This window comes from Pedobacter lithocola, from assembly GCF_042650845.1.
Lineage (GTDB): Bacteria > Bacteroidota > Bacteroidia > Sphingobacteriales > Sphingobacteriaceae > Pedobacter > Pedobacter lithocola.
In genome coordinates, this window is the sequence record NZ_JBHSBW010000004.1 from 1 (window position 1) to 57,671 (window position 57,671).

General features: G+C 33.9%; 53 protein-coding genes (1 of these 53 running past the window's edge). 1 reads left to right on the forward strand and 52 read right to left on the reverse strand.

Features of this window, described 5'->3' with window-relative positions; all coding sequences use genetic code 11:
• Positions 1-307 precede the first annotated feature (307 nt).
• The 48 genes from ACFOWA_RS01915 to ACFOWA_RS02150 form a co-directional block, all read right to left on the reverse strand.
• Positions 308-1,213 carry an NAD-dependent epimerase/dehydratase family protein gene (locus tag ACFOWA_RS01915; RefSeq protein WP_378981222.1) on the reverse strand — a complete coding sequence of 302 codons (906 nt, stop codon included), beginning with the start codon at positions 1,211-1,213 and terminating at the stop codon, positions 308-310.
• Complete coding sequence (locus ACFOWA_RS01920; protein WP_378981224.1) at positions 1,206-2,414, reverse strand: glycosyltransferase family 4 protein; 1,209 nt, start codon at positions 2,412-2,414, stop codon at positions 1,206-1,208. The genes ACFOWA_RS01915 and ACFOWA_RS01920 overlap by 8 nt, the downstream gene beginning before the upstream one ends.
• Positions 2,415-2,417: 3 nt before the next feature.
• Positions 2,418-3,272, reverse strand: coding sequence for a dTDP-4-dehydrorhamnose reductase family protein (locus ACFOWA_RS01925; RefSeq protein ID WP_378981226.1), 855 nt, complete (start codon positions 3,270-3,272; stop codon positions 2,418-2,420).
• A complete protein-coding gene (wecB, locus tag ACFOWA_RS01930; protein ID WP_378981228.1) occupies positions 3,269-4,387 on the reverse strand; it encodes a non-hydrolyzing UDP-N-acetylglucosamine 2-epimerase in 1,119 nt (372 codons plus the stop codon). The genes ACFOWA_RS01925 and wecB overlap by 4 nt, the downstream gene beginning before the upstream one ends.
• A 28-nt stretch (positions 4,388-4,415) precedes the next feature.
• On the reverse strand, positions 4,416-4,838 hold the full coding sequence (locus ACFOWA_RS01935; protein WP_378981230.1) for a hypothetical protein: 423 nt from the start codon (positions 4,836-4,838) through the stop codon (positions 4,416-4,418).
• A gap of 16 nt (positions 4,839-4,854) precedes the next feature.
• Complete coding sequence (locus ACFOWA_RS01940) at positions 4,855-5,898, reverse strand: polysaccharide biosynthesis protein (RefSeq protein WP_378981232.1); 1,044 nt, start codon at positions 5,896-5,898, stop codon at positions 4,855-4,857.
• Positions 5,885-6,664, reverse strand: coding sequence for an AglZ/HisF2 family acetamidino modification protein (locus tag ACFOWA_RS01945; protein ID WP_378981234.1), 780 nt, complete (start codon positions 6,662-6,664; stop codon positions 5,885-5,887). The genes ACFOWA_RS01940 and ACFOWA_RS01945 overlap by 14 nt, the downstream gene beginning before the upstream one ends.
• A 2-nt stretch (positions 6,665-6,666) precedes the next feature.
• The gene (gene hisH / locus ACFOWA_RS01950; RefSeq protein ID WP_378981236.1) at positions 6,667-7,281 is read right to left on the reverse strand and encodes an imidazole glycerol phosphate synthase subunit HisH; all 615 of its coding nucleotides are present in this window, start codon (positions 7,279-7,281) and stop codon (positions 6,667-6,669) included.
• Entirely contained in the window at positions 7,281-8,423 is a 1,143-nt protein-coding gene (locus ACFOWA_RS01955; protein WP_378981238.1) for an N-acetyl sugar amidotransferase, read from the reverse strand. Before ACFOWA_RS01955 ends, hisH begins: the two co-directional genes overlap by 1 nt.
• Positions 8,416-9,567, reverse strand: coding sequence for a glycosyltransferase family 4 protein (locus tag ACFOWA_RS01960; RefSeq protein ID WP_378981240.1), 1,152 nt, complete (start codon positions 9,565-9,567; stop codon positions 8,416-8,418). Before ACFOWA_RS01960 ends, ACFOWA_RS01955 begins: the two co-directional genes overlap by 8 nt.
• A 7-nt stretch (positions 9,568-9,574) precedes the next feature.
• Complete coding sequence (locus ACFOWA_RS01965) at positions 9,575-10,627, reverse strand: acyltransferase family protein (RefSeq protein ID WP_378981241.1); 1,053 nt, start codon at positions 10,625-10,627, stop codon at positions 9,575-9,577.
• 63 nt (positions 10,628-10,690) lie between these two features.
• Positions 10,691-12,130, reverse strand: coding sequence for a hypothetical protein (locus ACFOWA_RS01970; protein WP_378981243.1), 1,440 nt, complete (start codon positions 12,128-12,130; stop codon positions 10,691-10,693).
• A complete protein-coding gene (locus tag ACFOWA_RS01975) occupies positions 12,117-13,004 on the reverse strand; it encodes a glycosyltransferase family 2 protein (protein WP_378981245.1) in 888 nt (295 codons plus the stop codon). Before ACFOWA_RS01975 ends, ACFOWA_RS01970 begins: the two co-directional genes overlap by 14 nt.
• Entirely contained in the window at positions 13,001-13,960 is a 960-nt protein-coding gene (locus tag ACFOWA_RS01980) for a glycosyltransferase (RefSeq protein WP_378981247.1), read from the reverse strand. The genes ACFOWA_RS01975 and ACFOWA_RS01980 overlap by 4 nt, the downstream gene beginning before the upstream one ends.
• Complete coding sequence (locus ACFOWA_RS01985) at positions 13,953-15,089, reverse strand: SDR family NAD(P)-dependent oxidoreductase (protein ID WP_378981249.1); 1,137 nt, start codon at positions 15,087-15,089, stop codon at positions 13,953-13,955. Before ACFOWA_RS01985 ends, ACFOWA_RS01980 begins: the two co-directional genes overlap by 8 nt.
• A 7-nt stretch (positions 15,090-15,096) precedes the next feature.
• The gene (locus ACFOWA_RS01990; RefSeq protein WP_378981251.1) at positions 15,097-15,678 is read right to left on the reverse strand and encodes an acyltransferase; all 582 of its coding nucleotides are present in this window, start codon (positions 15,676-15,678) and stop codon (positions 15,097-15,099) included.
• Positions 15,679-15,683: 5 nt separating this feature from the next.
• Positions 15,684-16,355: a CatB-related O-acetyltransferase gene (locus ACFOWA_RS01995; protein WP_378981253.1), complete on the reverse strand. Its 672-nt coding sequence runs from the start codon at positions 16,353-16,355 to the stop codon at positions 15,684-15,686.
• A gap of 13 nt (positions 16,356-16,368) precedes the next feature.
• Positions 16,369-17,904 carry a lipopolysaccharide biosynthesis protein gene (locus tag ACFOWA_RS02000; protein WP_378981255.1) on the reverse strand — a complete coding sequence of 512 codons (1,536 nt, stop codon included), beginning with the start codon at positions 17,902-17,904 and terminating at the stop codon, positions 16,369-16,371.
• A 4-nt stretch (positions 17,905-17,908) separates the two neighbouring features.
• The gene (locus ACFOWA_RS02005) at positions 17,909-19,096 is read right to left on the reverse strand and encodes a hypothetical protein (protein ID WP_378981257.1); all 1,188 of its coding nucleotides are present in this window, start codon (positions 19,094-19,096) and stop codon (positions 17,909-17,911) included.
• Between the two features lies 1 nt (position 19,097).
• The gene (locus ACFOWA_RS02010; protein ID WP_378981258.1) at positions 19,098-19,649 is read right to left on the reverse strand and encodes an acyltransferase; all 552 of its coding nucleotides are present in this window, start codon (positions 19,647-19,649) and stop codon (positions 19,098-19,100) included.
• Positions 19,650-19,663: 14 nt separating this feature from the next.
• A complete protein-coding gene (locus tag ACFOWA_RS02015) occupies positions 19,664-20,401 on the reverse strand; it encodes an SDR family oxidoreductase (protein ID WP_378981260.1) in 738 nt (245 codons plus the stop codon).
• The gene (locus tag ACFOWA_RS02020) at positions 20,394-21,317 is read right to left on the reverse strand and encodes a Gfo/Idh/MocA family protein (protein WP_378981261.1); all 924 of its coding nucleotides are present in this window, start codon (positions 21,315-21,317) and stop codon (positions 20,394-20,396) included. Before ACFOWA_RS02020 ends, ACFOWA_RS02015 begins: the two co-directional genes overlap by 8 nt.
• Complete coding sequence (locus ACFOWA_RS02025) at positions 21,314-22,036, reverse strand: acylneuraminate cytidylyltransferase family protein (RefSeq protein WP_378981263.1); 723 nt, start codon at positions 22,034-22,036, stop codon at positions 21,314-21,316. The genes ACFOWA_RS02020 and ACFOWA_RS02025 overlap by 4 nt, the downstream gene beginning before the upstream one ends.
• A gap of 1 nt (position 22,037) precedes the next feature.
• The gene (locus ACFOWA_RS02030) at positions 22,038-23,084 is read right to left on the reverse strand and encodes a nucleotidyltransferase family protein (RefSeq protein ID WP_378981265.1); all 1,047 of its coding nucleotides are present in this window, start codon (positions 23,082-23,084) and stop codon (positions 22,038-22,040) included.
• The gene (gene neuC, locus ACFOWA_RS02035; RefSeq protein ID WP_378981267.1) at positions 23,071-24,183 is read right to left on the reverse strand and encodes a UDP-N-acetylglucosamine 2-epimerase; all 1,113 of its coding nucleotides are present in this window, start codon (positions 24,181-24,183) and stop codon (positions 23,071-23,073) included. The genes ACFOWA_RS02030 and neuC overlap by 14 nt, the downstream gene beginning before the upstream one ends.
• A complete protein-coding gene (gene neuB, locus ACFOWA_RS02040) occupies positions 24,180-25,205 on the reverse strand; it encodes an N-acetylneuraminate synthase (RefSeq protein ID WP_378981269.1) in 1,026 nt (341 codons plus the stop codon). The genes neuC and neuB overlap by 4 nt, the downstream gene beginning before the upstream one ends.
• Positions 25,198-26,100 carry a methionyl-tRNA formyltransferase gene (locus ACFOWA_RS02045; RefSeq protein WP_378981271.1) on the reverse strand — a complete coding sequence of 301 codons (903 nt, stop codon included), beginning with the start codon at positions 26,098-26,100 and terminating at the stop codon, positions 25,198-25,200. The genes neuB and ACFOWA_RS02045 overlap by 8 nt, the downstream gene beginning before the upstream one ends.
• A 2-nt stretch (positions 26,101-26,102) precedes the next feature.
• On the reverse strand, positions 26,103-27,245 hold the full coding sequence (locus ACFOWA_RS02050; RefSeq protein WP_378981273.1) for a LegC family aminotransferase: 1,143 nt from the start codon (positions 27,243-27,245) through the stop codon (positions 26,103-26,105).
• Positions 27,246-27,247: 2 nt separating this feature from the next.
• Positions 27,248-28,435, reverse strand: coding sequence for a UDP-N-acetylglucosamine 4,6-dehydratase (locus tag ACFOWA_RS02055; protein ID WP_378981275.1), 1,188 nt, complete (start codon positions 28,433-28,435; stop codon positions 27,248-27,250).
• The gene (locus ACFOWA_RS02060) at positions 28,435-29,517 is read right to left on the reverse strand and encodes a lipopolysaccharide biosynthesis protein (RefSeq protein WP_378981277.1); all 1,083 of its coding nucleotides are present in this window, start codon (positions 29,515-29,517) and stop codon (positions 28,435-28,437) included. Before ACFOWA_RS02060 ends, ACFOWA_RS02055 begins: the two co-directional genes overlap by 1 nt.
• Before the next feature lie 52 nt (positions 29,518-29,569).
• The gene (locus ACFOWA_RS02065; protein ID WP_378981279.1) at positions 29,570-32,155 is read right to left on the reverse strand and encodes an SLBB domain-containing protein; all 2,586 of its coding nucleotides are present in this window, start codon (positions 32,153-32,155) and stop codon (positions 29,570-29,572) included.
• Positions 32,156-32,189: 34 nt separating this feature from the next.
• On the reverse strand, positions 32,190-33,326 hold the full coding sequence (gene gmd / locus ACFOWA_RS02070) for a GDP-mannose 4,6-dehydratase (protein ID WP_378981281.1): 1,137 nt from the start codon (positions 33,324-33,326) through the stop codon (positions 32,190-32,192).
• A 745-nt stretch (positions 33,327-34,071) separates the two neighbouring features.
• A complete protein-coding gene (locus tag ACFOWA_RS02075) occupies positions 34,072-35,349 on the reverse strand; it encodes a nucleotide sugar dehydrogenase (RefSeq protein ID WP_378981283.1) in 1,278 nt (425 codons plus the stop codon).
• 450 nt (positions 35,350-35,799) lie between these two features.
• Positions 35,800-36,660, reverse strand: a complete 861-nt coding sequence (gene rfbA / locus ACFOWA_RS02080) for a glucose-1-phosphate thymidylyltransferase RfbA (protein ID WP_378981285.1) — start codon at positions 36,658-36,660, stop codon at positions 35,800-35,802.
• A 72-nt stretch (positions 36,661-36,732) separates the two neighbouring features.
• On the reverse strand, positions 36,733-37,593 hold the full coding sequence (gene rfbD / locus ACFOWA_RS02085; RefSeq protein WP_378981287.1) for a dTDP-4-dehydrorhamnose reductase: 861 nt from the start codon (positions 37,591-37,593) through the stop codon (positions 36,733-36,735).
• A gap of 1 nt (position 37,594) precedes the next feature.
• On the reverse strand, positions 37,595-38,137 hold the full coding sequence (gene rfbC, locus ACFOWA_RS02090) for a dTDP-4-dehydrorhamnose 3,5-epimerase (RefSeq protein WP_378981289.1): 543 nt from the start codon (positions 38,135-38,137) through the stop codon (positions 37,595-37,597).
• Complete coding sequence (gene rfbB, locus ACFOWA_RS02095) at positions 38,137-39,189, reverse strand: dTDP-glucose 4,6-dehydratase (RefSeq protein ID WP_378981291.1); 1,053 nt, start codon at positions 39,187-39,189, stop codon at positions 38,137-38,139. The genes rfbC and rfbB overlap by 1 nt, the downstream gene beginning before the upstream one ends.
• Positions 39,190-39,403: 214 nt before the next feature.
• On the reverse strand, positions 39,404-39,967 hold the full coding sequence (locus tag ACFOWA_RS02100) for a DUF3109 family protein (RefSeq protein ID WP_378981407.1): 564 nt from the start codon (positions 39,965-39,967) through the stop codon (positions 39,404-39,406).
• Positions 39,968-39,969: 2 nt separating this feature from the next.
• On the reverse strand, positions 39,970-40,743 hold the full coding sequence (locus ACFOWA_RS02105; RefSeq protein WP_378981293.1) for a DUF3108 domain-containing protein: 774 nt from the start codon (positions 40,741-40,743) through the stop codon (positions 39,970-39,972).
• A gap of 90 nt (positions 40,744-40,833) precedes the next feature.
• Positions 40,834-41,349, reverse strand: a complete 516-nt coding sequence (locus ACFOWA_RS02110) for a DUF2480 family protein (RefSeq protein ID WP_378981295.1) — start codon at positions 41,347-41,349, stop codon at positions 40,834-40,836.
• Positions 41,350-41,415: 66 nt separating this feature from the next.
• Positions 41,416-43,500 carry a SurA N-terminal domain-containing protein gene (locus ACFOWA_RS02115; protein ID WP_378981297.1) on the reverse strand — a complete coding sequence of 695 codons (2,085 nt, stop codon included), beginning with the start codon at positions 43,498-43,500 and terminating at the stop codon, positions 41,416-41,418.
• 130 nt (positions 43,501-43,630) lie between these two features.
• Positions 43,631-44,173 (reverse strand): hypothetical protein, encoded by a 543-nt coding sequence (locus ACFOWA_RS02120; protein WP_378981299.1) that lies wholly within the window; start codon positions 44,171-44,173, stop codon positions 43,631-43,633.
• 32 nt (positions 44,174-44,205) lie between these two features.
• Positions 44,206-45,516 carry an OmpP1/FadL family transporter gene (locus tag ACFOWA_RS02125; RefSeq protein ID WP_378981301.1) on the reverse strand — a complete coding sequence of 437 codons (1,311 nt, stop codon included), beginning with the start codon at positions 45,514-45,516 and terminating at the stop codon, positions 44,206-44,208.
• A complete protein-coding gene (locus tag ACFOWA_RS02130; RefSeq protein WP_378981303.1) occupies positions 45,497-46,234 on the reverse strand; it encodes a type III pantothenate kinase in 738 nt (245 codons plus the stop codon). The genes ACFOWA_RS02125 and ACFOWA_RS02130 overlap by 20 nt, the downstream gene beginning before the upstream one ends.
• 125 nt (positions 46,235-46,359) lie before the next feature.
• Positions 46,360-47,340, reverse strand: coding sequence for a DUF6427 family protein (locus ACFOWA_RS02135; protein WP_378981305.1), 981 nt, complete (start codon positions 47,338-47,340; stop codon positions 46,360-46,362).
• A gap of 270 nt (positions 47,341-47,610) precedes the next feature.
• Positions 47,611-48,600, reverse strand: coding sequence for a glycosyltransferase family protein (locus tag ACFOWA_RS02140; RefSeq protein WP_378981307.1), 990 nt, complete (start codon positions 48,598-48,600; stop codon positions 47,611-47,613).
• A 23-nt stretch (positions 48,601-48,623) separates the two neighbouring features.
• On the reverse strand, positions 48,624-49,478 hold the full coding sequence (locus ACFOWA_RS02145; RefSeq protein ID WP_378981309.1) for a UDP-2,3-diacylglucosamine diphosphatase: 855 nt from the start codon (positions 49,476-49,478) through the stop codon (positions 48,624-48,626).
• A 363-nt stretch (positions 49,479-49,841) separates the two neighbouring features.
• Positions 49,842-52,337, reverse strand: coding sequence for a YfhO family protein (locus ACFOWA_RS02150; RefSeq protein WP_378981311.1), 2,496 nt, complete (start codon positions 52,335-52,337; stop codon positions 49,842-49,844).
• A 197-nt stretch (positions 52,338-52,534) separates the two neighbouring features.
• Between ACFOWA_RS02150 and ACFOWA_RS02155 the strand changes: the two genes are divergently transcribed.
• Positions 52,535-53,044, forward strand: a complete 510-nt coding sequence (locus ACFOWA_RS02155) for a GbsR/MarR family transcriptional regulator (protein ID WP_378981313.1) — start codon at positions 52,535-52,537, stop codon at positions 53,042-53,044.
• A gap of 78 nt (positions 53,045-53,122) precedes the next feature.
• On the opposite strand, the gene ACFOWA_RS02160 is transcribed toward ACFOWA_RS02155, so the two are convergent.
• The 4 genes from ACFOWA_RS02160 to ACFOWA_RS02175 form a co-directional block, all read right to left on the reverse strand.
• Positions 53,123-53,383, reverse strand: a complete 261-nt coding sequence (locus ACFOWA_RS02160) for a DUF4834 family protein (RefSeq protein ID WP_378981315.1) — start codon at positions 53,381-53,383, stop codon at positions 53,123-53,125.
• An 87-nt stretch (positions 53,384-53,470) separates the two neighbouring features.
• Positions 53,471-53,668, reverse strand: coding sequence for a YwbE family protein (locus ACFOWA_RS02165; RefSeq protein WP_378981317.1), 198 nt, complete (start codon positions 53,666-53,668; stop codon positions 53,471-53,473).
• A 19-nt stretch (positions 53,669-53,687) separates the two neighbouring features.
• Positions 53,688-55,730, reverse strand: coding sequence for an excinuclease ABC subunit UvrB (gene uvrB / locus ACFOWA_RS02170; RefSeq protein WP_378981319.1), 2,043 nt, complete (start codon positions 55,728-55,730; stop codon positions 53,688-53,690).
• 258 nt (positions 55,731-55,988) lie between these two features.
• On the reverse strand, positions 55,989-57,671 hold the 3' portion of the coding sequence (locus ACFOWA_RS02175) for a M1 family metallopeptidase (protein ID WP_378981321.1). It continues 690 nt past the right edge of the window; only the last 1,683 of its 2,373 coding nucleotides appear in the window; the start codon falls outside the window, past its right edge — the gene reads right to left on this strand; the stop codon is at positions 55,989-55,991.

The window sequence follows — 57,671 nt, forward strand, 5'->3', positions numbered from 1 at the left end:
CAAGTTCCGGTAACTAAACCTACATATCCGGTACCAACTACGGCTATTTTCATATATTTAATGAAATTATTATTTTATTATATTTTGTTGTCAACCCTCAGTTTATAGAAGAAAGCATCTTATTTAGGTATTAAATAAATACTAAATGCTTTAGACCGCTATACTGTCTTTTATAATCTTTGTCTTAAAATGTGTTGGTTATAAAAAATAATATAAACATTACCCATTTATTAAATACAGCTTTTCTTCATTGCTTATATAAGATTATCATCTAATAACACCTGACTTGTGTATTCCACTAAAAAAATTATTTATGGTTTCGAAAGGAATCAGCAGTTTTTAATAATCCCATTTTTATATCAGTTGGAAAAGGTAATTTAATTGCCTCTTTTATCTTCTGATTGCTAACAATATAATTTTCAGTTAACTTATTCAGTCGTTCTGTGCTTAAAGGCAAATTTAATATATCACCAATTTTAACAATTTGCCTAATTAAGTTTGATGGAACTTTCCAAAGCTTAGGCTTTTTCCCTAAAGAATCAGATAATATACTAACCACTTCATTTGTAGATAAACTTTCATCATCAGCAACATTATAAATACCTGAAGGAATATTTTGATCAAGAAGAGATTTGATTACAAAACATAAATTTTCTATACTTAAAAAGGAACGTCTATTTTCAAAAGCGGCTAATGGGTATGGTATTCCCTTTTGAACAAACTTGTATAAAAGATTTAGGTTCCCCTTATTACCCGGTCCGTGAATCATACACGGACGTAAAATATAATAAGATTTCCCTTCTGGTAATTTTTGCGATTGAATATATTGCTCTGCCATCAATTTTGATTTACCATAATGAGTTAGTGGATTTGCTATAACGTCTTCCTTTAACACTCCTTCAACGCCATCAGCAGCTGCCTTAACGGAACTTATGAAAATGAATTTCTCAACTTTGGATTTTAGAAAAGCATCATAAAGACCTTTTGTCAACTCAAAATTAACCTGATAATATTCATCAGGATTTGAAAACTTTTTAAGGTCGTGAGCTTTGCCAGCGAGGTGAATGATTGCATTAGTATTGCTTAGATCCCAATTTTGATTAACCAAATCATCTCTGTTAATTCCTTGAGCATTAATCCCTAAATTATTTAGATATGGCATTAAATTCTGTCCTACAAACCCTGTGGCACCCGTTAATGTGATCTTATTCATAATTTAAAATATATTCTAACTTATCTATAAGTAATTCTCGTTCAAAATTTGCATCAAAGTATATCCTCGAATTTTTTCCCATTTCTCTTAATTCTTGCGGATTTAACTTTGCCATTGCTAAAGCTTTACCAGCTAAAAGTTGTGGATTCTCTGCCTCGCTAACTAATCCAGCTTTAGCTTCTTTTACAACCCTTCCACCCTCACCATCAAGTGACGCAAGAATAGGTTTTCCACAAGCTAAGTAGGACTGAATCTTTGAAGGAATGGTTAAGCTAAAAATATAATCCTTTTTTAAACTTACTAATAGGCAATCGGCACAAGAGAAAAAGCCAGGCATTGAATTCACCGGGTGTGAACCTAATAAAATGACATTATCCATTAAATTGTACTGCTTTATCTTTTCTTCTACAAAAGTCTTTTTTCTACCATCACCCAAAATTATCCACTTAATTTCCTTGTTTACTTTAGAGACAATCTTAGCTGCTTCCATTATAGTATCAAAGTCTTGTGACTCACCAATATTCCCAGCAAACATAATTTTAAACCCTTTTGGCAAAGTAATCAAAACTTCTGGGGATGGATCTTGCACTACAAAGAAGTCTTCAACAGAGTTAGGGTAATAAATAATTTTATTATTATTAACTTTTTGAACAAGTAGTATATTTCTAAACGCTTCAGATTGAATGAGGATTTTGTTACTATTTTTATAAATCCATCTTGTTAAATTTTCTAAAGCATTTAAAATCGTCTTATTTTTAATGCCACCTGCAGCAGTTACACTTTGCGGCCATAGATCCTGAACCCAAAAATAAATAGGTGTCTTTTTTCTGAACTTGTAGATGATGGCTGGTATCCCAACAGTAATGGGAGATGGCTCGTACACTAATATTTTGTCGAAATTCCCCTTAATGAAAAAAGCTTTGAATGAAGCAAAGATAGCAAAGGATAGATAATTCATCATCAATCGTAAACCACCCGACTTTCCTCTTGAAATGAGGTTTACTCTATGTATTTTTATATCATTCCAAAACTCAGTACTTTTTGATAAAAAGGAGTAGTTTTTATAAAACTTACCCTGAGGATAATTTGGCTTACCGGTCAATATTTCTACTTCATGCCCTCTTTCAACTAGTGCTAAAGCGATATCATTTATCCTGAAACTTTCTGGCCAAAAATATTGGGTTACTATCAGAATTTTCATCAATTAATAAACCTTATAAAGCGAACGTTTCTCCTCAATCCAGACGCTCATTTCCTGCAACATTTGTTTATAGGATGGTACTACATATTTAAATGAATCGTTAGTTTTTATCAATGATTTATCTATGCTATAATCAGCAAAAGGTTCTATTTCAATATCAGTCTTGTTAAATATTTGCTTAAAAAGATTTATCAAATCATACTTGTTTATTTTTTCATTATTGACGACATGATGTAAACCTGTAATATCTTCATCTATCGCAGCGATGATAACCTTCGCTAATTCAATTGTAGTTATACCTGTCCAATATGCATTTGTATAACCTCTAACTTTACCTTTTTGATTCATAAACCAATGAAATAGGCCTATACCTTCTTTTTTTAATTCTGGTCCTATTATGGATGTACGAATAGTTAAATTATCCCCATAAGTAACTTCACCAAGTGATTTTGTTTCTGCATATAAACCTTTGCCGTCTTTCAAACTTGCTTCCGTATATCCACCTCTTTTACCGTCAAATACACAATCGGTGCTAATATGAATTAATCTAAAGCTAATGGCTTTACCAATTTTCGCTAAGAAATGAGGAAAGTAACAATTTAATAAGATTGACTTTTCCGGATTGTCTTCAGCATCTTTATTTAATATTCCAACACAATTAATAACGAAATCTGGGTTTTCTTCTTCTAAAACTTCAGTTAGTTTTTCGAAATCAGTCACATCAATTTTGTGTGAGGGATTATGAAAGTCACTACCTCGGGCTATATCAACAATCTTAAGTGTTGTATGCTCTTTTAAATAGTGATAAATTACATGGCCAGCCATACCTTTTGACCCAATAACAACTACCTTTCTCATTTGTTCCACGTTACCCTATTTACGATTGATGTATAGCTTTGAATCGCTTTAATCACTCTATTTGAAGTATTTTCTACATTATATTCCCACGGTAGTTCATCACCATTACCCTCTGTCCCCTTAACTACGGCAATTGCTTGTAATATTTCATCCTTACTTATACTTCCTAACACAATAGAACCTGCATCTATAGCTTCTGGTCTTTCCGTACTCGTTCTTATGCTAATAGCCGGGAATTTCATCATGGCAGATTCTTCACTGATTGTACCACTATCTGACAATACAATAAACGATTGTTTTTGTAGATGAACATAATCAAAAAAGCCAAGCGGCTGCACATTTCGAATAAGTGGATGAAATTGAATATTTTTTTGTATTATTCTCTTTTGTGTTCTTGGATGTGTAGAAAATATAATTGGCATCTGATAGGTTTCTGCAACGGCATTAAGGCTTTCTGAAAGAATTTCAAAATGATTTTTTAAATCTATATTTTCTTCACGGTGTGCACTTACAACAATATATTTCCCAACTTCTAATTTAAGCTTTTCAACTACAATTGAATTTTGAATTTGTGTAGCATATTTAATCAGCACTTCTTTAAGTGGTGACCCGGTAACAAATACATGATCTTTTCTAAATCCTTCGCTTAGTAAATACCTTCTACTATGTTCAGTATAGCATAAATTAATATCACTTATGTGATCGGAAATTTTACGATTAATTTCTTCAGGCACATTTTGGTCGAAACATCTATTCCCAGCTTCCATATGGAAAATAGGAATTTTTAATCTTTTTGCAGCGATTGTAGATAACACACTATTAGTATCACCGAGCACAAGTAGAGCATCCGGCATTTCCTTTTGGAGCACCTCATAGGATTTTGCAATAACATTACCAATAGTCTCACCCAAGCTATTACCCGCAACACTTAAAAAATAATCAGGCTTCCTAAGTTCCAGATCCTCAAAAAAAATTTCGTTTAGTTCATAATCATAATTTTGCCCGGTATGAATTAGAATGTGTTCAAAAAACTGATCACATTTTTTTATACATTCGGCCAATCTTATAATTTCAGGTCTAGTGCCAACGATAGTCGCTACTTTTAATTTTTGCATATATTGAGTATTGTTATTTCAAATTTTATTACCACTTATACCATAAATTCTTTTCAAACCTAAAATCATCATTAACTGATTCCTCAAGGGTTAAATCTGAAAATATAATCATTTTAGATGGTTGCTCTAGTGCCTGAAAACCTGTAGCTATTCCAGGTGGTATATTAATTACCCTATTGGCTGATGCCTCTAATATAAATTCTTCAAAAGGCAAGTTTTCTGATGGATTTTCCCAATCGTCAGGCTTTACTAAAATTAATTTAAATGTGCCGTTTACAACGTAAAACCACTTTTGTTCCTTTTTGTGACCTTGCCATCCTCGTACAATAGACGTATCAAGTTGTTCAGTCACATAGAAACGCTTTACCAAACTCATATCAAAATCGTTGAAAAATCTTAAAATACCTCTGGTATCTGTATGTATTTTGCCTTGTATTAAACTTGCATTCATTTATTAAAAGAATTAATTATCCAAGGTATTGAGTAATATTATTCTCATTAAAAACTTCTTTTCGAATAAAGGGAAGCTTGCTAAGTAGTTTTTTCATTCCTTCTACGTCTTCCTGTTTTGTATTATGGGAGTGATAATCTTCAATCTTTGAAATATCTTTCTCACCTTCAGAAAAATATTGGGCGTAATTCAAATCGCGGTTATCTGCAGGAATTCTGTAAAACTCACCCATATCCACTGCCTTCAACATTTCCTCTCTTGTGCATAGGGTTTCATATAACTTTTCTCCATGACGAGTACCAATTACTTTAATTTTAGTATCTGCATTGCACAATTCCTTTAATGCTTGTGCCAAATCACCGATCGTACCTGCCGGTGCTTTGTTTACAAACAAATCTCCCTGGTTTCCATGTTCAAAAGCAAATAGAACTAAGTCAACAGCTTCATCTAAAGACATCAAGAATCTGGTCATTGCAGGATCTGTTATAGTGATGTCTTGTCCGTCCTTTATTTGTTGTAGAAATAAAGGTATTACCGAACCCCTGCTAGCCATTACGTTTCCATAACGGGTTAAACAAACTGTAGTAGTGTTGTTTGTAATATTTCTGGATGCAGCCACCGCGACTTTTTCCATAAGGGCTTTTGAAATCCCCATTGCGTTTATTGGATAGGCTGCTTTGTCTGTACTTAAACAAATTACTTTGGTTATTTTGTTGGCTACTGCCGCATCAATTACATTTTGGGTTCCAAAAACATTGGTTTTTGTTGCTTCAAGAGGGAAAAATTCGCAAGATGGAACCTGCTTTAAGGCAGCTGCATGAAATACAAAATCAACACCTCTCATTGCATTCTCAACACTTGTGTAGTCTCTTACATCGCCTATGTAGAATTTTAATTTTGGATGATTTAGAGCAACCCTCATATCATGTTGCTTCTTCTCATCCCTGGAAAAAATTCTTATCTCACTAAAATGATCTGTGTGAAGAAATCTATTTAACACAGCGTTGCCAAAAGAACCTGTCCCCCCAGTAATTAATAATATTTTGTTAACTATTTTCATATAAGTTTTTAAACAAGTTCATTTTGTCTTCTTTAGAAGGATAATTTATAAGTACCGCTTTATATACCCCTTTAAATACAAACAAACTTCCAGCCGCTACACCAATAACTCCATACCTATCAATAACCTCTTTTAAATCAGCCAAAGAACCAGCCCCGCCCAATACAGTCATTGGAACGCTTATCTGTTTTCGCAATTTATCTAAAAGCGAAAAATCAAAGCCTTTCATCACACCATCTTTATCTATAGAATTAATTATAATTTCACCAGCTCCCAATTTTTGAGCTTGCTCAATAAACTTGAAGGGATCTACACCAGCTGATTTTTTTCCATTATGCGTATAGATTTCATATCCCCCCAAAAGCTTTTTCTTTATATCCAAAACCACAATTACGCTTTGATTTCCAACTCTTTCAGAAACCTCCATAATTAACTCAGGCGTTTCTAATACTGCAGAACTAAAAGCTATTTTTTCTACCCCTAAGCTGAAGATACGTTGTGCTTGTTCCACGGTTTTAACACCTCCACCATAACACAAAGGCATTCTTGATTGTACAGCAAGTTTTTCAATTAAGTTATAATTTGGTTCTGCATTATTTACAGTTGCATCAATATCAAAAACCACAAGCTCATCAACTTCTTTCTCATTAAAAATTTTAACAGCATTAATGGGATCCCCAACGTACTTAGGGTTTTTAAAATTAACAGTCTTTACAAGACCATTATCATGAATTAGAAGGCTTGGAATTATCCTAGGTCTTAGCATTATTAAATTTTAGCAAAATTGTGTAACAGAATTTCCCCATAGTGATGGCTTTTCTCGGGGTGAAACTGAATGCCGTATATATTTTCTTTATTAATTGCGCAGGCAAACTCTTCACCATACTTTGAAGATGCAATTATATTTTCTTTGTTATTGCAATGAAAATAGTAGCTATGTAAAAAGTAAAAAAGAGATTCATTTTCTAATCCTTTAAACAAAAAATGATTATTGACAGGAATAACGTCATTCCAACCCATATGGGGTAATTTTGTGTGAATATTAATCTTACTTTCGTCGAACTTATTAATACTTGCATCAATCCATTTTAAACCTTCTTCAGTTCCCTCCTCACTATAGTTACCCATCATTTGCATACCAACACAGATACCAATTACTGGTACTTTATTAATCAGTACTTGCTCATCCAATTTTTCACGCATTCCAGAATCATTTAACCGTTGCATTGCATAATCAAAAGATCCAACTCCTGGTAAAATTATTTTACTTGCACCCACTAGGTCATTGGCATTTTTCGCAACCCGAATTGTGATGTCAAGTCTTCTGTAAACGTTTAAGAATGAATTAATGTTACCAACACCATAATCAATTATTGTAATCATTATCTAAATAATCTTTTTTCCAATCCCAAAAACTGCATGACTTTCGAACCTAATCTTATAATACCCATTTTAGTTTTATAATCACTAAACTTTTTATTTGGCCCACTATATATTTCTCTCAACTGCTCCTTGGTAAGATCTAGTTTATGAGCAACATATTCAAATTCACGTTCCATAACCTGACTATCAACCTCTGGGTACTTTAATCTTTCAAGTGCTTCTTCTCTTTTCATCTGCCCTGTTAAAATTAAGCTTGAGAAATGAGATTTACGACGATCAAAACCAAATTTGGTTGGCAACCAGTAATCTTCATAAAATCTAGTAAATCTTGATTCGTGATGCTTATGTTGAAATTTTTCCCAACCAAATTTATCAAACAACAATTTTTCTGCTGCTTCTTTAGTATATGGTACGTAATTTAGGGGTTTAAAAACTTCCATTCCCAATACATATTTATAATATAATTTGTAAACTAAAATATCGACTAAAGGGAAAGTTTTTAATGGTTTTTTACCAAATTTTTTATGTATATCTGCAACTAAAACCTTGTCTATACCTGGAAATCCACCCCAAGCTTCTGGTTCTCTACAACATTCTGTACTAAAGTTTCCACCTGTTAATACATATTTTATCTTATTTTTTTTAGCAAATTTATAAAGTGCTGAAAAGAAGGCATAATCTTGAGGCAAATCTTGATCTGCGATTTGTGATTTTAGAAAAGCCACCTGAAGATCCTTAATTTCTTCCCAATTAATAACTTCTGTATAAAGATCTAAGTTTAATCCGTTTACAAGTTTTTCAATATTGCCAACAGCCTTATCTGTATTCCAACCAGCATCAACATGAAAAATTAAAGGCCTTAGGCCCATAATTTCTTTTGCTACATATGCACAGTAAGAACTATCAAGACCCCCACTTAGACCAATGATGCAATCAAAGTCTCTATTTTTACCATCTGCTTTAATTTTATCGGCAACTTTCATTAATTGAGTATACCCTCTTTCATCTGTGTGCCAGTTTGGTAAAATGTTTTCTACGAAATTTGTATAATAATCACTCTCCCCTCTATCGTTAAATATAATGGTTGGATCGGTGGTATCCATCACAGTTTTGGTACAAATTTGGTAACTATCTCTATTCATAAGTTTTAATATTTTTAACTAAAAAATTCCAAGTTTCGTTCGAACATGAAGTCCAAGAATAAGATTCCGCTAATTGTTTAGCTTTTTTTGCTTTTTGAAGACGAGTGTCGTCATTTTTAATCAATTCTTCTATTGCCAATTCAATTGAAGCATGATCCATTGGATCAAAATAAACACCTCCATCTTGTAAGACTTCTGGCATGGGTCCAAGATTAGAAGATGCTATTGGTAAACCTACAGCCATAGACTCCAAAAGTGTTACAGGCAGATTCTCACAACTAGATGCAAAAATGGAAATATCAGAATTTGACAACAATGCCGGCATTTGTTGAGGAGTTACAAACTCAACTATTTTAACAAATTCTTTACTAGGATCGGAATTTAATATTTCATTATTTAACATTTCCCTTGATGCACCATTTCCACCACCAGCTAAGATAAGCTGAATTGGGAAGCCCTTTTTTCTTAAACCTGCTATCGCTTTCACAACATTCCATTGATGTTTATACATTTCGGTATTAGAAACATAAACGCACTTTATTGCTTGTTGCTTGGATAGGTTTTCTTTGGGAAAATGAATTGTATTTTTAAAGAGATTACCAACGCCGTGAGGTATTACTACCTTATTCTTAAGTATACCCGTAACTTTTTGAACAGTATTCATAGAATATTTCGTTAAAAAGATAACTCCTCTAGCACTCCGCATTGCTTTATTTTGAACAATCAATTTCATTATATTGCTAAGACGTGCTTTTCCCCAACCATAAATTTTCATCATTCCTGGCTCATACTGTATTAAATCTTGGCTCATTACTACCATCGGAGAAAATGAAGAAAAAGTACTTGCATCAGTTGTGAATAATATATCGATTTCATTGAGTTTAGCTTCCTTTTGTAATTTAAAACATTGCCAAAGGATTTGTTTCAATAAAGACTCTTCTAACTCAACTGGGTTATGTTTAAATAGCCAAGGTTTAGCAGGCAGAGAATCTAGTAAAGATTTAAAACCCCAAACATGAACTTCATCAATACCGTGAAATGCTGGATCACCATCAGATATTAAACCAATTACGTGAGCTTTGGCTCCCCCTGAACGGTTGCGTGATGCATCGATCCCTATTTTTATTATTTTATTATTAATCATATATAAATTATCTCCCCCCACATATAAATAAATAGAATTTAGGGACGACTCGTTTTAGTAACGAGCCTACAAACAGACAAATGGCAATTACTAAAACAGGAGCTACGAAATATATAACTAAAGATAACAATTCACTTTTGTTTGATAAGTAAAAGAAGATTTTTTTCACGAATGATAACATTGGCTCATGAAAAACAAAAATAAAAAAAGAATAATTATAAATTTCAAATTCTCTTTTTGAGGCAATCATAGTGTCATACATACTCCACATTGCTAACCCCCCTATTAATACGCCAATTTTATGCAACAAGCTAATTACAAAAGTGCTTTCAAATGAGTATTGAATTAATGATGTCCTAACTAAAAGTATAATTATCCAAAGTAGTATGTAAATAAATGAAACTTTAGTAATCTTTTCTTTTAAGGCTTGGTTATTATTGATACTGATAAATGACCCCAATACAAAGAAAAACAAAGACTCATTTGCAATTATCATTAAATTGAAGTCAAAAATCCAGATAATTAAAATCGAAACAAGAAATAAATACTTCGTTTTTTTTATCAAATAGAATAGTAAAGGAGCTATGACAACAAGAAACATTAAATCTCTTAAAAACCATAACTGATAGGGTATAGGGTTTATAAAAATAGTTGCAAGAAACTCTTTAGCACTATAATCAATAATATGCTTACCACTAAAAAACAAACCTAATCGGGTTATAGATTGCAAAATGAAAAACAATAGAAGCCAAGATATCGACCAAAAAAGGTATGGAATGACGATTGTTTTCAATCTTTTACTAAACTTTAAAAAAAATTCGCCTAAATGACCTTCTGAATTTAAAAAAAATAAATATCCAGATATAGAGAAAAATAAAGGTACTGCAACTCTACAAATGCCTTGGCTTAAAAATATTTGAATAAATGAACTATATCCATTGTCTAACAAAATAACTTCAGAATCCAAGTTAACTACCAAATTGTATGAGTGTAAGAACACGACAAGTATCATGGAAAAAAAAGAAATCACTTTTAATTTTAAACTTAGGTATTCATTCATAGATTGCAAACTTAATAATTGTTAAATAATTATCTTGACCTTTTTACTTTAAATGTTTATCACTTAAATTTTAGTTATATAATTAAATTTAAAAAATCGCTTAAATATTTTATAAGTAAAAAATATTGCTACAACATCTAAAAGAATCCAATCTAACCCAAAACTATTTAAAGTAGAATAAAAGACCAGCAGAATAAGAGCTCTCTTTAAATAAAATAGATAAATATTACTTTGATTAATGTGTGTGTATATGCTTTTAAAACAATAACCAACAAGGAATATAGGGATTAGTGAAAACCATTTTCCAAATAAAGCATAAAATTCGCCATACATTGTAAACTCGTCAGATTGATATCCTTCTCCTACCCTTGCTAAACTTGGGGTTCCTCTATCATTATATACAAATGTTGTAGCATTTGAAACCCTTGGTGTATCGAAGATGGTAAAACCTGGCGTTAAGACATTGTCGACAATGCTTTTAAAGTAATATATCGGATTGAATATCTCTGAATACTTATCGGAATTAGACATTGTTTCGGCACAATAATCTAAAAAACCAATTCTATCAAAAACCTCCATTAAAACAAGATCGGAACCATCTACAACAACCTCACTAAGATTAAACTCTTTCACGGCTTCAAAAGTCTCACTTCCAATTGTTTCTCTGTTTTCAAGTCTTGGCCTAAGAAAAGTGGATAAGGCAAATATGATGATCATGATCGGCAGCAAGCCCCCCCCAAGTATTAAGTATTTCCGTTCAACTTTAATTGAATCATGTATGGCTAACAAAGCAAATAGTAAATAATTGATAACAGACAAAATAGCAGATCTACTTCCGGTAAGAGTTTGTATAAGTACCATAAAAAGAATTCCAACAAAAACAATTCTTTTCGTTTTAACATCAATTTTTTCTTTAAAAAGCAGCAAAAAAACGATAGCCATAAATAACATTATGCCCAAATTCACGAAAAGACTCTGGATCATACCCATAAACCCTTCTAAAAAGCTTAAGCCACCCTTCTGATAGAAGGCGATAAAGTATCCTATACCAATAAAAATAACAACTAAATAGGTTTTAGCAGGCTTAACATTTGAAGCTTTACTAAGGATACTAGCCTTTAAATTATTTATTTTGAGACCAAAATAAAAAATCAAGTTAGCCACTAAAATAAAAACTAAAGCATCATTAAGATTTTCAGGTACGAAGGGGTAGCGTGTAAAAACATTGGAAAATTCATAATTTAATAAGGTTAAGATCCTTAAAAGAAAATAAATTGTCATCTGTAAGCACAATAAGATCACAAAAGGATCTCTTCTCTTTTCTTCAAAAAACAAAAAAAAACCAATTTGAATAGAAAGTAATGTTCCTAATAGTATTGTATTAAGGTTAACGTATAGCCCGTCTCCTTTTTCTAAATAGGAATACCATAGTAAAAATAAAATACCAAGATTGACTATTTTTAAAATCTTATTTAAATCGATGGCCCTTTTACTTTGAATCATTGAGCTTTATCTTTATAATACTTAAGCAACACATCAAATACCCTGCTACTACCTTAACAACCCTACTCATGCTTGGCCTGTATAAACCATTAATATAAGATTTTTTTGCGTCGGAAAAATGGCCCAATCCATGATACGTTCTGGCCGAGCTAAAATGATGGAGTGATAGAGCAGATTTCTGTTCATCAGCAGAAAGTTCCAAAATATATTTGTCCAATAAGTTCTTGGTTCTTTCTATCTGTTTAATAGAATAAGAAATATTTTCCCCTTCCCAATAACCTCCTAAACTTTGATTAATGTATTTGAAACGGTTCGTTACTTTAGCTACCCGGATCCAATAATCGAAATCCTCAACCGCAATCAAGCTTTTATCTTCTGAAATTTCCCCTACAAGCGAAACAATACTTCTTCTTATTAAAACACTAGAATTTACAATTACGTTCCCATTAAGCAGTAAATCTTTCATAATATCACCCGCTAAAACTTTACCCTTTGCAATTCCCTTTGGCTTTTCAAAATCATGATAAATATCCAGATCATGGTAGATAAGATCAAAATCTTTAACAAATTGACTACAAATCAATAGCTTATTGGGGTACCACCAATCATCCGAATCTAGAAAGGCGATGAATTCTCCTCGAGCAATTCTCAATCCTCTATTTCTGGGCCTAGCTGGTCCCCCAAAATTGGTATCATACTCGTAAATAATATTTAATTTATCTTTAAAATCTTGTACTACCGCCTTTGTGTCGTCCTTTGAACCGTCATCACAAACAATCACTTCAAAATCCTTGTAGGTTTGTTCACACAATGAAAGCAGACATTTCCTGAGCTTCTTAGCTCGATTGAAGGTTGGAATTATAACTGAAATCATAATTTAAGAAGCACTTCCTTCATATGTTTTAAGGCACCTAAAAACAAATAGTAAAGATTAAATTTTTCTAATTTAAATAAACTTGATGTAACACTTGGAAATGATATTATCGCAGCTTTAGTATTTTCGATAAAATATGCAAACCATACTGAAGCTGCACCAATTTTAAATTTAGTTTTGGTTTTACCAGTGATATTATATTTTTTTAAATGGTTATAGAAAATAGCGTAGATTTCTTCTATCTGAACTTTAATTTTAGTTTGGCTTCTAATTGTCGTACCGTGTTGTCTAAAATTATTAAGGCACTTTGTAATATAATAAAAATCAGTAAGTTCAGATAAATTTAACCACAATGCCCAATCCGCAGCCATACTATAATCTTTTGGTAAGCATCCTGCTTTGATGTAGAGGTCTTTTTTTATAATGGCGGCACTTAAATTGGGAATGACACATGAAAAAGTTAAATAATCCCTCATCTGATGTTTAGGAATTATGCTATTCTTATAATGATTAGCTTTAAAAGCCTTTTCTCTCCCAACAAAATCATCAACAAGAATATTATTATACTCATCAACCAGATTACTTCTAGAATATACAACTCCAATTTTCTCATCAATTGAAAAAGCTTTCATTAATTCCTGTATTTGTTCAGGAGCAGCATAATCATCGCATTGGGCAAACATCAAAAATTCACCTTTAGCAAATGGAATACCATAATTACTAGCCTTTACATAACTTCCAGTATTTTTTTCGAGCAAATGAAGGGAAACATTGGAGCGACCATAATATTCTTTTAAGATTTCTTGACTGCCATCAGAAGAATTGTCATCAATTACAATCACTTCTAAATTTGAATAAGTCTGATCTACGATGCTATCTAAAGCTTGTTTTAAAAATTCATGGTGGTTGTAGCTAGTAAAAATTACAGAAACTAGCGGCTGGCTTTCATTAATCATTTAACAGTCCTTTTTCCTTTAACTCGTCCAATGATTTTAGATAATCATCTGTATTTTTTGGAATATCTTTTTGTAGAAGCGCCCAATCTATAAAACTATGTAATCCATCTTTAAAGCTCCACTTAGGCTCAAAACCAATTATTTTTTTAATTAATCCCAAATCTGCAAAGTTATGGCGAATATCCCCCTCTCTAAAAGCTCCCGAAATTTCTATTTTAGATTCACTTTTTAAATAAGCTACTATCTCTTCAGCTACTTCGAGTACATTAACAGAAACACCACTGCCTACATTTAAAATATGCTGTCCTTTTTCTTCTATTTTTAAGCAACTTATTGTTGCTTCAACAACATCGTTAATGTGTATAAAATCTCTACTTTCAAGTCCATCTTCAAAGATATTTATTTCCTCATTTTGTAAAGCCAAGCGTGTAAAAATAGATAAGATACCCGTATAAGGATTCTTCAAAGATTGCCCGGGTCCGTAAACATTTTGATACCTTAAAGCAAATCCATTGATATTTTTTAATTGAGTTGTAAGTATAATCATCTGCTCCTGGACTTGTTTTGTTATCCCATAGAAAGATGAAGGGTGAATTTTAGAGGATTCATCGGTTGCTTTAACCTCTAAATTATGTTTGCCGGATATTGGGCAACAAACCTCAAAGCTCTCTTTTATATTTTGAAAAGTTCTTGAATTAGGATAAACAACTCCATACTCGTTAGAATTATATTTTCCTTCTCCATATATAGACCTTGAAGACGCAACAATAACCGTCTTTATACTATGACTTTCATTAATTATATAATCGCATAAGTTGGCGGTTGCCTGTATATTAACGTTTGAATAATGAGAAACAGCATACATAGATTGACCTGTTCCAGTTTCTGCGGCATAATGTATAACAGCATCTTGGTCTTTGAGTGCAGCGTAAAGCAATTCTCTATCTGCAACATCACCAACAATTAACTTTACTTTTGTTTTTAAATCTTCTGCTAACTCATTTTTTTCTCCATGAATTTGTTTTAGAAAATTATCCAGAATAGTAATTTCATAACCATCTTTAACTAACTTTCTAGCCACATTAGAGCCTATAAAGCCGGCTCCTCCCGTAATTAATACCTTTTTCATATTAAAATTAATAATTTTTATTTACTGGATTCCAGCTTTTAGTTAGAAAGTCGTACCTTTTAATAACTTTAGCAGGACTTCCAACCGCAATACAATAATCCTCAATATCATTTGTAACCACTGAGTTGGCTCCAACTATACTGTTTTTACCTACACTTGCACCTATTATACACACATTTTCACCAATCCAACAACCACTTTGCAAAACTACTTCTTTTTTAAATTTAATTGGCTGATCTTTAATTGCAATACTGATGTCATCATAACCATGTAAATTATCAGAAACATAAACATTATTAGCCAGTAACACATTATTTTGAAAAATTACCTTTCTTATTGATGTAATATGTGCGTAATCGCCAATTGCACAATTCTCACCAATTGAAAGTATAGGCTCATACTCATCTATTTTTAAAGCAAGTAACCAACTACCTCTTTGTACAACGCTATTGCGCCCAATAGTAATGTATTTTTTTCCCTGAACTCTGTTTGAAAAGAAAACAACAGCCCTGATATTTAATCTTTTATAGCTAAAAAAATTAAATAGAAAGTAGAGAAGGTTAGGCATTCTTTTAATGTATTCTATCACTTCCTTTAGATTTTTTTTAAAAATTCAGATACATTACCGAATAAGATATAGTTATTTGATAACCACTCATCCGAAAAATCCCACCATTTTGACGCTAAAAGTAATTCTCTCTCATCCTCTCCAACTCTAAATTTAATATGTTTTGCTGGTACTCCACCCACTACAGAATAAGGTTCCACATCCTTGGTAACAACAGAACCTGCGGCAATTATTGCTCCCGTACCGATAGAAATGCCATCAATTAAAATAGCTCGTTCACCTATCCAAACATCATGCCCTATTGTTGTTTTTTTGAAGGGTAGAAATAAATCCTTGTCACTGAACTTCTTTTTAAGAGGTGTATTTCGCAAATAAAAAGCAGGGTGAGTGCTTACACCATCAACCTTATGTATTCCTGGCCCAATACTAACTTGTGAGGCAATAGAACAAAACTTACCAATATCAGCATTAAAAATTGTCGATTTTTTTTGAATATATGTATGATCTCCAATTGAACAAGAATCTATGATAACATCATTGAAAATGATGCTGTGATTGCCAAATAACGAATTTGATATTTTTGCGCCGGAAAGAAATTCGCAGCTAGGGTGCTTTTTTTTAAACTTGTACAAGTTTAAAATGTCTTGCACATTACTTAATAAATTCTGAACTAATCTTTTTAAAAAAAATACAACCATAATTTATGCCCTACTATTTATTTTTGAATACTTTTTCAAGTAAAGGATTTAATATTGAGTTGATTATTTTTCTATATTCTCGTGAGAAAAAATAATAGATAACAAATGCTATACAAATTACAAACCCATTATAGATAAAATAAATTAATAAATTTATCTTATCTTTTTCTAAAGAAAGATATGATTTTGTGAAAAATGTAATCGCTAAAATAAACAAAATCGGTACTATAGCTGGAGATACTAACTTCCATAAAAAATGCCAAAATTTTAAATTTAAAAGTTTTACAATTATATTTAAGTACACTATAGCAACAGCAAAAAATGCAACCGCTTTAAAGTCTGCAAAAGCCTGCAAACCGATGAATTTAAAAGCAATAAAAACGCCTCCCCAATATACTATGGGTAGCAATGCATTGGTAACGTAAAGAAGTTTTGAACGCTCGTAAGCCATTATTAAAATTCCTGTTGGAGAAGATAAAAAGCTAAACAAAAAACTTAAAACCAGTACTTGAGCAACAGAGACAGAGTTAGCATATTGATTGCCGACCCAGGTAAATATAAAATATTTAATTGTAATGGAAATAGAAAGAACCGGAAAAACTGTTAAAGGCAAACCGAGTATTAAAACTCGGTTAAAAAAAGCGTGTAAACCCTCATAGTCCTTTAAACCAACAAAATGATTAAATTTTGCAATAAAAGGACTAAATACAATGCCAAAAACCGACCTAAAATATTCCATTAAGGTAAACCCAATAGCAAAAATAGCCAAATATTTAGCTCCTAATAATCTCGAAATAACAAAAGGATCTAATTCATAATATAAAACCCAACACAATGTAAGAAAGATAGAAACAAAAGCTAGTTTTTTTGTCTTTTCATATATTACTTTGGAGAACTTAAAAGAACCAAAAAACAATTTATAATCATAACCAAACTGTTTTTTTGCAATGTAAAAACCTAATAAAACAGCAATGAGAGTACAAACCTGAGAAAAGAGAAAATAGCCTACTATTGGATAATCCTTATCACTAAAAAATAATAAAGCAAAAAGAATCTTAATGGCGTTAGCCACAATGAAAATTCTTTGAAAAATATAATCTCTTAAACGTACAGCAAATATTATCTGTACTATTCTTTGCATAACAAAAATAGGGCAGAATATGGCCAGTATTAAAAGCAGATTGCTCGCTATAGATCTCTCTTCAATATTGCTTAAGTTTTTTACAATTAACTCAGGTCTAAAAGAAAGTAGAAATATTCCCAATGCATATAAAGCAACAAATACTAAGAAAATAAAGCCTGTAAAACCAATAATTTTTATTTCCTCTTTTAAGTTTTTTTGGGCATAATATTCAGATGCAAATTTCATTCCTGCACCTAAAAACCCAAAATCGGCGTAAGACAGAAACATATATGCCGCAACAATAAGCGTATAAATTCCGTATATAGTTTGATTAGATGAAAGATAGGGTGTTACTACAAAAATTGCGGCAAAATTAAATAGAATTGAGATGAATTGCCAAAAGTAAATTTTTAGGAATTGTTTCATTTCTTTATTGGGGAAATTTATCTTCTAATTTCAAGAAGCTTATAAAAATATCTTTCGACAAATGGTTTTCGCTTACTTTTGAGGTTAAATATTTGTATTTAAAATCAGAGTATTTCTCAAAATTTATTTTTTCTTCTATTATGATTTCTTTTTCTTTATCCATTGCGATTAGAGTTGCATCGCAAGCATTTACAATGGCTTTGGCTATTACTAAAAATGTTGGTAATACTTCAGTTAAATAGTCACTAGCAAGCAAAACTATTTTTTTTTCATAACAAATAGGAAAGCAAATTGCTGTGCTGGCATGCGTTAATACCAAAGATGCTTCTTTTACCAGATCGTTTGACTGATTAAAAAAAACAGATCTGGTATTGTATGGATTAAATTCCTTGTATCTTTCTGCTTTGGGATGTGCTGCAATAATCACTTTCTTACCTGTTGCCAATTCTAATCTGTCAAAAAAGTGATTTACTTCTTTAAAATACGGTTCTGGTTTTACTGTTTTTATCTTAAAATAACTAGTGTCGGGATGGTACGGCAAGTATTGGTCTAAAAAAACAATATACTCCTCATTATGTACAGGCTGTAATTTTTTATTAAGTATGAACTGATCGTAATCAACTGTATTAACTTCAATTATTTTTGCATTTTGATAATCAATTTCACTCCCTATACCGAGTCCCCAATATCCATTATCTCCAGCTTTAAAAATATAGTCATATGATTTTATATACCCACTTCTTTTAGCAAGGAAAATAATTTTATTAGTGCAAAAAGCCATAATTTTTTTATAGTTTATGGCTTTAATAAACTTAACAATTTTAGATTTCTTATCGGTCTCAGTATCACTAGGAAAAACTCCTCTTGCAAATACTCCTATCTTAAGATTAAATTTTGTAAACAATCTAAACAATCTAAAGACACGCCATTCGAAAGTCATTATCGAAATATACAAAGTATTTTGATTGTCTTGATTTTTTAAATAAACCTCAAGCTCTTTGAAAGAATTAATTTTTACAGTTCCTCCAAAATTAAAATCATCAGAAGTAATTTTATCTGGAAAGAAAAAAGCCGTCAAATCTAAATAGTCTACCTGAATATCATTGTCAAGTAATTCTTCAAAATACAAATCTCTATAGATCGCCTTTGTGAGAGGGAAATATCGGACATAGACAACTTTTTCAAATTCCATACTACCCAATACTTTTAATTATTTTAGCTGGAACGCCAGCTACTACTACACCTCCGGGTATTGACTTCGTGACCACCGACCCTGCGGCAACGACTGAATTTTCACCGATTATTACGCCGGCCAATAAAATTGCATTCGCACCAATCCAACATCCTTTTCTTAACACAACTTCCTTTGATTCATCATGACCTTGATCAATAATTGGGATATTTAGATTTTTAAAAGTATGATTTCCAGTGTAACAATGTACTCCTGAGCCTACCAACACATCATCTTCTATAATAATACCACGGCCATTATCTCCTGGACTAGCAAACAACATTGTACCAGGTCTAATTACAACTCTCTTACCAATGCTAATTTTTGAACAGCAAACTGCGTATGCCCCTGCTCTAAACTCAGCTGTGTCGCTGAAATATTTAAATTTTTTCTTACAGATCTTTAACATTAGTTTTTTAAAATATAACCGCCAATGTGTAAAAGGAATATCAGGTCCTAGCCTATCTGCATTTTTATCAAATTTTATTTTTGTAATGAGGTCTATTATAATCATAAAAAAATTAAATATTAAATTGCAGTCCAGCCTCCATCTACAATTAAGTTTTGTCCTGTAATGTATTTGGCTTCATCCGACAATAAAAAGCATACAGCTGGGGCAATGTCATCTGGATTTCCCATTCTGCCCATTGGAACTTTTTTTTCGTAGTTAGCAACAAACATTTCATGTTGATTATCGAAAATACCTCCTGGTGAAACACAATTTACTCTTACTCCTCGCCTTCCATAATAAGAGGCTAAATATCTTGTAAAATTAATGACCCCACCTTTAATAGCGGAGTATTGCGCTGCTGTACCAATACTTGTATTTTCATAAATTGTCAGATCATTTCCAACCACGCCATAGATTGAAGCCATATTAACAATAGCTCCTTTAGTTTTAAGCAACTCTGGCATAACCTTCTGAATAAACAAAAATGTGGTATTCATTTGCATATCAATATTGGCCTTCCATGAGTCATAAGTTATATCTTCAAATTTAGTTCCCCAATCTTTAGTACGTGGATATGCATTATTGACTAACCCATCAATTTTTCCATAAAATTTAGAAACTGATTTAATAGCCTCTATAACTGAATTTTCTAAAGTAATATCAACTTTTAGCGTACCTTTTTTTAGATCCGTTTTAACATTAATATCTGCATTAATTGCAGTAGCGCCTTTAGCATCAAGATCTTTTATAATTTCTCTGCCCAGCAATCCGGAACCGCCTGTTACAATAATTATTTTATTTTTTAAACTATTCATTATTTAAACATAATTTTAGATTCTCTAAAGAATCTTTAAAAGAATTCATTGGTATTTGATTCGTCTTCAAACAATTAATAAAATACTCTAATTGAAAAATGTAGGTATGTTTAACATCAAAATCCGATGCTTCAAATAAATATTCATTAGCATCATTTTTTAGGGTATTTTTTATTAAATCGACAGTCCAAGTATCATCTTCGAAAACCACTTCTATCTCACGTTTGGGATTTCTTCTGTAATAGTTTAAAATTATACTGGCTGTAAATCCGTCGTATTGCAATATATAGTTTGCATAATCCACTGCATCAATATCCAAACTTGAATTATTTCGCAAAACTGATTTACTTTTATTAGGTGAACCAAAAAGCCAAGTGGTGTAATCTATTTCATGAAATAAATCTAAATGAACACCACCACCCATTTCGGCATTTGCACTATATATATATCTAAAATCCCTTCCTGGCCTCCAATCTGGCAAATAAGAGCCACAATAGATATTAAGCTCATTAATTCTTAAAGGTTTATCTTCCATTTTTTCTTTTAAAAATTTAATGCAAGGATGAAATCTTAAATTACAGGCTACATATGAAACCAATTGTTTTTCTGCGATTAATTCTACTAATTTATTCGCATTTTCTAAAGTATGTACCGCAGGTTTTTCAATAAACAACGGAATACTTTTTTGAGCTAATTCTTTAATAAATTGATAGTGTAAATGGGTAGGATTTGAGATAATGGCAAAATCAAATACAACATTTACAGTATCTAAATCATAAATATTTTCTACACCTATTTCAACTGTGGAATTTATTCCAGATCGCAATGCATAAATTTTAGTACCTATTTTCAAAGTTTGTAGAGCCGCAATATGCTTTCTTGCAATAGAGCCTAAGCCCACAATTAACACATTCATAACTCAAAATCCAGTTTATTGTTTTGCAGCAAATATTCCATAAACAAAAAATCTACCGGATGATCTAAATCAAAACAAATGTGATTCATGACATAAATTAAAGATTTATCAGTAATTGCCGTCTTAGCGCCAGAATCAAAAAAAGATCTTCTATACCAATAGAAAGATGCATTCAAATCATAGACTTTTGGTGCTGACTGGCGTGTCATCACACTTCCATCTGGATTGGTTTTAATTAATGAATAAAATCCACTACTGTTTTCTTCGACCATATTGAAATATGGGTTTCTTGCTGCCTGATTTACGGAAAACAGGTTTTTTGCCTCTGAGTTAGCAATTATAAGCTCCAAAGCTTTTATGACATCATCTACTGTTCTTAGTGGGGAAGTAACATCTAAATCTAGTATAAAATCGTACTTATAATCTACTAATGATTCCTCATGTAATAATAAATCTTTAATCGTATCTATTTTACCAGCTACATCGGTAGCTAAATATTTAGGTCTTGAATATTTAGTAAAAACACCATAGGTTGCTGCTACGGATTTTATTTCAGAATCATCTGTAGATAAAGCTACTTTAACATTCCATTTCTCTTTCAATCTATTAGCAAAATCAATTGAATAAGCAATAAGTGGTTTATCTGCTATCGATTTAATATTTTTATTAGGTATTCCTTTAGAACCTCCACGAGCACAAAGGGTAATTAATATATTCATCTTAAAACTTAATATTATGTATATCTATATGTGCCTTCTCAAAATCTTCATGTTTTCCTACATCCAGCCAATAACCAGAAAAAGGAAAAGAAATAACTTTTAAGTTATCGTTTAATAACTCCTGCATTAAATCGGGAGCATCAAAAAAAATATCTTGTGGTATATATTTCAACATTTCTTTTTTCATTAAATATATACCACCATTAGAATAATAGGTATAGGTGGGTTTTTCTTTAAAACTTTTTACAGCTCCATTATTAGTTTCCAATACAGCATAAGGAATACTTACCTGATAGGGTATAGTTAAAACAGCTAAATCAGCCTTTTGCTTAATAAATTCAAGAAAAAACTGCTCGTAATCGATATTGGTCAACAAATCGGAATTAGTTACCAATATATAATCGTGTTCAAAATTTTTAATTTTAGAAACAGCTCCAATGGTGCCTAATGGTTCGTTTTCCCAAACATATTCTATTTTTATGTTTTTCTCTGTTCCTTTACCAAAATAATTTTCAATTTGTTCCCCCAAATATTTTACAGAAACCCAAAAATCATCAATCCCGAATAAAGCCAACCGATCCAGATTGTGTTCCATTATAGCTTTATTACCTACTTTTAAAAGCGGTTTTGGCACTGCATCTGTAAGTGGTTGTAAACGTTGTCCCCTGCCTCCTGCCATAATTACTGCATCTATAGGCAAGTAAGACCTGATTTTTCTAAAATTGATAACATTTACTACTCGATGATTTTCATCAACTACAGGCACAATTCTGAAATCTCCCTCACGATATTCAATAATTTTTTCCAGGTTATTCTCCCCTTTTATTATATACCTAGGATTATCTTGTATAATTTCATCGACACGACTCTCAATAGTAAATCCTTTCAGTAAACCACGTCTCACATCCCCATCTGTAAGTGCTCCAATTAATCTATCATCTGCATCAACAACAAATAATATAGCATCTTGTCCCAATCGATTGAATTGGAGTAAAGCTTGTTTTATTGTACTTCCGGAAAGAATTAAATGATCTTTATATACTCGCATAAAATTCCTTTACGATTTTAATAATGTTATTGGCAACGTTTATCTTGAAGTAAATATTATCTCCATTGTATGATCCAAAAATAATGGCCTTTGAAACCACTACGATAATGGCCCTTTCTTCAAATTCACAATTTAAAACATTACCACTTTGAATCCTTCCTTTTTGTCTATCTCCTACATTAACAACGTATTTTCCAAATGAAGCAGCTTCCAAAATTCCACTAGAGGTATTTCCTAGTAGGAGTTTAGAATAATACATCGCGGAAAAATATTTAATTTTACCAAAGTTTTCAATTAACAACAATCGATTTGGACATTCCGTTTTCAATTTTTCAATTGCTTCTCTGTAAACAGACCCTTGTGTATCTGCGTTAGGCATTGTTATAATCACAAATGTTTCTTTAGAAATAGTTGCCAAAGCGTTTTTCATAGCTTGGGCGTATTTAACATTTTCTTGTACCGACATAGTTTCCGGATGAAAGGTTACTAATATAAACTCTTCATTGGGAATATTAAATTCTTCAAAGAAAGCAGCTCTATCTATCGGCACAAAGGACTTTATATCATTCAAGCTCAACGAACCAACATCATAAACATCATCTAATGAATCTGTCAAATTAATTACTTTTTTCCTAAATACATCGGTAGCTGTAAAATGTAATTTTGAAGCTAATGTAATTTGATGACGGTAAACATTGTCTATCGCTCCCAATGTAGTTTCTCCTCCATGTATGTGAGCAAATTTTATCCCAAAAGGAATTCCTGCTTGTACAGCAGCACTCATCTCAAAACGATCTCCCAAACAAAACACCAAATCATATGAATGACTCTCCCAAAAGTCTGCAAACTTCAACACAGTCAAGCCATAAGATGATGCTATAGACTGTTCATTATCATTTGAAATCATTGAGGAAATAGTATGAATACAAACATATTGACCCTTTTCTATATCGCTTAATGTATAACCGTGGCTCTTTGACAAATGAGTACCAAAAGCAATAATCTCCATTTCGAAAAAAGAATCAGTTTTCATTCTTTCAAGCAATGGAAGATATATTCCGTAATCAGCTCTTGAGCTAGTTAATATCCCTATTCTCATAGGAGATCAGAAAAAAATAATTTATCAAATTCATTTTTATCTGTTTTCAACTTTTTGCCTACTATATTCTCCCATTCCATCGGAGAAATTCCGTCTCCAGGGCGTAATGAAATAATATCATTAGAGGTAATAGTGGCTCCTTTTAATAAATCCTTATTAATGTGTATACTTTTTCTTGCAATCGCTATATTTTTTGTTTCACTTTTACTTGGCTTTTTTTCTCCATTACCACTCATCGCCAATTCTACATTACGTATTGCCGCAACCATTTCCTTTAATTCAGTTGGTTCTAATGAAGCTACATGATCAGGGCCTGGCAAAGTTCTATCCAACGTAAAATGCTTTTCTATTATTGTAGCTCCTAATGCAACTGCCGCAACAGCCACTTCAATACCAAGTGTGTGATCGGAATATCCAACATTTACCCCAAATGTTTTCTGTATACTTTGCATGGCTTTAAGATTTACATCTTGCATTGGAGTTGGATATTCTGTATTACAATGCAATATTGAGATTTGTGTTTTTGAAAGTCCAAATTTAACCAATACATCCAACGCTTGCATGATTTCTACTTCGGAACACATTCCTGTTGACATAATCACAGGTTTACCAAACAAAGCAATGGCCTTCAAATAAGGATAATTAGTTATTTCTCCACTTGGAATTTTAAAAAAAGAAAGTCCGAGGTCATTCAAATAATGAACTCCTTCTACATCAAATGCAGTGGAGAAAAATTGTATTTTTTTTTCAGCGCAATAGGACATCAACTCCAAATGATCTTCGTGGCTCAACTCTAGTTTTTTCAACATATTATATTGAGAATCATCACCGTCATTTATATTAACACTTTGATACTGTGCTTTTTTAGCTTCTTTACTAACTAACCTATTAGCAACAAAAGACTGAAACTTCACATAATCAACGCCCGCATCTGCTGCAACATCGATTAGCAATTTTGCTTTCTTAATATCACCATTGTGATTGACTCCTGCTTCTGCAATTATTATAACTTTATTACTCATATCCCAGTTTATCACCGACTTTTAATTTTACATCAGTCTCAATTTCACAAATTTCTATAAAACTATCCTCAGTTTTGATTAAAAATCCATCTTCTGTTTTTGCTAATAATTGACCAACTGTACCGATATATTCTTGAGCCCCAACTATTATTTTTGATCTATTAATCTTAACTTCAACACCAGACATAAATGTTGTTGCTATAGGTCCTGGCCTTGAAATGGAACGTATAAAATTAAATAGTCTTCTTGAAGTTTGTTTCCAATTAATTAACTCGTCTCCAATACCTCTTCTACCACAATAAAAACCAACAGGATTAATGGAATCTTGCTTTATTCTTTTTGAATTACCAGATTGAATTTCCTTTATTGAATCATATAAGATCTTAGCACATTCAACATACGAAATTTCCAACAATGAACTATAATTATCATTATCAGTTATTGGATAACTATTTTGTTTAATAATATCGCCCGTATCAATTCCTTCATCTATGTAATGAACAGTAATACCAAAACTATCTTCGTCATTAATAAGTGCCCAATTAAGAATATTTCTTCCTCTGTAAAAAGGTAGCTTACCTGCATGACAATTTATTGCACCCAGCTTTGGTAAATTTATTACTTCCTTCCTGAAAATCTGATTAAAACTCATCGAGACAAATAAATCACAATTATATTTTGCAGCAGTTTTTATGAATTCCTCTGAGTTGATCTTTACAGGGTATAAATAATCAATCCCGTATTTATTCGAAAATTCACTTAAAGTTTTATCATTAGTGTCAGACCTAGGTACAATAAACTGAATAGAAATACTTTCGTCTTTTATTAATTTTTCAAAGGCTAGATGTGACCAAGGGCCATCCGCAAAATATCCAATTTTAATTTTATTTGTCATTTTTATCTAACACTACTAGGTATATTTACAATTCGTTCTTCCAAATACTCCGCATTCAATTGCTGGTCTCTCTGACAATTTGAATACATCGGCAAACGAAACATCAACTGCCAGATAGGCCGAGTCATAACGCCGTTTGCATTTGTTGTTTGAAGAAATAGGTCACGCTCAGATTTGTTTTCCAATTCCACACACATCAACCAGTAATTTGCTTTGGTTTCCGGCATTTCAGTCCTGAATTTTAACCCATTACTCGCAAAAAAGGATTGATACTCGTTTGCTAATTTTCTTTTATTTTCTAAAAACCCATTCAGTTGTTCCAATTGGGCACAAGCCAGAGCTGCATTTAAATTAGGCATTCTAAAATTATACCCCATTTCATCATGCACATATTCATAAGGATGTGGGATTTTGGCAGTAGTGGTCAAATATTTTCCTTTCTCCCCAATAAATATATCATTAGTTACTATCGCGCCCCCACCTCCGCAGGTTACTATTTTATTCCCGTTAAATGAAAAAACTCCTACCTTTCCTAAACTTCCTGTTGGCTGTCCTTTGTACTCACTACCTAATGATTCTGCAGCATCTTCGACCACTGGAATTTTCCAAAAAGTACAAACTGCAACTAATTCATCTAAATGAACAGGGAATCCAAATGTATGCATTGGTATACATGCACTTATTCTCTTACCAGTCTTTTTATTATAGCAGCCGTCTTCGCGTAAATCTCCAAATTCTTCTAAAAACTGTGTTACTGCTCTGGGCGATAACCCCATCGTATCTAAATCAACATCTAAAAAAACAGGTATTGCATTTAGGTAAGCTATGGCATTTGCAGTAGCAACAAAAGTCAGGGCTTGCGTCAAAACTTCATCCCCAGCTTTTACCCCCACTAAACGTAAAGCCACTTGAATCCCAGCAGTACCATTAACAACAGCTACTGCCTTATTAGTCTGAGTAATGTTTTGCATCATTCCCTCAAATTGATCTACATAAGCCCCAACAGAGGATACAAACGTAGAATCAATAGTTTCTAGCAAATATTTTTTTTCGTTGCCTCCAAAATGAGGAGCGTGCAGCGGAATAAAATTTTCTGTTTTATACTGAGTCTTTATATAAGATATAACCGTATTGAAATCTGCCATAATTACATTTTTGCATCTAAGTATTTACCTGTTTCTTTGTGTCCAAAATCAGGTATCATTTTGTGAAACAAAGCTACAATCTCATCCTTAGACCATTTTCTGTCCTGCTTCATCTTATTAATTTGATCAGTAAAAAACTGCAGATTACTTTCATTATAATTAGGCTCATTTTTAATAATGCCTAAATTTTCAAACCTTTCTAAATCCAGCATTTCATGCTCTGTAAAAAATTCTTCAAAATCCTTTTCACCCGTAGTATCACTTGCAGTAAATAAACATGGCCATTTTCCTTCTTCAGGTAAGCTACTCATTAACTCTCTTGCCTGTTCTTCATTTTTGCATTCGAATGACTCGTAACCACATTCTTTTAAATATTCTGCAGCAATAGCGGCAAAAGTTATAAGGTGTAAGTTCTCACTTAATTTAGGGAAAAAGATATCTCTATTTTCACCAAAAATACACGACATCAAGCATAACTCGCCAGATTCTTTAGGAATGACAAAATATCTTTTAATGTCGTTTGGGGCTACAATAGGTTGTCTTTTTTGTATTCTTTGATTAAAACCATGCAACAGCGAACCATCAGAAAAAGCTACATTTGCAAACCGAGCAGTCGAGATAGCTATTTCTTTGCTTTTACGCATCAAAAACATTTCCATTATGCGTTTTGAAGCGCCCATCATATTAACTGGATTAGCTGCTTTATCGGTAGATACACAGAAATATTTCTTAACTCCTTTTGCTATAGATTGATTAAGTGTTTTTTCTGTGTTAAAAATATTCACATCAATCATTCTCATGAGCGTAAAAGGATCTTTTTCGCTTCTAACATGTTTTAAAGCAGATAAGTTCAATACGTAGTCATAAAGCCCATCTGATTCGATGAACGCATCGTATTCGATAGAACCGATATCTAGAGCAAATGTTTGAAAATCTCCGTCAATATACCCATAAGAACTTCTGATGTCACGTACTAGCTCAACCATGTTGTTTTCACTTATATCAACAACATGAAGTTTAAGCGGATTACGCTTAAAAATCTCTTTAGTTACGGCTTGCCCAATCGATCCAGCTCCGCCAATCACCAAAAATTTTGAGTGACTAACAACTACTCTTAAGTACTTTTCATTTTGACTAATATCGTTTTGGAATAGTTCTTTATCCCTTCCTATTAAACTTAAAATATTCATTATGCTTTAGATAAAGTCGATTTTAATATCTTTCGAAGAATCAGAAATAAGCAAATAAAAAAACCGCTCAATAAACCGCCCACAACTATTCCTTTTGCTTTGCTAACTTTATCCTTATCCAATGGAAGAACAGGTTGATCTATTATTTGAATTAGCGGTTGTTCCTTCCTTAGAGAAATTTTCGATAATTCTAAGTTCTTAACTAATTCACCTAAGATAACTTTATTTGTTTCTGCAGAGAACTGAGCTTGTTGTACGGGAGCAACTCGTTGAATCTGTCTTGTAGGATTTAAATTAGGTGTCTGATCTGAAACTACAACAGCCCTATAAATAGAACCATTCATTACATTTCTAACAGAATCAACCTTTTGCTGCAAAATTGCAACATTCTCTAACGATTTTTTAGTTTTAGTTTGAACGTAGAAGTCGTTTACATTTTTTACAATTTGCTCATTAAATGTTTTAGAAAAAGCTTCATCTATTGATTTAACTTCTGCTTTTATTATACTTAATTTTTTATTTGGTTTTGTAACGCTTAAAGAGTTCTTGTCAATATCAGCCACTATAGTTCCCAAAATACTATCCTGAATCCTAGTTTTATGCCCGATTTCAAAATTAATTTGATTAGCAATTCCCTTATCTCCCCAAATTTGCTTAAGCTTATTAAACTTTATGTATCTATCTATTAAAAGGGTTGGTTTTCCATCTATCTCGACTTTAGAAAGTAATGCTTTTTGAATCATATTTCTTGATTTATACAGTTCAAGTATATTATCACCTTGAAAAATACCACCTCCGCTTCCTCCCATATCTAATCCAGCCATGGATGCAAGTCCTGATAAAGAACCTATGCCTCCAACTGACTTTTCTTCCTCTAAGACAAACGTAGTTGTGGCAATAAACAGCGGTTTTTTAGAACTTGCCAATAAAAAACCTAGTGCTCCACCAATTATTCCAAAAATTAAAATTATAATCCATTTGGATAGTAAAAAACTAACCCATTCCTTAAAAATTAAAAGTAGTTCTTTTAATGAAAGCTCACCATCATTTTCTTGATGTATTATCTTACCTTCTGTTGGCATTGCATGTTTTTTAAAAATTTTAATCTAATTAATGATTCTGATAGAAAAATTTCTACCTCAACAAACTAACAATTATTGCCCCTAGTGATGCCAATCCAGTTCCTATACCAATCCACGCAGCTGCTGTTATTCTTTCTCTTTCAGCTCGCTTCGGCACCAATATTTCTGCCCCTGGTTTAATCTTTGGAAAATTATTAAAAATTAAGAAACTTCTTGCACCTTCAACAGAACCATTGGCATACTTAACATATGCCCTTCCTTTTAAAGCACTGGCGGTAAAGCCACCTGCTCCGTTTACATATGCTTTGAAACTCTTGCCTGTTCTAAAAACAATATTATTTGGATTCAGCACCTCACCACTCACACGAACGGTTTGCAATTGTTTAGGCACTTTAATCACGTCACCATCTTCTAGTAACAAGTCATATCTCTTTCCTGGTTCCTGTAAAATTCTTGTTAAATCTATCCCAACCATATCTGATGCAATAATTTGGGGTTGTCTTCTATAAGATGTAGTATCTACTCCGGCCTGTGTAACCCTTTGCAAATTCATTATCCTGGCTTGCTCCTCTTGCTTGCGCTCATTCGATTTAGAATCACTTAACATATCCTCTATAGAATAAGAGTTTCCATATTTTGCTCGTTTAATTAACAATTCCTTTTGCAAAGAATCTTTTTGGCTTTGAAATAAGGTAGTATCTCTTCCTGGTCGTTTTAGTGAAGCACCATCCGTGTATGCCAATGCCGTTAAACCTCCGGCCCTTTTAACTAAATCCGAAATTCTTTCATTCTTATTTTTAATGGTATAAGTTCCCGGATATAAAACCTCCCCTTCAATTTTAACTTGCTTTTGCACTACGTAACCTTCTTCGCTTCTTACCGAAACGATGTCGAATGGTTGAAGTTTGAAAGTTGTATCAGAAACGATTTTAAGATTACGATCAATATTGATGGTAAATACATCAGCTGTACTTGCGGCTACAGATTGTACATTACTATTTCTTACCCTTCTCGAAATTTCAACCCGATTTGGTGTAGCGCCCTCTTTAAAACCACCAGCCCTCTGTATCGCATCTTCCAAACTCATATTTTCTGCATAAGCAAATTGATTGGGTTCTCTAACCTCACCCTGTACGGTAATTTTATATTCTTCTCTTAAATCAAAAATAGAAGAAATGGTAATTTTATCTTCTCTTTTTAAAGGAATATCTGCCTGGCTACCGTTCATAATTGCGGAAACATCAAATGATTCTAAACCAAGCGTATTATCAGGATTTAATCTACTAATGTATCCACGATTCATAAAGGCATCTTCTTTTAATCCATCTGCTTTCAGAATCAGCTGCTTTAAAGTCATGCCCTTTTCCAATTCAAAATAGCCTGGTCTGAACACCGCTCCATTAATTTCAACCCTGTTTTCGAAGCGATCTAAAATGGGCTCTATAAAAAATTTATCGCCATTTTTAGGGATGTAGGTGTTAAAATCAGCAGCGAAAATATCACTGATTTTTCTTTCCCTATCCGTATTCTGGAAAACTTTAACTGCCGATTGATAGGCGATATTAGAGAATCCACCGGCAAAGTTCAAGACATTTTGAAAGGTTTCTCCTTTTAGGGTTTCAAAAATTGCTGGGTTTTTAACTTCGCCCACAACCTCTACCCTGTTCTCATAAACCGGAACATTAATAACATCCTGATCCTGCAAACGAACATTTCCTTTTTGCATCCCGTTAATAATAAGGTCATAAAAATCGACGGTAGCAACTACACGATTATTACGAACCACCTGTATTTTACGATAAGAACCATTATCATTTGGTCCGCCAGCAGCGTAAAGCGCATTAAATACACTTGATAAAGAGGATAAGGTATATGTGCCAGGCTTAGTTACCTGCCCATTTAAAATAACTTTAATTCCACGAATATTTCCTAAGTTAATAGCAAGATTAGTTCTTCCATTACGTAAGCCTGGGTACGTTGCACCCATTAAATTTTTGATTTTAGAACGAGCAGCTTCTATGCTTAATCCACCTACTTTAACCATGCCAACATACTCGATTCGAATGGAGCCATCGGGACTAACTTTTAAATCATAGTTTGCTTCATTATCACCAGTAATATCAATCAATAGTTGATCATCTGGTCCAATAATATAACCAGCAGGTGTGGCCATTCTTAAATTAGGCTCGAAAGTGATATTAGAATTTCTAAACAATTCAGACCCAAAAATTTTAGGTTTTAAATCATCAAAAGCTTTATCAATTAGTTCTTGCTTGGTTGGTTGAACAGTACTAATACTATCTGTTGAACCTACATATTGCCTTTCCGTTCTATTTTGAGATGCTCCCCCGGTTGTTGGTTTATTTCCAGTCGTGGAAGAGCCGCCTTTCCGTATAGTTTCAACTCTCTTGCGCAACTTCAAAATTTCATCTTGCTTCATCCCTTGCGCAGCAGCCATTTGCTCCAATTGAGCATCACTATACCCTAAAGATTCGGCTCTTTGCATGAGCGTTTTAATTTGTGCATCCGAAAGTTCATCTACTTTCTGATTGGCATAATTACTCTGCGCATATACGCCCGAATGAATTAAGACAAAAAAGAGTAATAGGGAGGTTAGAAGAAATAATTTTTGTTTCATAGATATATTATTGTGAAGCAATCAAGCCTCACTTTTATTCAAAATAGTTTAAAGTTTTAAAGCCGCTTTGTTTTAGATATTCGTCTTTCTTCATTAAGTTGAGGTCGGAGATTATCATTTCTTTAACTAAGCCACGCAAATCATATTTAGGCTGCCAACCCAGTTGCGTTTTCGATTTTGTTGGGTCACCCAATAACAAATCTACTTCTGTTGGGCGGAAATACCTTGGATCGACTCTTACAATCGTTTGACCAGGTTTTAATTTATCCAGATTCAAACCCAATGCACTCGCGGTGTCTTCATCTACGTTAATAATAACACCCTTTTCATTTTCATCTCTTCCAGAGAATTCAACCTCAATACCCATCTCAGCAAAACTCATTCTAACAAAATCCCGAACGGTAGTAGTAACGCCTGTTGCAATAACGTAATCTTCGGCTTTTTCTTGTTGAAGAATCAACCACATGGCTTCGATATAATCTTTAGCATGACCCCAATCGCGTTGAGCGGATAAATTACCAAGGTAAAGGCAACTTTGAAGACCTAATGCAATTTTAGTTGCTGCTCTGGTAATTTTTCGGGTAACAAAGGTTTCGCCTCGAAGTGGGCTTTCGTGATTAAAAAGAATACCGTTACAGGCAAACATACCATAAGCTTCGCGATAGTTTACCGTAATCCAATAACCATAGATTTTCGCAACCGCATAAGGAGAACGTGGATAAAATGGAGTAGTTTCACTTTGTGGAATAGCCTGAACCAAGCCATATAACTCAGATGTTGAAGCTTGGTATATTTTTGTTTTTTCAGTAAGCCCTAAAATACGAACAGCTTCCAGTAATCTTAATGTGCCTATACCATCAGCATTTGCGGTGTATTCAGGCATTTCGAAACTAACCTGTACATGGCTCATTGCTGCCAGATTATAAATCTCATCAGGCTGGGTTTCCTGAATAATACGTATGAGATTGGTAGAGTCAGTTAAATCACCATAATGCAATTTAAAATGAACATTATTTTCATGTTGATCTTGGTATAAATGGTCGATGCGGTCTGTATTCAGAAGAGAACTTCTTCTTTTTATACCATGCACAAAATATCCTTTTTTCAATAGAAATTCAGATAAATACGCACCGTCTTGACCTGTTACACCGGTGATAAGAGCAACCTTCATAAATTATTCATAGATTCGAGCTTGCAAACATACATATAAATTTTTGCGTAGGGAAAATCTGAAATGTGAAAGGTGAAAATATTTTTATTAATGTAGAATGTAAAGTATTAATATTCAAAGTGAAAGTTAATAGTTGATTAATCTATATTAAAACGCCTGTTACACTGGTCGTAATCATTTAATAAGAACGATCGTCATTGCGAAACTGGAATTGAGCGAGCTGAAGCAATCTCTCTTGCCTAACTATATTGCTTCGTGCCTTGACGATAAAGGTTTTTAAACCAATGTTTTATAAAACTATTTAACTCAAGGATATAAACTCATTTGTAATATTTAACTATAAATCCAAATTCGATTATTAAAATGCCTGTTACGCTGAACGTAATCATTTAATAAGAACGGTCGTCATTGCGAAGCTGGAATTGAGCGAGCTGAAGCAATCTCTCTTGCCTAACTAGATTTCTTCATGCCTTGACGCTAAAGGTACTTAAACCAATGTTTTATAAAACTATTTAACTCAAGGATATAAACTCATTTGTCCAAATTCGATTATTAAAATGCCTGTTACACCTATCGTACGGTCGTCATTGCGAAGCTGGAATTGAGCGAGCTGAAGCAATCTCTCTTGCCTAACTAGATTGCTTCGTGCCTTGATGATAAAGGTGTTTAAACCAATGTTTTCTAAAACTATTTAACTCAAGGATATAAATTTCAAAGCCTTTTTCTTTAGGCAGCGAATCCACTCTTACAGCCTAGCATCAACCAATGCTCTTGGAATGAAAGATTTCGTATCAAAAATGATTGTGCCTTCGTTTCTATAAATAGCATAATCCATCTCCAAAAATAAATCATGAGCTACGGCCAATATGATTGCGTCGTATTTAGGAGATAATTCTTGAACAAGCTCAATATCGTATTCAGCCTTTACTTCTGCGGTATTTGCCCACGGGTCATAAATATCCACTGCTATAGAAAAAGATTTGAGCTCTTTGTAGATATCAACTACACGGGTATTCCGTACGTCAGGGCAATTTTCTTTAAAAGCGAAACCCAAAATTAATACCCTTGCATTTTTGATGGCTTTATCTTTCGCTACCATCATTTTAATCACTTTATTGGCTACAAACATACCCATATTGTCGTTTACCCTTCTCCCCGATAAAATCACCTCGGGCTTGTAACCCAATGCTTCTGATTTATGGGCCAGATAATATGGATCTACACCAATGCAATGACCGCCAACCAAACCTGGTTTATAATTCAAGAAATTCCATTTTGTAGCAGCTGCAGCAAGAACATCTGATGTATCTATACCCATTTTATCAAAAATCAAGGCAAGTTCATTTACAAAGGAAATATTAACATCACGTTGCGCATTTTCTATGGCTTTGGATGCTTCAGCTACTCTTATAGTCGGAGCCAAATGAGTACCAGCGGTTATGATGCTGGCATATAATTCGTTGATATGATTGGCAATTTCGGGTGTAGAACCTGATGTAACCTTTTTGATTTTTGTAAGTGTGTTGATTTTATCACCAGGATTGATGCGTTCGGGAGAATAACCACAGAAAAAATCCTGATTATACGTTAACCCAGAAATTTTTTCAAGTACCGGAACACAATCTTCTTCTGTACATCCTGGATAAACTGTTGATTCGTAAATTACAATATCACCCTTTTTCAGAACTATACCGAGCATCTTCGATGCGGTAAGCAAAGGTTCTAAATCCGGTCGTTTTAAATGGTCGATTGGTGTCGGAACAGTTACAATATAGGTATTGCATAAGCTTATGTCTGCAAGATTAGAGCTAAACTTTAAACCACACTTCTCTGAAAATTTTAAAACCGCTTTTAGGTCTTCTAAATTAGCCTCTTTAGTTCCGTCAGAACCACTCTGTAGTTCCTTGATACGATTTTCATTGGTATCAAAACCGATAACGAAATATTTTTTAGCAAATTCAATTGCCAATGGCAAACCCACATAACCTAATCCAATAATTGCAATTTTCGGTATTCTATCCATTTGTATTCTAAAAGAAGCAAAGATATACCTTTAAATAAAGAATGGTTACCCTAAATTTGAATCACGTAAAACATTAAGATTATTTTAAAGTATTGACTAGTCAACCTTATTTCTGAATCCCTTAATGGTTGAATAAAACCTTTGGTAATCAAATTTAAAAAAAATTAAGGCATTAAGATGCGATTTTTAGGCTTTGAGCACCTAACCTAAATTCTTATTGCCTTAATGGTTAAATTAAACGTTGGATAATTAATATTCATTTGAAATCATAAGGTACAAGTCAATCTGCTTATTGCCTTAATGTTTAAATAAAACCTTGGGTAATCAAGTTTAAAAACATTAAGGCATTAAGATACTTTTTATTTGCTAATGTCCTAATGGTAATCTATTAGCTATTACATTTTAAATAATCAGTACTTCAACTATAGCATCAGGATAATATGACAACTCTTATTTTATCTGTTTCAACAAATAACTTCCGTAACCACTTTTTACCAAAGGTGTAGCGATTGCTTTTAATTGTTCTGCGTTAATGAAACCCATACGGTAAGCAATCTCTTCAATACAACCAATTTTTAATCCCTGGCGCTCTTCAATAATTTGCACAAACTGACCAGCCTGCATCAATGAAGTAAATGTACCAGTATCTAACCATGCGGTTCCGCGACTTAACACACCAACTTTTAACGTTCCTCTTTCTAAATAAACCTTATTAATATCGGTAATTTCATACTCCCCGCGTGGAGATGGTTTTATATTTTTAGCAATTTCAACAACTTCGTTATCATAAAAATATAAACCTGGTACAGCATAGTCTGATTTTGGCTGTTCAGGCTTTTCTTCAATTGAAATCGCATTTTTGTTGGCATCAAATTCTACTACACCATAACGTTCTGGGTCTGAAACCTGGTAGGCGAAAACAACACCACCTTCTGGGTCGCTACTAGCTTGTAGTAACTTTGCCATCCCATCACCATGAAAGATATTATCACCCAAAACTAAAGCAACCTTGTCTTTTCCAATAAACTCTTCGCCAATTACGAACGCCTGAGCTAACCCATTTGGTTCGGCCTGTACCGCATAACTAAATTTACAACCCAACGAAGTTCCATCACCCAATAACTTCTCGAAATTTGGTAAATCATGTGGAGTAGAAATAATTAAAATTTCTTTAATCCCAGCTAACATTAAGGTAGAAAGCGGGTAATAAATCATTGGTTTATCGTAAACCGGCATCATCTGCTTACTACAAGCTAATGTTAATGGATGTAAACGGGTTCCGCTGCCACCAGCTAAAATTATACCTTTCATTAGATTTCAGATTTTAGATTTTGGAAGCCAGATGGAAGTCCATCAATCCCATTATCTATATGTTTTATTAGATTATTTATTGTTAATTTTTGAAATACATTCTACCAAACTCGTTCTCCAATATGGAATATTTAGATTGAATTCATTTTTAATTTTTGATTTATCCATTACAGAAAATGCTGGCCTTTGAGCTTTTGTTGGATAAGCAGAACCCGGAATTGGATTTACCTTTACCACTGTTTCACTAATATCAAATATAGCTTTAGCGAAATCAAACCATGATGTCACCCCTTCATTACTATAATGATAAACACCATAACTTTTTTTGCCTGATGCAATAATATCAAAAATAGCATTTGCCAAATCAATCGCATAAGTAGGCGTACCTACCTGATCTGCAATGATGCCCAGTTCATCACGCTCAGCGCCAAGCTTCAACATGGTTTTAACAAAATTATTAGCATACTCAGAGTATAACCAACTGGTACGTAAAATAAAATGTTCATCTAAAACAGATGCTACCGCTTGTTCGCCACCCAACTTTGTAACGCCATAAACATTAATTGGCTTTGCCACATCATCTTCCTTCAGCAATTTCACTTCATTACCTTCAAAAACAAAATCAGTAGAAACATGAACCAATACAGCTTGATTAGCTTTACAAGCTGAAGCAAGATAGCCTGCTCCTGTTTCATTCACAGCCTTTGATAATTCTACCTCATCTTCAGCTTTATCTACGGCTGTATAAGCAGCACAATTTATTACGTAAGATGGTTTTTCCCTTTCTAACAACGCATTCAGCAAATCTGTTTCTAAAATATTTCCCTCATTTTCTGATGGAAAAACGATATCCTGTATACCCCTTCGCTCTGCCACAGTTTTAAGGCATTGCCCCAACTGACCGCCGGCTCCTATTATTAAAATTTTGCTCATATTATTTAAGCGAAGCGAATGAGTTTAATATTAAATCTTTATCTGATATTGCCGCCTTTGAAGCGGGTATCATCCAGTCGACAGCTAAATCAGCATCATTATACATGACACCAACCTCGGCCGATTTCTCATAGAAGTTATCACATTTGTAGAAAAATTCTGCAGTTTCACTTAAAACAGAAAATCCATGCAAAAAACCTCTTGGAACATACAATTGCAATCTATTTTCTGCACTTAACTTTACAGAAATGTGTTTACCATACGTTGGAGAACCAGGACGGATATCAACCGCAACATCCAATACTTCACCTTTTAATACACGCACCAATTTAGCCTGGGCAAATTCTCCAGATTGAGCATGTAAACCTCTAATTACGCCATAAGTTGAAAAGGATTGATTATCCTGAACAAAATTACCATTCGAACCAGTTTTCTCTTCGAAAGTTTTTTTATTAAAGCTTTCGAAAAAATATCCTCTCGGATCTTCAAAAACTCTTGGTTTAATAATAACGCAATCTTTTAAGCCTGTTTCCTGAATTTCCATTATTTATTGTTGTATTGTTGATTGTAATAGGACTGATAATTGCCTGAAGTAACATTATTCAACCAGTCTTCGTTTTGAAGATACCAATCTACTGTTTTAGCCAAACCTTCTTCAAATTGTAAACTAGGTACCCAATCCAATTGATTTTGCAACTTGCTCGAATCAATTGCATAACGCAAATCATGTCCGGCTCTATCTGTTACATAAGTAATTAGTTTCGCCGATGCTCCATTCTCGCGACCTAACTTCTGATCCATGATGTTACAAAGAAGATTAATCAAATCGATATTTTTCCACTCATTATGTCCACCAATATTATAGGTATCGCCGGTTTTAGAATTGTGAAAGATTACATCAATCGCACGGGCATGATCTTCAACCCATAACCAATCGCGAACATTTTCACCTTTTCCATAAACCGGAACAGGTTTATTATTTTTTATGTTGTTAATAGCAAGCGGAATCAATTTTTCCGGGAAGTGATGCGAACCATAGTTGTTTGAGCAATTTGAAATTACACAATCCATTCCGTACGTATCATGATAAGCCCGAACAAAGTGATCAGAGCTGGCCTTTGAAGCAGAATACGGACTATGTGGATCATAAGCTGTAGTTTCTGTAAACATACCTTCTTCACCTAAAGCTCCATAAACTTCATCTGTACTTACATGGTAGAAACGTTTTTTATCATAATCACCCTTCCAAAATTCACGGGCAGCATTTAATAAATTTACCGTACCAATTACGTTTGTAATTACAAATGCTGTTGGATCGGAAATAGACCTATCAACATGGCTTTCGGCAGCAAGATGAATTACTGCATCAAAGTTTTCTGCTTTGAACAATTCAAACATTGCGGTAGCATCTGTAATATCCTCCTTAACAAATCTGTAATTTGGTTTATTTTCGATATCCGTTAAATTTGCAAGGTTGCCTGCATAAGTTAACTTATCAAGATTTACAATTTCGTATTGAGGATAGTTTGTTACAAAACGGCGCACTACATGAGAGCCAATGAAGCCGGCACCACCGGTGATTAGAATTTTTTTCACTTTATTAGATTTATAATCAAAGATAAATGATTTTCAATCCGCTAAAATAAGATTGTTATTACATATAAACAATTTAAGTATATGCTTATTAATCTTTTAAATTTTGAAGCGGATTAGATAACCTATTTCCTATGGATAGATGAAGCGTAGATCAAGCGCAGATGAAGCGCAGATGCGTCGCTGTTAAGGGCTTGTTGAATATTTTAGATTAGAGCTACATTGCAGCTACAGATTCTTCCAGTTCTTTATACCAGGCCTCACCATATTTTCGAATAAGCGGACCTTTTAAAAAGCTGTAAACAGGTACTTTTAATTCCCGCCCAAATGTGCATGCATCATGGCAGATGTGCCACCTATCATAATTTAGTACTTCAAATTCTGGATATTTGGTAATTCTAATTGGATATAAGTGACATGAAATTGGCTTTTGCCAATCGACGATGCCTTGCTCATAAGCCTTTTCTATAGCACACTTCGTAATACCTCCTTCAAAAAGTACATAGGCACATTCTTTATTTCTATCTACGCAAGGTGTGGTCAAATCGCCATCTTCATCAACAACATAAACACCTTGCTCTTCAATTGCCTTAATGCCTTTTTCATTCAGAAGGTGCTTGATTTTTGGGTAAATCTCTTCCAGAATTGCCTTTTCATCGTTATCTAAAGGTGCACCCGAATCGCCTTCAACACAACAGATTCCTTTGCACTTACTTAAATTACATACAAAGTTTTCTTTTAAAACATCTTCGTGCACCAGCACCTGTTCCACTTCTATCATCATTAGTCTTTTGCTAAAGCGTATTTTAAACCTGCAGCCGATGTGAGTTCCATCGTTACCGCACCAACCAATATTTCTACTTGCGCTTTTACCGGAACACGATTTCCATCATCTGTAACCCAAAGATATAAGCGACTATCCTTCTTAAAAATCCTCCCGGGCTTAATAGATGGGCTAAATTTTAAGCAACGAATACTACCTAATTTATTTTTTACAGTTTCCTTACCTACATATTCAATTTCTAAAGCAGATATTTCATCACCCAAAAAATAATTTAATTTGAATTTATCACCAACTTTAAGCTTCGAAATATCTAAACTTCTGGCAAAGTAATAGGCCGAAACTAAGTCGAATGTTTGTGTTGTTGGAGTAGAAAAAGTTCCTCTATTTGAAACCACCTTCTTCCCATCCTGGTTGAAACGGGCTTTATCCTGTCGTTTATAACTTGCTTCGCGAATGTTTTCCTGGTAGAAGTATGGCAATAAATCAGTTTTATCTATATATGAATCGTAATGATCCCTGATTTTGTAAAACACATCAAATGTTCCCGATGTCTGTGCATCAACAGTTAATTTGTACGTTGGCTTATTATCAAATTTTAAATCAGAATTCTGGACTTTAATCATAGCCTCCGCAGCAGTGATAAATCCATACTTTAACCTGTATTTCAATATTTCACCATCTTGAAACACAGCTTCCTTTTTTACGGGCAACTCTTGTGCGGATATAGATAGTGCAAGAAATGTATAAGAGATGATTAATAATAACCTTTTCATTTGCTTAAATGTGTTTCAGTTGTGTTATTTAGCCACATGATAAGGTTGTTTGCAGCTTACCAACAAGATATGCAAAAAGCAAACCAAAATTTAATCTTTTCTTTTATAAACTGGAACGGTAGAACAGGGCTCGCCAAACATAATGCTTTTAACAACGGGTGTAAGCAAATTGGTAATTTCAACATAAGCCGCAACCGGAATGTCAATATCTCCACATCCCTTTACAACAACACGTTCATTAAGGAACGATTCGGTGTTAATTTTTGATAATGCTTTTGAAAACATGACCGCTTCTAAAGTATCTAAGCCGCCAAAAACAACCTCATTAGCAAAAGGCTTTAATTTATTGGCTAAAAGCATATAAGCCCATGTTGGTACAATCGCATCTGCCGAGCAAATGATAGCTACATTTTTACCTTCGTACTGGCTCCAGTCGTGACTTTTAATAAATTCACGGAAATCCTTTTCCCTGAGCATTAAACCATGGAACAGATTATCCTTAATATCGTATAAAACCCTTTCACCCGGATGATAATAATCTTCCAGATTTAAAGTGATTAAACCACTATTGGCAACCTTGTTAACGAAGTTTTCCTGAATTTCCATGGCATTTAGATAAAAAAACCGTTCTAATGTAACATCAGAACGGCTGTAAATTTACGAAATTTCTAATTAATAGAATTTCACGCGATTGTCTTTTATCTTCGCATTATCTTGTAAAGCCTGGAAAGCAGCACCTAAAGAACGCTGACCTAAACTCAACAACATGGTTTCTTTTTGTTTAAACATATTTGCAATCGGAGCAGGACTAGAAAATCCCTCTACCGAAAATACGTAAACACCTCGCTCGCCTTCTACAGGTGTAGAAACTTCGCCTGGTTGAGAACCAAATACAGAACCAACCAATTTATTTTCTTGTGCAACACCAGGTATAATTGGGTTAGCAAACACAATGTTTTGAACTGGAAGAGCCGGTTTACCAACTTTAGCAGCGATTTGGGCTAAGCCGGCTTTACCAGCAGCATCAAATTTTGCTTTAAGCAATTTTGCTTTAGCAGCATTCAGTACCATCGGCTGAATTTCCTTTTTAACAGCATCTAAAGGCAAAGCACCTTTTGGTCTGATGTCGGTAACACGTGCTACAACATAACCATCACCCATCGTGTAAATTTCTGGAAGAACATCACCCTTATCAGCTGCATATGCATCCTGAATTAATTTACGTGGATTATCTAAGCCTGGTGCAAAACCTTGGGTAGCGGTAATTTTATCTGCAACAGCAGTTTTAAGATTTTTAGTTTGAGCAAATTTGGCAAAATCATTTCCTTTAACATCGTTTAAGAAGTTGCTTGCCGCTTTGTAAGCCGAAGCTTGAGTTTTGCTACTTGCTGCTAATGATTTCTCTACATAAGCCAGTTTTGCCACTTTTGATGAACCGATTTGCTTTTCGATTTTCATAATGTGAATACCGAATTGAGATTTAACTGTTTTCAAATCTCCAACACTTCCATCAAATGCTGCATTTTCAAATTCTGGTACCATAGCACCACGAGCGAAAGCAGGCATAGAACCACCTTGATCTTTTGAACCATCAACACTGTAGGTTTTCGCCAATTCAGCGAAACTACCGCCTTTATTAATTAAACCTTTTAACGAATCTGCTAATTTTACGGCTTTATCTTCGCCACCAACTTTGGCTGGGTCAATTAAAATATGACTTACTTTTACTGAATCTGGAGATACACGGGTAGAAACTACTTTTATCACTTTATAAGAATTTCCAGATAATGCAGGTCCGTAATAACTTCCTGCCGGTAAAGAAAACACCGCTGAATCTACTGCAGGGTCTAACTTACCTTTAGTGATATAGGTGAAAGGTACCTTCACATCAGAATTAATGGCTGCAAAAAGCGAATCATTTTTAGCTACTCTAAAATCAGCAGCTAATTTATCAACCTGTGCTTTAACCGCAGCTGAATCTGCCTTGGTTGGCTTAATGCTAAAGGTTACATATTCAAATGAACGTGTTTCTTGAGGGTTATTGAAACGAGATTTATTAGCATCGTAGTATTCCGAATAATCTGCATCAGTTAATTTAACTGAAGCATCCGGAATTGAAGTATAATCCAAACTTACATACTTAAAGTTAGCCAACTTGTTGCGGTTTGTATATTCATCAGTCGCTTCTAAAGAAGTAACATAAACCGAATTACGGATTAAGTTTGAATATTTTTGTTGCAAAGTTTGGTTTTTAACTTCAGTTTGCAACAATGCAGATTGGTTTTGAGCTTGTGGATCTTTCGATTTTAAGAAGCTGTTTAACTGCATACGGTCTAGCTGACCAGTTTGAGGATTGGTAAAGTATTGTTTAATTAGCGGACTAGGATTCTGACCAACTAATAAATCTACCAGTTCATCTTCTGAAACTGTCAAACCTAATCTGTCATATTCTTTATTTAACAAAACGCTGGCTAACTCTGCATTCCACGCTTGATCTACAGCCATCGATTGCATTTGAGCATTTGCACTGCCGCCGTATTGTTGTTTAAACTGATTTAAATTTTGCTCTACTTTTGGTCCGAATTCATCAATACTGATGTCGTTACCATCAACCGAACCAACTGTCTTTTGGTTTTCGGCCCAAAAAGGCTTACCCACGTTAATTGCATCACCTACTAAAAATGCAACAATTGCAAAACCAATAGCAAAGACTAGTATATAGCCTGCACGGTTACGCAAAAATGTCATTAATCCCATATTGTACTTATATTATTTAGTTTTTTTTAAGAGGGCGCAAGATACAAATTTGCCTCAAAAAAGAAAACACAAAATTTTATTTATCAACTGTTTAATTTTTAAGCAAATAGATAAGAAAAATTTTGGTTTTTTATGGCGCAATTTCGTCCTTTAATACGGCTTGCCCACTTGCAGTATTAATTTTGTAAGTACTGAAATCTTGTGGTGCTTCAAAATCTACACCTTCTATGATATTACCATCCGTTGTTTGTACAGTAACTTTTTGTGTAGAATAGAAAAGTTTTTTTGCTTCATCCCAAATTAATTCTTCGGATGAAAAGGTATCGCCTTTAGCGTTTTTTACGATTACGTTTTTTCTGAAAAAGGTTTTCTGTTCCTGGTCTCTTCTGATGGCATAATCGCAAATCAATGTTCCATCAATTACACCGGGCTGGTTAACATTAAAGAAATCAATCTTAACCCCTTTAATCATTTCCTGATAAGTACTGCCATTATCAGCGGTAACTTTATCCATAATCGGTGCATTTCCTTTGGCTTTAACTCTTGCCGAATCGCTGTAAATAATTTCTACGCCAAGCGTTCTATCTCGGTTTAAAGCTATTTTCTGATGGATTGCATTTGCTTTTTTTAAGTCGTCATCCCCACAGGAAACCATAAATAATGATAACCCCAAAATCAGACAGTAAAAAAATGCCTTGCGCATAATTAATCTACTCTATACCTACGGAACCACGTATCGTTCAATGTAAAGCCTAAGTGGAAGTTGATGAATTTCTCTTTAACCAGATTGTTGGTTGTTGTACCACGCTGACCCACTTCTGTAGTAAAGTTTATTTTGTAAAACGACAAGCCATTAGCGGATGGAAGAGGGAAACCAAATCCTAAGGATGCACCCATTTGTTTAATATCCTGATTGCCAATTCTGATGTAGGTCTTATCATAATTAACACCTAAACGATAATCTACACGTTTAAAATAACTGTTATATGAGGTAATATCGGGAGTAAACTGACCACCCAAAGATGCACCATAGCTATTTTGCAAGCCTTGGTTGATGTTGTTAATACTAACATTAGACCATTTGCTCATCCTAACATCGGCACCAATTAACCATTTATCGGTTTGCTGTATCGCAATACCAAAGTTGTGAGATAGCGGCAATGTTAAATTAGATTTAGCACTTACTACCGAGCTTAAAGTATCCAAAGCTGTGTTTTCATTACCGTTCGCATCTCTGTTGTAAACCGTTGCAAAGTACGATTGACTTGAATTAATTTTACCAGAACTACTACCTGAATAACCTAAAGTAACAATGGTTTTTGGTGCAATGTTAAAGTTATACTGAATGCCGTAAGAGTAATTTAAGCCGCCAACACTATTTTTATTTTGCAATTTAGAGTTCAATGCACCTGCATCTGCATATTCTGTAGCACGAGTGGTAAGTAAGTTACCAAATATGTATTCAACATTTGCACCAATGCTTAAATGGTCGCCAAAACGATATCCATAACCCATGTAAGCTTTTGATAAACCACCTTCACCTTCATAAAGCTGATCGACCGACATGGTGTCTATTTTAGTTGTATTTTTATAACTGTAACCCAAATCAGAATATGGCAAAATACCAAAACTCAATGCAGAGCGGCGACTAACTGGTACTGCAAACGCAATATGGCTAAAGGTAGAATTGAAACTTGTTTCGCTTAAATCGTTTCTGGTAAGATTATTTAAACCGGCACTCATGCCAATATCAATAGTAGTTAAGGTTACACCAGAATAAGATGCAGGGTTTTGCATATTGATATAATTAAACCCATTAACTTTATTTACAGCTGTAGAGATACCACCCATTGCCCTTAACTGAGGAAGCAATGAACCTTTGATGTTGCCAAGCCCATATCTAGAATATGGAGATGATGTGGTAACCTGTGCCTGAGCACCTAAACCACACACTAAAACGAATATGGCGGCAATATAATTTATTCTTTTGTACATTCTAATCTGCAATAGCTTCATTTAATCCCTTTAATACCAAGTAAGGATCTTTTATTATTTGAGGCGCAAAGATGCTGTTTTGTAATTGCTTAAACAAAAAATTGGCATCACCACCTGTTATAATAACCTTTAAGGCACTTTCATTTATATTATTTAGGGCGATAAACCCTACAATTTCATTTATTATGCCCTGCAATATTCCATTCTTTATGGCCGAATTGGTATCGATGCCTTCAGGGATTTCATTTTCAGGGTTCCAATCTATCAAAGGCAACCGACCTGTAAATTCATGGACCGCTTTAAACCTCATAACTATTCCCGGACTGATGCTTCCTCCAAAGTATTCGCCTTCTGTGTTGAGCAAATCGTAAGTGATACAAGTACCTGCATCAATAACTAAACTGGCACTTGCAGGAAATATTGCATTCGCTCCCAATATTGCTGCCCATCGGTCTAATCCTAAGGTTGATGGCGTTTTGTACTTATTTTTTACACCGTTTTTTGCAAACATTGCTGTAAAACGGTGGTAAATTGTTTTGTTTTTGAGTAAATCTTCTAATACGCCGATCTCTTCATCAACAGAACTTATTACTGAATTTGCGATATCATATTTTTCAATAAGCGCTAGTAAATCATTGTTAGTAATCTTCTCAAAGCGATTAAAATGAATGAGTTCCTTGCTTTCGAAAACCGCGATTTTTGTAGATGTGTTACCTATATCAATAGTTAAATTATTCATTTACCTTAATAAGAATCGATTAATCCATCTTTAAAAACCATTCTGTTAAGTTCTAAAACTTACCAAGCATGCCACAAAGCTATCAATCTTTAACAAGTTTCTCTACATCATTTTGTTAAAAAAGGTTAAACAAACAGAAAGTACTGAACGGAAATTATGAAGAGCAAGAACAGGGTTTCGTAAAACCAACGCTTTTTCGCAATACTAAAATAATATGCTAACAAAACTGCACCAGGAGGAACGCAAAGTAAAAAATGCCAAGTTCTAAAATCGGGCTTTAAATAAAAACTTGCAGCGGCAACAATAAACATAAAAAATAACATCTGAAAACCCTTTCTGGTACTTATAAAGCTTCGGAAGAAGTTCTCGCGAAGTTGTAACGACGCCAGGATGATGATTAAGGCTACAGGTATTAGAACCAAATAATCGTTATAGTTAATTTTAAATACAGATGGAAATTTGTTCCCCAAAGGTTTCCAAATTTGATAGAATGAACTTAAATTATCTTTCCAATAATAAAATACAGCAAGGAAAAAAAACACAGTTAAAAATCCAATTAAACCTGCAATCCATTCACGCCAATTAAATGATCGAAACAACATTAGAGATAAAAAAATCATTATCAACATGGCCATGAAAGGAAAATAAATCAAGGTTCCGATGGCAATAATCATCCCGATATCAAATACAGTTGTAATGGAATTTAAACTTTTATTTAGCTTCAAAAACTTATCAATCAGCCAAATCAACAAAAAATTACAAAGCAAAGCAGGGCTTAAAACCATAAACGGCATAAACAAACTTGCCCCGGTTATAAACATTAATGCTGGCAAAAAACTTGGTTTGGATAATAGGTTGTGGTTATTGATAATCCGATTGAAAATAAGTGCTTGTGTAAATACTAGAATGCTGGCAAAAAAAACATTTGTTGAAGGAGAAAAGGCCTTATCTAAATCGATATTTATCATTAACCTGGCAAAAGGTTCTAGAAAATCGAAATTCAACTGTGCGGGCATCTCGTAAAAAATAACGATACGCATAAAAAACGTGTACGCCAGTAATAAAAGAAGGTTAATTGGATTTAATTTTCTGAACTGATTAATCATGCCATGTTAAAGATTAGGCAAAGTAAACAAATTATTTTAACTAAAAATACAGGAAGCTGTTAGGATAAATTGGGATTGACGGTATAAATTGAGTTTAGGTTTGCTGGCACAAATACCGATGTACATGATATAGAATATGCATATTCAGCGAAATCTGCAGGAAATCACAATAATTAAGTCTCCGTATTTTTTTAGAAGTTGTAAGCTTGTTTTATATTTAGGTCTGTGAGGACACAGACCGAGAAACAGAAGGGCAAAAAATAAAATCAATTAAACTCTTGCATATTTTTTTACCATATCATCAATAATTTTAGCCGTTTCATCTGGAAAATTAAATTGATGCTCTTGAGGTTTTGCTACCCAATCTTTAATAATCGGCAACCAGTTTTTGGTGCTTCCCCAAATTACCGGCAGCCCAAATTGCTTTAATGCAAAGGCGTTACATTGTTGCTCAAATTGAAACCGCATTGGCGCTACCAAAAGCTTCTTGCCTAAGTATAGTGCTTCCGCAGGTCCTTCAAAACCACCGCCTGTAAATAAACCCTCGCAGCTTGCAAGGCTTTTGTTAAATTTTTCGTTGTTAACAGGCTCAACAAAAACATTTTTTTCTTGGTAGCTATCTTTATTATGTTTAGAAAAGACCTGCCAGTTTACATTTGGTATTTGAGTAAGCAATTTCACCAATCTTATATCATCAACTGCGGGCAAATAAACAGTATAATGTCCGAGATTTTTACTTTCTAAAGCACGAATTTCTGAACGGATAACAGGTGTATAAATAAAATCGTCGTACCTATCGAAATGAAAACCTATGTGATATTTGGTAGGTGCATAGTGACTAAGGATCACCTTACCCCAATCAATAGTACGTGGACGAGGAACTTTTTTGGATTTAAATGCAGCCTGATGGCTTAATGAAACACACTCTACGCCTTGTAGCTTACAAGCCCATGCACTTACTGGCTCAAAATCGTTTACAATAAGATTGTAATCTTTGAGCTTAAGCTGCATCATATCTTTCCTAAAGCGGAAAAGATTCATGCTTAGCCAGGTTTTAAAATGATCTACCCCACCTTTTTTGCCAAAAATGAAGCTAAAACCATGCAATTGGTATTTTACCGGCTGACTTAATTTTACATCAGCTTGCGTACCACTAACTAAAATATCGAGTTCGCCGTATTGCTGAAGCAAAGGAATTATTTCTCTTGCCCTGCTAATATGACCATTTCCTGTGCCTTGGATTGCGTAAAGTATTTTCATTGCTAAATGCCGAATATCTTAAATTATCGGGCAATTTCATACTTTATATTTTGCAAAAGCAAATTTATATCCAACTTACTTTTCAAATCTTCTGCATCAGAAAGTATTCCTTCATCAATTTCATCCTTCACAAAATCGCGATGTTCGTATTTAAAAATACTCCAGTTCTGCTCATTATATTCTAAAGCCGTTAAACTTTCTACCCAATCACCACTATTTAAATAAGTTACTTTTCCAGTATCAGTAGCAATTTCTCTTTTCTCTGCCTGGTGGATGTGCCCGCAAATCACATATTCATAACCCTTTTCTATTGCAAGCTCAGCTGCAACCTGTTCAAAGCTGTTTATAAACTTAACCGCATCTTTAAATCTTGCTTTTATTTTTTTTGAGAAACTCATTTTCTCCCTACCAAAAGCATTAAGCACCCAATTAACAAAACTATTTATCAAGATTAAAGTATCGTAACCTACAGCACCCATTTTTGCCAACCATTTAGAATGTTGCATGGTAACATCAAAAACATCACCATGAAAAAACCAAGCCTTCTTCCCGTCGATTTCCATGATGAGTTTATTTCCTAAATGAAATGAACCCATTTCCATACCATCAAACTTTCTTAACATTTCATCATGATTACCCGTTAAGTAATGTACCTCCACACCTTCTGAAACAAACTTCATCAACTTACGGATAACTTTCATGTGCGATTCTGGCCAATAGCTTTTACTAAATTGCCAGATATCAATAATATCACCATTTAAAATAAGTGTTTTAGGCTTAATGGTTTTTAAATATTTTAAAAGTTCTTTGGCATGGCAACCATATGTGCCCAAATGTACATCGGATATCACGACTACTTCGACATTTCTTTTATCCATAAACGAGAATTTTAGGGGGAGGAAATTTTAATACCGCTTTAAAAAAGCAGTTTGAGTATAACAAGGCTATTTTACCATTCCTCTTCCTCATCGAGTTTTACCTCAAAAGGGCTAAAGAAATAAAGTACAACGACTAAAAGACAAATCGCAAAGAATGATTCTAACATTACATCTGATTTTATATACAAATGTAAGTTACTGAATATCAAACAAATGTTATCATATTGTTAAATTTAATCATATGATTAATAAGTATTTTCAAATGACACGACATAAAAATACCCACAAGCTGTGCTGCTTGCAGGTATTAAAGGTTTAGCCATAAAATTATGGTGATGGTTAATCCATAAACCAGTTTGATATTTATGCTTTAACAGCTTTCTTTTTTTTGTTTTCAGTATAGAAACCAAATCCTAAACCTAGTACTAATAAAATAGAACCTGCTAATGATATTTTTTCTCCTGTATAATAAGAAGTTGGATGAAATATAAATTCTAATTTATGGTTACCAGCTTCTAACTGAGCAGCACGTAAAACATAATCTGCTCTAAAATAAGGCTTTTCAACACCATCGATATACATTTTCCAGCCTTTGTTATAGTAAATTTCTGAGAAGACAGCGATTACATCTTTGGCTGTAGAGTATTCGTAAGTTAAGTGATCGGGATTGTAGTTTGTTAATTTAATAAACCCTTCTTCTCCGGTACCTAAAATTTTGCTGTTCATTAATCCTTTATAACTTTCATCAACAATAGCTTCCTTTTTTGCATCGAAACTGCTAATGGCTTTCATCTCCTCATCAGAATTTTTTACATACTGAACACTACCAACAAACCAAGCATTGCCTGCGGCAGTTGGGTTACGCTGCATTTTATACGAGCCTGTTTTTTGATCTTGACTGATGATGTATTTGGTATTTAACATATCCAATACATCTTGATTGATGCTTTTTGTGAATTGATTTTGAATCAACTCATCATAACGCTTTAATTTGGCTGCATGGTAACCGCCAATTGTTTTATGGAACGAAGAAGTACTTGCATCTTGAAATGTATTTATCGCCATGTCAAAAACCCTGAAATTTGGATCTTTATCAGCTGCTATAAACGTATCTACATCACGTGGCTGGAAATAATTTTCTAAAGTAGATTTAGTTTCGAAGTTTTTATTGTTCAAGTATCTTCTATCAACCTGCCACATATCTACCAAAATTGCAAGACTTAATAACCCGAATGCAAATTGCATATTCATTTTCTTAGTAATGAATGCCCATACAATTCCAAAGCCTATAAGCACGAAAAGGAAAGAACGAAAAGCATCTGCACGAGCGATAGAAATTCTATCTTCTACTAAACCATTCGCAATTTTTTGAGCGATTGATGCATTATTCTGTAAATATTGAGTTAATGCTTGTACAATTTCTGCATGAGTAGAAGTTTTAAAACTAAAAAACAACGTAGGTATTAAAGCTACTATTAATGCGAAACCACCAACTATGCCGGCAGACCAAGTTAATTTTTTAACCAATTCTTTCTGATCAATAGTTCCTTCTTGTGCTTCTTTTACGGCTAACAATGCCAATACAGGAACAAGCAATCCAATTACAGCAAGGATAGATTCTACTGCTCTAAATTTATTGTACAATGGAAAGTAATCAAAAAATAAATCGCTAACCAAGGGGAAGTTTTTACCTAATGATAATAAGATAAATAATATTGTTGTGGCTAAAATCCACCATTTCAATCGGCTGCGAACAATGAATAAACCAAAAACAAATAGAAAGCAAATTACAGCACCGAAATAATATCCTCCAGAAGTACTAGGTTTTTCTCCCCAATATTCCTGCATATTTAATTGCTGTGCTAAAGATTGAATGGCTTGTATAGTTTGTCCTTGGTCTCCACCAGTAATTTCAGCAACAGCCTTGTACATATTGCTTTCTGGCTTAACCAATTCATCAATACTTGTTTTGCCGCCATATAAACTTGGAATTAAAAAACTAAATGTTTCGCCAACGCCCTGGCTCCATCCATAAGCATATTCTTTAGACATGCCTGCACCTTTCTCTGCATTTGCAGATGTTAAATTAGATTTTCCGCGATTGGTCTCTTTAGCATATTCAGAGGTTGTCCACAATAAACTTGCATTTACCATTACAGATAGCAAAACCGCAACGGCCAAAAAGCCAATTGCTTTGCCCAAAACAGGCAGGGTTTTAGCTTTATATGATTGATAAACTTCTATTCCAACAAAAATTAATATTGCTAAGAATAGGTAATAGGTCATCTGGATGTGGTTGGACCTAATCTCTAGCGCTAAAAATAATGCTGTTAAACTTGCGCCGTACCAATACTTACCTCTAAGTGTTAATATTATGCCTGCAATAATGGGCGCAAAAAAGCCAATTGCTAATGCCTTGTTACTATGCCCGGTAGCAATTAACACGAAATTGTATGATGTAAAAGCAAATGCAATGGCACCTGCTGCAGCCAGCCATGGATTAACTTTTAATACTATAAACAAAAAATACGCCCCTAATAAAAGTAGCATAACCGTACCAACAGGGTTTGGTAATGCCTTAGTAATTAATGCTATACCATAGGTTGCGCCGTTGTATGCGTACTGTACCCAGATTTGGTAAGATGGCATTCCGGCAAACATTTGATTAGTCCATAGTGGGCCTGTACCATCCTTCGCCTTGTAATCCATTATTTCCTTTTGCATTGCTTTTGATTGGATAACATCGCTCTGTGCGGGCGCTTTACCCTGCAAAACAGGACTGAAGTAGGCAAAACAAATGACTACGAAAATTGCAATAATGGCTAGATGGGTGCCATTGTTTTTAAACCAGTTATTCATTAAGGTTTGTTTAAGTTTAAACGAACGTCAAAAATAAAAATTTAAAGGGTATATTAAAGGAATAAATTGAATGCCTTAACATTAAAAAATTGTAAACCCGAAAATAGCGATTTAAATATTCCAAAAATGAATGCTAATTATGGATGAATTAACTTTCAATAATTTTTGAAAGTATAAAAATCCACTTACATTTGTGTATGGAATTAGCTGAAGCAAAATTAAAGTTTATTGAGGCTTGGGGGAAACTAGGCTCGGAATGGGGAATTAACAGAACCATGGCGCAAGTTCATGCTTTGCTATTAATTTCGCCTGAAGCCATTACCACCGAAGACATTATGGAGCAGTTAAGCATATCGAGAGGAAATACAAACATGACCGTTCGAGATTTGATTGGCTGGGGTTTGGTAGAAAAACAGCATAAAGCAGGCGAACGGAAAGAGTATTTCTTTGCAGATAAGGATGTTTGGAATATTGCTCGCCAAGTTGCTAAAGAGCGTAAGAAGCGGGAATTGGAACCGGTTTTAAAAATATTAGCAGAATTAACCTCGGTAACCGGCGATGATAAAGATCCTGAATTTAAAACCTTCCAAAAATCTATAGGAGATATTAATAGATTAGCTAAAAATATCGATAAAACGATGGAGGCTATGATGAAGGCAGAAGAAAACTGGTTTCTAAGTTCGATATTAAAAGTTTTTAAAGGTTAAAAAATCCTGCTGCTTTACATGCAAGTGATAAATTTTAACTAAATCAGTTTTGCCAAATAAAAAAAGTCTTGATTTTCATCAAGACTTAGGTTCTTTAACTTCTTCGTAATCAACAAAATCACCAAGTTTATCTGTTTTACCTTGGTCTGGTTTTGGCGGCATATAATCAATAGAAATTGCACCCTCGGGTTTTCTTTTTGGTTGTTGCGGTTGCCCTGTTGCTTGCTGTTGCATTTTGCTAGCAAGATTATTAAACAACATAGGCAAAATCAATCGGATTAACATTCTGATAATCCAAAGCACCAATATTGCTATAAAAATGAACTTAACTAATCCCATTCTAAATTTAATCTTCTACAAATATAGACGTAGCTATAAATATTTTGTTACTTTTTAAACCTTTAATTGCATTATGATTACAATTTGTTAATCTTCAACAATTTCACAAACTCTTCCAACTTTACCATCATCAAGTCTTACTTTTATCCCTCTGGAGTGAAATGAAGATGAAGTTAATAAATCTTTAACAATACCATAAGTAACATTTCCGCTTCGCTGATCTTTTTTTAAGATAATGCCAACCTCCAAACCAGGATAAATATCATTTCTATTTTGTCCGTCCATATTAAATTAAAACTCCAGATTATTTTCCAAACTTTTCGCTAAACATTTTTTCCAAAGCAAACATTTCATCACGAAGTTTCGCCGCTTGCAAGAAATCCATATCTTTTGCAGCTTTTTGCATTTCTTTCTTAGTGTTATCAATTGCTTTTTGCAATTCACTTTTGCCCATATATTGTACGATAGGGTCTGCAGCGATGCTAATTTCTGCATTTTCGATATACGCTCTAGCCTTATTATCGCTTGCTTTCTGAGAGAAATCTAACACAGAAGTTTGTTCTAAGATCGCTTCGCGAGATTTTCCAACGGTCATTGGGATAATACCATGCTCTAAATTATATGCAATTTGAATATCCCTTCTTCTATTAGTTTCAGAGATGGTTTTTTCCATACTATCTGTAATTCCATCGGCATACATAATAACTCTTCCTTTGTCATTTCTTGCCGCACGACCAATGGTTTGAATTAATGATTTCTCTGAACGCAAGAAACCTTCCTTATCGGCATCTAAAATAGCAACCAAGGTTACCTCAGGTAAATCTAAACCTTCCCGTAGTAAGTTTATACCGATTAATACATCGAATTCACCTAAACGCAAACCCCGAAGGATTTCTACTCTTTCTAAAGTTTTAATTTCAGAGTGTATGTAGCGGGTTTTGATGTTTAGCCTATCCATGTATTTGGTTAATTCTTCAGCCATGCGTTTGGTTAAAGTAGTTACCAAAATACGACCGCCTTGTTTTATCGTGATGTCAATCTCATCCAGTAAATCATCAACCTGGTTTATTGCAGGTCTGATTTCAATTACCGGATCCAACAAACCAGTAGGGCGAATTACTTGCTCTACCACTACACCTTCAGATTTTTCTAATTCATACTCTGCAGGTGTTGCACTTACATATATGGTTTGAGGTGCTAATGCCTCAAATTCTGTGAAATTTAATGGACGGTTGTCTAATGCCGCCGGTAAACGGAAACCATATTCTACTAATGATAACTTACGCGATCTATCGCCACCGTACATTGCCCTGATTTGGGGAACAGTAACATGACTTTCATCAATAACCATTAAATAATCATCAGGAAAATAATCTAACAAGCAGAAAGGGCGCATACCGGGACTACGACCATCAAAGAAACGGGAATAATTTTCAATACCTGAACAATAACCCAATTCCTTCATCATTTCGATGTCGAAGTTTGTACGCTCTTCCAATCGTTTCGCTTCTAGCAAATGTCTATCGCCAATAAGTTGGTTTTTACGAATCTCCAATTCTTCCTGGATGCCCCAAATGGATTGATTGAATCTGTCTTTAGGTGTAACGAAAAGATTGGCAGGATATATCGCCATATCTTCCAGTTTTTCAATTGTTTTACCAGAAACCGGATCGATGGCAGAAAGTTCTTCAATATCATCTCCGAAAAAAGAAACCCTGTAAGCATGATCTAAGTATGCAGGATAAATATCAACTGTATCACCTTTAACCCTAAAAGTTCCGCGTTTAAATTCGGTAGTTGTACGGGCATACATAATCTCTACAAGGCTATGCAAAAATGAGTTTCTAGAAATGCGCAAGCCCACACCAAAACGAAATACCATTCTCGAAAAATCTTCGGGGTTTCCCATACCATAAATACAAGAGATGGATGAAACTACAATAACATCTCTCCTACCACTCATTAAGGCAGAAGTTGTTCGCAAACGCAGTTTTTCTATTTCCTCATTAATGCTTAAATCCTTTTCGATGTATGTGTTGCTAGACGCGATAAATGCTTCTGGTTGATAATAATCGTAATAAGAAACAAAATAGTTTACAGAATTTTCAGGAAAGAAGTTTTTAAACTCACCATAAAGCTGAGCGGCTAACGTTTTATTATGACTTAATATTAGTGTAGGTTTTTGCGTTTGCTCTATAACATTAGCAATTGTAAAAGTTTTTCCAGAACCTGTTACACCTAACAATGTTTGATAATTTTCGTTTGCATTTACGCCATCTACCAGTTGTTTTATGGCTCCAGGCTGGTCTCCAGTTGGTTGATATGCTGATGTGATTTTGAATTTCATTGGTATATCAAATATACGGTTTTAGCCGCAAAGACTAAACAGGCAAAAGTCAGGAAAGTTCATTACTATTTAGCTTTAAATTGATCGACAACGGTCAATAAAGGTGGCAAGATGAATCACAGTAAGTTAGCTTTGACAACTTTTAAAAAGTTGTCAAAGCTGTTGTTTATTAATCGCCAAAATCCGCGAAGCCAAAAAGCAAAGCCTCGCTGATTTTCAACGAGGCCCTGCCAATTAAAATAATAATAAAATCTGAGTCTATTTACCCGCAGCTTTTTGCATTGGATTTACACCAACCGATTGGCCACGAACAGAAGATGCCGCTTTAGCTTTGAAAACTTTAAACTTACTTTCTTTTGCTTTACCACCCCAAGTGTTATTTGAGGTATCGATATCAGCTGTTTCTCTTAACGGGTCAATCAAAATAGATTCTACTTCTTTATCCTTTACATAAAATTTTGAGGTTTTTAATTCATTATGTCTCCATACTTGAGCAGGAATTCTGTCGATGTCTTTTGAACCATCTTTGTAGGTAAATTCAACAATAATCGGCATAACCAATCCGCCTTTATTGCTGAAATTTAATTCATAGAAAAACTTATTTTCATATTTCTGCTGGTCGGCTGCTGGCACAACATCCAATGGCACTGAACCAACAGTTTTTACTGCGGTTGCCGTATCAACAGAAACCAATCCTCTATCGTATTTATAATAGAAATCTTGTGCTGCAGGGGTTTTATCGGTATAAAAACTAATCTTTTTATCTTCACGATTTCTAATTTTAGAAATATCCTGAAAAGCATTAACCGCTGGTTTATCAACCTTAATCATTCTAGATCTAGCTTCGGGAATTGTAGTCGGGAAATCTGCTTTTGCAAACTTAACCGTATCTAAAGCAATATCGCAAGGTTCTGTTCCATAAAACCAACCTCTCCAAAACCAATCTAAATCCTCGCCACTTGCATCTTCCATCGTACGAAACAGATCGGCAGGTTGTGGGTGTTTAAAAGCCCATCTTCTAGAGTATTCTTTAAAGGCATAATCAAAAAGTTCTCTACCCATAATGGTTTCACGAAGGATATTTAAACCTGTTGCGGGTTTTGAATAAGCATTCGGACCAAAACGAGCGATGTTTTCAGAATTTGTCATGATTGGTTCCAACTCATCTTTTGGTAACTTCATGTAATCAACAATTGTATAAGCCGGACCTTTTTTACTTGGGAAAGTATTATCCCAAAGTTCTTCAGTTAAATACTCTACAAATGAGTTTAAGCCTTCATCCATCCATGTCCACTGGCGCTCATCACTATTCACAATCATAGGGAAAAAGTTATGCCCAACCTCGTGAATGATTACGCCAAGCATACCATTTTTAGTGCTTTCGCTATAAGTTCCATCAGCATCAGTACGACCGTAATTGAAACAAATCATTGGGTATTCCATTCCATTTGCAGCTTCTATACTTTGCGCAACCGGATAAGGATAAGGAATTGTATAATCAGAATAGGTTTTGATGGTGTGTGCTACTGCACGAGTAGAAAATTTGCTGTATAGATTGTAAGCTTCTTTTCCGTAAAAACTCATACACATTACGGTATTGTTATTTGCCGCAATTTTTTGTGGCATTGCATCCCAAATAAATTTACGAGAGGCTGTCCATGCAAAATCGCGAACGTTATTTGCCTGAAAAATCCAGGTTTTAGTTCCGGTAGCTTTTTTGCTTTCAGCGGTTTTAGCTTCGGCAAGCGTTTGTATTTCTACTGGTGCGCTTGCAGTTTTTGCAGAATTGTATCTACTTAACTGCGTTGGGTTTAGTACCGCACTATAATTAATACATTCTCCTGTCGAACCCACTAAGTGATCAGCAGGAACTGTCATTTGTACTTTGAAATCGCCAAAAGTAAGTGCAAACTCGCCTCTACCTGTAAATTGATGATTTTG

Coding starts and splice junctions, on each gene's coding strand:
- ACFOWA_RS01940 (WP_378981232.1), bottom strand. CDS start 5,898: ATGAAAATAGTTAACAAAATATTATTAATTACTGGGGGGACAGGTTCT.
- ACFOWA_RS02000 (WP_378981255.1), bottom strand. CDS start 17,904: ATGAAACAATTCCTAAAAATTTACTTTTGGCAATTCATCTCAATTCTA.
- ACFOWA_RS02065 (WP_378981279.1), bottom strand. CDS start 32,155: ATGAAACAAAAATTATTTCTTCTAACCTCCCTATTACTCTTTTTTGTC.
- ACFOWA_RS02165 (WP_378981317.1), bottom strand. CDS start 53,668: ATGGACGGACAAAATAGAAATGATATTTATCCTGGTTTGGAGGTTGGC.
- ACFOWA_RS02155 (WP_378981313.1), top strand. CDS start 52,535: ATGGAATTAGCTGAAGCAAAATTAAAGTTTATTGAGGCTTGGGGGAAA.
- ACFOWA_RS02135 (WP_378981305.1), bottom strand. CDS start 47,340: ATGATTAATCAGTTCAGAAAATTAAATCCAATTAACCTTCTTTTATTA.
- ACFOWA_RS02045 (WP_378981271.1), bottom strand. CDS start 26,100: ATGACAAATAAAATTAAAATTGGATATTTTGCGGATGGCCCTTGGTCA.
- ACFOWA_RS01960 (WP_378981240.1), bottom strand. CDS start 9,567: ATGATTAATAATAAAATAATAAAAATAGGGATCGATGCATCACGCAAC.
- neuB (WP_378981269.1), bottom strand. CDS start 25,205: ATGAGTAATAAAGTTATAATAATTGCAGAAGCAGGAGTCAATCACAAT.
- ACFOWA_RS02060 (WP_378981277.1), bottom strand. CDS start 29,517: ATGCCAACAGAAGGTAAGATAATACATCAAGAAAATGATGGTGAGCTT.
- rfbD (WP_378981287.1), bottom strand. CDS start 37,593: ATGAGCAAAATTTTAATAATAGGAGCCGGCGGTCAGTTGGGGCAATGC.
- ACFOWA_RS02105 (WP_378981293.1), bottom strand. CDS start 40,743: ATGAAAAGGTTATTATTAATCATCTCTTATACATTTCTTGCACTATCT.
- ACFOWA_RS01995 (WP_378981253.1), bottom strand. CDS start 16,355: ATGGTTGTATTTTTTTTAAAAAGATTAGTTCAGAATTTATTAAGTAAT.
- ACFOWA_RS01935 (WP_378981230.1), bottom strand. CDS start 4,838: ATGAATGCAAGTTTAATACAAGGCAAAATACATACAGATACCAGAGGT.
- wecB (WP_378981228.1), bottom strand. CDS start 4,387: ATGCAAAAATTAAAAGTAGCGACTATCGTTGGCACTAGACCTGAAATT.
- neuC (WP_378981267.1), bottom strand. CDS start 24,183: ATGAGAATAGGGATATTAACTAGCTCAAGAGCTGATTACGGAATATAT.
- ACFOWA_RS02005 (WP_378981257.1), bottom strand. CDS start 19,096: ATGGAATTTGAAAAAGTTGTCTATGTCCGATATTTCCCTCTCACAAAG.
- rfbA (WP_378981285.1), bottom strand. CDS start 36,660: ATGAAAGGTATAATTTTAGCTGGTGGCAGCGGAACCCGTTTACATCCA.
- ACFOWA_RS01945 (WP_378981234.1), bottom strand. CDS start 6,664: ATGCTAAGACCTAGGATAATTCCAAGCCTTCTAATTCATGATAATGGT.
- ACFOWA_RS02145 (WP_378981309.1), bottom strand. CDS start 49,478: ATGGATAAAAGAAATGTCGAAGTAGTCGTGATATCCGATGTACATTTG.
- ACFOWA_RS02100 (WP_378981407.1), bottom strand. CDS start 39,967: ATGATAGAAGTGGAACAGGTGCTGGTGCACGAAGATGTTTTAAAAGAA.
- rfbC (WP_378981289.1), bottom strand. CDS start 38,137: ATGGAAATTCAGGAAACAGGCTTAAAAGATTGCGTTATTATTAAACCA.
- ACFOWA_RS02030 (WP_378981265.1), bottom strand. CDS start 23,084: ATGCGAGTATATAAAGATCATTTAATTCTTTCCGGAAGTACAATAAAA.
- ACFOWA_RS02075 (WP_378981283.1), bottom strand. CDS start 35,349: ATGGATAGAATACCGAAAATTGCAATTATTGGATTAGGTTATGTGGGT.
- ACFOWA_RS02015 (WP_378981260.1), bottom strand. CDS start 20,401: ATGAATAGTTTAAAAAATAAAATAATTATTGTAACAGGCGGTTCCGGA.
- ACFOWA_RS02050 (WP_378981273.1), bottom strand. CDS start 27,245: ATGGCAGATTTCAATACGGTTATATCTTATATAAAGACTCAGTATAAA.
- hisH (WP_378981236.1), bottom strand. CDS start 7,281: ATGATTACAATAATTGATTATGGTGTTGGTAACATTAATTCATTCTTA.
- gmd (WP_378981281.1), bottom strand. CDS start 33,326: ATGAAGGTTGCTCTTATCACCGGTGTAACAGGTCAAGACGGTGCGTAT.
- ACFOWA_RS01965 (WP_378981241.1), bottom strand. CDS start 10,627: ATGAATGAATACCTAAGTTTAAAATTAAAAGTGATTTCTTTTTTTTCC.
- ACFOWA_RS02130 (WP_378981303.1), bottom strand. CDS start 46,234: ATGAATAATTTAACTATTGATATAGGTAACACATCTACAAAAATCGCG.
- ACFOWA_RS02020 (WP_378981261.1), bottom strand. CDS start 21,317: ATGAATGTGTTAATTGTGGGCTTAGGCTCTATTGCAAGAAAGCATATT.
- ACFOWA_RS01975 (WP_378981245.1), bottom strand. CDS start 13,004: ATGATTTCAGTTATAATTCCAACCTTCAATCGAGCTAAGAAGCTCAGG.
- ACFOWA_RS01955 (WP_378981238.1), bottom strand. CDS start 8,423: ATGAATAGAGATAGTTACCAAATTTGTACCAAAACTGTGATGGATACC.
- ACFOWA_RS02125 (WP_378981301.1), bottom strand. CDS start 45,516: ATGAAGCTATTGCAGATTAGAATGTACAAAAGAATAAATTATATTGCC.
- ACFOWA_RS02140 (WP_378981307.1), bottom strand. CDS start 48,600: ATGAAAATACTTTACGCAATCCAAGGCACAGGAAATGGTCATATTAGC.
- ACFOWA_RS01970 (WP_378981243.1), bottom strand. CDS start 12,130: ATGATTCAAAGTAAAAGGGCCATCGATTTAAATAAGATTTTAAAAATA.
- ACFOWA_RS01915 (WP_378981222.1), bottom strand. CDS start 1,213: ATGAATAAGATCACATTAACGGGTGCCACAGGGTTTGTAGGACAGAAT.
- ACFOWA_RS01920 (WP_378981224.1), bottom strand. CDS start 2,414: ATGAAAATTCTGATAGTAACCCAATATTTTTGGCCAGAAAGTTTCAGG.
- ACFOWA_RS01985 (WP_378981249.1), bottom strand. CDS start 15,089: ATGAAAAAGGTATTAATTACGGGAGGAGCCGGCTTTATAGGCTCTAAT.
- ACFOWA_RS02025 (WP_378981263.1), bottom strand. CDS start 22,036: ATGAATATATTAATTACCCTTTGTGCTCGTGGAGGTTCTAAAGGAATA.
- ACFOWA_RS02160 (WP_378981315.1), bottom strand. CDS start 53,383: ATGGGATTAGTTAAGTTCATTTTTATAGCAATATTGGTGCTTTGGATT.
- ACFOWA_RS01925 (WP_378981226.1), bottom strand. CDS start 3,272: ATGAGAAAGGTAGTTGTTATTGGGTCAAAAGGTATGGCTGGCCATGTA.
- ACFOWA_RS02010 (WP_378981258.1), bottom strand. CDS start 19,649: ATGATTATAATAGACCTCATTACAAAAATAAAATTTGATAAAAATGCA.
- uvrB (WP_378981319.1), bottom strand. CDS start 55,730: ATGAAATTCAAAATCACATCAGCATATCAACCAACTGGAGACCAGCCT.
- ACFOWA_RS02055 (WP_378981275.1), bottom strand. CDS start 28,435: ATGAATATTTTAAGTTTAATAGGAAGGGATAAAGAACTATTCCAAAAC.
- ACFOWA_RS02115 (WP_378981297.1), bottom strand. CDS start 43,500: ATGGGATTAATGACATTTTTGCGTAACCGTGCAGGCTATATACTAGTC.
- ACFOWA_RS02150 (WP_378981311.1), bottom strand. CDS start 52,337: ATGAATAACTGGTTTAAAAACAATGGCACCCATCTAGCCATTATTGCA.
- ACFOWA_RS01980 (WP_378981247.1), bottom strand. CDS start 13,960: ATGATTAATGAAAGCCAGCCGCTAGTTTCTGTAATTTTTACTAGCTAC.
- ACFOWA_RS02110 (WP_378981295.1), bottom strand. CDS start 41,349: ATGGAAATTCAGGAAAACTTCGTTAACAAGGTTGCCAATAGTGGTTTA.